53 protein-coding genes (1 of these 53 only partly in view) are annotated in these 56,253 nt (G+C 70.6%); 26 read left to right on the top strand and 27 right to left on the bottom strand.

The window, feature by feature from the left end; all coding sequences use genetic code 11:
* Window positions 1–284: 284 nt before the first annotated feature.
* Both HNR73_RS35010 and HNR73_RS35015 read right to left on the bottom strand, forming a co-directional pair.
* Window positions 285–2,834, bottom strand: coding sequence for a glycoside hydrolase family 9 protein (locus HNR73_RS35010; RefSeq protein WP_184792348.1), 2,550 nt, complete (start codon window positions 2,832–2,834; stop codon window positions 285–287).
* Between the two features lie 80 nt (window positions 2,835–2,914).
* Window positions 2,915–5,857 (bottom strand): glycoside hydrolase family 48 protein, encoded by a 2,943-nt coding sequence (locus HNR73_RS35015; RefSeq protein WP_260337648.1) that lies wholly within the window; start codon window positions 5,855–5,857, stop codon window positions 2,915–2,917.
* A 425-nt stretch (window positions 5,858–6,282) separates the two neighbouring features.
* Between HNR73_RS35015 and HNR73_RS35020 the strand changes: the two genes are divergently transcribed.
* From HNR73_RS35020 to HNR73_RS35035, 4 genes are all read left to right on the top strand, one after another.
* On the top strand, window positions 6,283–7,617 hold the full coding sequence (locus HNR73_RS35020; protein ID WP_184792350.1) for an ABC transporter substrate-binding protein: 1,335 nt from the start codon (window positions 6,283–6,285) through the stop codon (window positions 7,615–7,617).
* Window positions 7,618–7,704: 87 nt separating this feature from the next.
* Window positions 7,705–8,643, top strand: coding sequence for a carbohydrate ABC transporter permease (locus HNR73_RS35025; RefSeq protein ID WP_184792351.1), 939 nt, complete (start codon window positions 7,705–7,707; stop codon window positions 8,641–8,643).
* Window positions 8,644–9,460: 817 nt separating this feature from the next.
* On the top strand, window positions 9,461–10,225 hold the full coding sequence (locus HNR73_RS35030) for a carbohydrate ABC transporter permease (protein WP_239122309.1): 765 nt from the start codon (window positions 9,461–9,463) through the stop codon (window positions 10,223–10,225).
* Window positions 10,222–11,667: a GH1 family beta-glucosidase gene (locus HNR73_RS35035; protein ID WP_184792353.1), complete on the top strand. Its 1,446-nt coding sequence runs from the start codon at window positions 10,222–10,224 to the stop codon at window positions 11,665–11,667. The genes HNR73_RS35030 and HNR73_RS35035 overlap by 4 nt, the downstream gene beginning before the upstream one ends.
* A gap of 191 nt (window positions 11,668–11,858) precedes the next feature.
* On the opposite strand, the gene HNR73_RS35040 is transcribed toward HNR73_RS35035, so the two are convergent.
* A complete protein-coding gene (locus tag HNR73_RS35040) occupies window positions 11,859–12,428 on the bottom strand; it encodes a hypothetical protein (RefSeq protein ID WP_184792354.1) in 570 nt (189 codons plus the stop codon).
* Between the two features lie 215 nt (window positions 12,429–12,643).
* On the opposite strand from HNR73_RS35040, the gene HNR73_RS35045 reads away from it, so the two are divergent.
* Window positions 12,644–13,666 carry a LacI family DNA-binding transcriptional regulator gene (locus HNR73_RS35045; RefSeq protein ID WP_184792355.1) on the top strand — a complete coding sequence of 341 codons (1,023 nt, stop codon included), beginning with the start codon at window positions 12,644–12,646 and terminating at the stop codon, window positions 13,664–13,666.
* Window positions 13,663–14,178 carry a DUF8617 domain-containing protein gene (locus HNR73_RS35050; RefSeq protein ID WP_184792356.1) on the top strand — a complete coding sequence of 172 codons (516 nt, stop codon included), beginning with the start codon at window positions 13,663–13,665 and terminating at the stop codon, window positions 14,176–14,178. Before HNR73_RS35045 ends, HNR73_RS35050 begins: the two co-directional genes overlap by 4 nt.
* A gap of 6 nt (window positions 14,179–14,184) precedes the next feature.
* On the opposite strand, the gene HNR73_RS35055 is transcribed toward HNR73_RS35050, so the two are convergent.
* Complete coding sequence (locus HNR73_RS35055; protein ID WP_184792357.1) at window positions 14,185–15,555, bottom strand: MFS transporter; 1,371 nt, start codon at window positions 15,553–15,555, stop codon at window positions 14,185–14,187.
* An 86-nt stretch (window positions 15,556–15,641) separates the two neighbouring features.
* Here HNR73_RS35055 and HNR73_RS35060 point away from each other — a divergent pair, with 86 nt between their 5' ends.
* Window positions 15,642–16,583 (top strand): RNA polymerase subunit sigma-70, encoded by a 942-nt coding sequence (locus HNR73_RS35060; protein ID WP_184792358.1) that lies wholly within the window; start codon window positions 15,642–15,644, stop codon window positions 16,581–16,583.
* 75 nt (window positions 16,584–16,658) lie between these two features.
* Here the strand turns inward: HNR73_RS35060 and HNR73_RS35065 are convergent, their stop codons facing one another.
* Complete coding sequence (locus tag HNR73_RS35065; RefSeq protein ID WP_184792359.1) at window positions 16,659–17,102, bottom strand: VOC family protein; 444 nt, start codon at window positions 17,100–17,102, stop codon at window positions 16,659–16,661.
* A 118-nt stretch (window positions 17,103–17,220) separates the two neighbouring features.
* On the opposite strand from HNR73_RS35065, the gene HNR73_RS35070 reads away from it, so the two are divergent.
* Window positions 17,221–18,447: a pentapeptide repeat-containing protein gene (locus tag HNR73_RS35070; protein WP_184792360.1), complete on the top strand. Its 1,227-nt coding sequence runs from the start codon at window positions 17,221–17,223 to the stop codon at window positions 18,445–18,447.
* On the opposite strand, the gene HNR73_RS35075 is transcribed toward HNR73_RS35070, so the two are convergent.
* From HNR73_RS35075 to HNR73_RS35095, 5 genes are all read right to left on the bottom strand, one after another.
* Window positions 18,444–20,987 carry a caspase, EACC1-associated type gene (locus HNR73_RS35075; protein WP_184792361.1) on the bottom strand — a complete coding sequence of 848 codons (2,544 nt, stop codon included), beginning with the start codon at window positions 20,985–20,987 and terminating at the stop codon, window positions 18,444–18,446. The two genes, HNR73_RS35070 and HNR73_RS35075, sit on opposite strands and share 4 nt — an antisense overlap.
* Before the next feature lie 5 nt (window positions 20,988–20,992).
* Window positions 20,993–21,367 carry a hypothetical protein gene (locus HNR73_RS35080; protein ID WP_184792362.1) on the bottom strand — a complete coding sequence of 125 codons (375 nt, stop codon included), beginning with the start codon at window positions 21,365–21,367 and terminating at the stop codon, window positions 20,993–20,995.
* A gap of 73 nt (window positions 21,368–21,440) precedes the next feature.
* A complete protein-coding gene (locus tag HNR73_RS35085) occupies window positions 21,441–22,982 on the bottom strand; it encodes a PrsW family intramembrane metalloprotease (RefSeq protein ID WP_184792363.1) in 1,542 nt (513 codons plus the stop codon).
* On the bottom strand, window positions 22,979–23,584 hold the full coding sequence (locus HNR73_RS35090; RefSeq protein WP_184792364.1) for a hypothetical protein: 606 nt from the start codon (window positions 23,582–23,584) through the stop codon (window positions 22,979–22,981). Before HNR73_RS35090 ends, HNR73_RS35085 begins: the two co-directional genes overlap by 4 nt.
* A 219-nt stretch (window positions 23,585–23,803) precedes the next feature.
* Entirely contained in the window at window positions 23,804–24,016 is a 213-nt protein-coding gene (locus HNR73_RS35095; RefSeq protein ID WP_184792365.1) for a BldC family transcriptional regulator, read from the bottom strand.
* A gap of 354 nt (window positions 24,017–24,370) precedes the next feature.
* Here HNR73_RS35095 and HNR73_RS35100 point away from each other — a divergent pair, with 354 nt between their 5' ends.
* The 3 genes from HNR73_RS35100 to HNR73_RS40395 all read left to right on the top strand — a co-directional run bounded on the left by HNR73_RS35100 (window position 24,371) and on the right by HNR73_RS40395 (window position 27,407).
* A complete protein-coding gene (locus tag HNR73_RS35100; protein ID WP_184792366.1) occupies window positions 24,371–25,447 on the top strand; it encodes a Glu/Leu/Phe/Val family dehydrogenase in 1,077 nt (358 codons plus the stop codon).
* Window positions 25,448–26,839: 1,392 nt separating this feature from the next.
* Complete coding sequence (locus HNR73_RS35105) at window positions 26,840–27,127, top strand: hypothetical protein (protein ID WP_184792367.1); 288 nt, start codon at window positions 26,840–26,842, stop codon at window positions 27,125–27,127.
* Between the two features lie 154 nt (window positions 27,128–27,281).
* Window positions 27,282–27,407: a hypothetical protein gene (locus HNR73_RS40395; RefSeq protein ID WP_260337641.1), complete on the top strand. Its 126-nt coding sequence runs from the start codon at window positions 27,282–27,284 to the stop codon at window positions 27,405–27,407.
* A 57-nt stretch (window positions 27,408–27,464) separates the two neighbouring features.
* Here the strand turns inward: HNR73_RS40395 and HNR73_RS35110 are convergent, their stop codons facing one another.
* On the bottom strand, window positions 27,465–27,818 hold the full coding sequence (locus tag HNR73_RS35110; protein WP_184792368.1) for a winged helix-turn-helix transcriptional regulator: 354 nt from the start codon (window positions 27,816–27,818) through the stop codon (window positions 27,465–27,467).
* 316 nt (window positions 27,819–28,134) lie between these two features.
* Here HNR73_RS35110 and HNR73_RS35115 point away from each other — a divergent pair, with 316 nt between their 5' ends.
* Window positions 28,135–28,380 (top strand): DUF3073 domain-containing protein, encoded by a 246-nt coding sequence (locus HNR73_RS35115; protein ID WP_184792369.1) that lies wholly within the window; start codon window positions 28,135–28,137, stop codon window positions 28,378–28,380.
* A gap of 72 nt (window positions 28,381–28,452) precedes the next feature.
* On the opposite strand, the gene HNR73_RS41055 is transcribed toward HNR73_RS35115, so the two are convergent.
* Entirely contained in the window at window positions 28,453–29,430 is a 978-nt protein-coding gene (locus HNR73_RS41055) for a lytic transglycosylase domain-containing protein (RefSeq protein ID WP_184792370.1), read from the bottom strand.
* A gap of 370 nt (window positions 29,431–29,800) precedes the next feature.
* Here HNR73_RS41055 and HNR73_RS35125 point away from each other — a divergent pair, with 370 nt between their 5' ends.
* The gene (locus HNR73_RS35125; protein ID WP_260337642.1) at window positions 29,801–31,561 is read left to right on the top strand and encodes an adenylate/guanylate cyclase domain-containing protein; all 1,761 of its coding nucleotides are present in this window, start codon (window positions 29,801–29,803) and stop codon (window positions 31,559–31,561) included.
* 9 nt (window positions 31,562–31,570) lie between these two features.
* Here the strand turns inward: HNR73_RS35125 and HNR73_RS35130 are convergent, their stop codons facing one another.
* The 4 genes from HNR73_RS35130 to HNR73_RS35145 all read right to left on the bottom strand — a co-directional run bounded on the left by HNR73_RS35130 (window position 31,571) and on the right by HNR73_RS35145 (window position 34,262).
* The gene (locus HNR73_RS35130) at window positions 31,571–31,744 is read right to left on the bottom strand and encodes a hypothetical protein (protein ID WP_184792372.1); all 174 of its coding nucleotides are present in this window, start codon (window positions 31,742–31,744) and stop codon (window positions 31,571–31,573) included.
* A 227-nt stretch (window positions 31,745–31,971) separates the two neighbouring features.
* Complete coding sequence (locus HNR73_RS35135) at window positions 31,972–32,319, bottom strand: nucleotide pyrophosphohydrolase (protein WP_184792373.1); 348 nt, start codon at window positions 32,317–32,319, stop codon at window positions 31,972–31,974.
* Window positions 32,320–32,358: 39 nt separating this feature from the next.
* Window positions 32,359–33,300, bottom strand: coding sequence for a DUF6528 family protein (locus HNR73_RS35140; RefSeq protein WP_184792374.1), 942 nt, complete (start codon window positions 33,298–33,300; stop codon window positions 32,359–32,361).
* Window positions 33,301–33,311: 11 nt separating this feature from the next.
* Complete coding sequence (locus tag HNR73_RS35145) at window positions 33,312–34,262, bottom strand: DUF6528 family protein (protein ID WP_184792375.1); 951 nt, start codon at window positions 34,260–34,262, stop codon at window positions 33,312–33,314.
* A gap of 121 nt (window positions 34,263–34,383) precedes the next feature.
* Between HNR73_RS35145 and HNR73_RS35150 the strand changes: the two genes are divergently transcribed.
* The gene (locus HNR73_RS35150; protein ID WP_184792376.1) at window positions 34,384–36,081 is read left to right on the top strand and encodes a glycoside hydrolase family 10-like protein; all 1,698 of its coding nucleotides are present in this window, start codon (window positions 34,384–34,386) and stop codon (window positions 36,079–36,081) included.
* A gap of 64 nt (window positions 36,082–36,145) precedes the next feature.
* Here HNR73_RS35150 and HNR73_RS35155 read toward each other — a convergent pair whose 3' ends face one another.
* From HNR73_RS35155 to HNR73_RS35165, 3 genes are all read right to left on the bottom strand, one after another.
* A complete protein-coding gene (locus tag HNR73_RS35155) occupies window positions 36,146–36,589 on the bottom strand; it encodes a hypothetical protein (protein WP_184792377.1) in 444 nt (147 codons plus the stop codon).
* Between the two features lie 186 nt (window positions 36,590–36,775).
* The gene (locus tag HNR73_RS35160) at window positions 36,776–36,955 is read right to left on the bottom strand and encodes a hypothetical protein (protein ID WP_184792378.1); all 180 of its coding nucleotides are present in this window, start codon (window positions 36,953–36,955) and stop codon (window positions 36,776–36,778) included.
* A 90-nt stretch (window positions 36,956–37,045) separates the two neighbouring features.
* Window positions 37,046–37,927: an acyltransferase family protein gene (locus HNR73_RS35165; protein WP_184792379.1), complete on the bottom strand. Its 882-nt coding sequence runs from the start codon at window positions 37,925–37,927 to the stop codon at window positions 37,046–37,048.
* A gap of 257 nt (window positions 37,928–38,184) precedes the next feature.
* On the opposite strand from HNR73_RS35165, the gene hemL reads away from it, so the two are divergent.
* The 6 genes from hemL (at window position 38,185) to ccsB (ending at window position 44,267) form a co-directional block, all read left to right on the top strand.
* Window positions 38,185–39,483 (top strand): glutamate-1-semialdehyde 2,1-aminomutase, encoded by a 1,299-nt coding sequence (gene hemL / locus HNR73_RS35170; RefSeq protein WP_184792380.1) that lies wholly within the window; start codon window positions 38,185–38,187, stop codon window positions 39,481–39,483.
* Window positions 39,484–39,515: 32 nt separating this feature from the next.
* Window positions 39,516–40,151: a histidine phosphatase family protein gene (locus HNR73_RS40405; protein ID WP_239122307.1), complete on the top strand. Its 636-nt coding sequence runs from the start codon at window positions 39,516–39,518 to the stop codon at window positions 40,149–40,151.
* Window position 40,152: 1 nt separating this feature from the next.
* Entirely contained in the window at window positions 40,153–40,752 is a 600-nt protein-coding gene (locus HNR73_RS35175) for a TlpA family protein disulfide reductase (protein WP_239122302.1), read from the top strand.
* A 217-nt stretch (window positions 40,753–40,969) separates the two neighbouring features.
* A complete protein-coding gene (locus tag HNR73_RS35180) occupies window positions 40,970–41,671 on the top strand; it encodes a cytochrome c biogenesis CcdA family protein (RefSeq protein ID WP_184792474.1) in 702 nt (233 codons plus the stop codon).
* Window positions 41,668–43,245 carry a cytochrome c biogenesis protein ResB gene (gene resB, locus HNR73_RS35185; RefSeq protein ID WP_184792382.1) on the top strand — a complete coding sequence of 526 codons (1,578 nt, stop codon included), beginning with the start codon at window positions 41,668–41,670 and terminating at the stop codon, window positions 43,243–43,245. The genes HNR73_RS35180 and resB overlap by 4 nt, the downstream gene beginning before the upstream one ends.
* Window positions 43,245–44,267 carry a c-type cytochrome biogenesis protein CcsB gene (gene ccsB, locus HNR73_RS35190; RefSeq protein ID WP_184792383.1) on the top strand — a complete coding sequence of 341 codons (1,023 nt, stop codon included), beginning with the start codon at window positions 43,245–43,247 and terminating at the stop codon, window positions 44,265–44,267. Before resB ends, ccsB begins: the two co-directional genes overlap by 1 nt.
* On the opposite strand, the gene HNR73_RS35195 is transcribed toward ccsB, so the two are convergent.
* Window positions 44,264–44,920: an HAAS signaling domain-containing protein gene (locus tag HNR73_RS35195; RefSeq protein ID WP_184792384.1), complete on the bottom strand. Its 657-nt coding sequence runs from the start codon at window positions 44,918–44,920 to the stop codon at window positions 44,264–44,266. The genes ccsB and HNR73_RS35195 overlap by 4 nt on opposite strands.
* Window positions 44,921–44,930: 10 nt before the next feature.
* The gene (locus tag HNR73_RS35200; protein ID WP_184792385.1) at window positions 44,931–45,257 is read right to left on the bottom strand and encodes a PadR family transcriptional regulator; all 327 of its coding nucleotides are present in this window, start codon (window positions 45,255–45,257) and stop codon (window positions 44,931–44,933) included.
* A 148-nt stretch (window positions 45,258–45,405) separates the two neighbouring features.
* Here HNR73_RS35200 and HNR73_RS35205 point away from each other — a divergent pair, with 148 nt between their 5' ends.
* Window positions 45,406–46,644 (top strand): MFS transporter, encoded by a 1,239-nt coding sequence (locus tag HNR73_RS35205; RefSeq protein ID WP_184792386.1) that lies wholly within the window; start codon window positions 45,406–45,408, stop codon window positions 46,642–46,644.
* Here the strand turns inward: HNR73_RS35205 and HNR73_RS35210 are convergent.
* Both HNR73_RS35210 and HNR73_RS40410 read right to left on the bottom strand, forming a co-directional pair.
* Window positions 46,583–47,446 (bottom strand): CPBP family intramembrane glutamic endopeptidase, encoded by an 864-nt coding sequence (locus HNR73_RS35210; protein ID WP_203686771.1) that lies wholly within the window; start codon window positions 47,444–47,446, stop codon window positions 46,583–46,585. The two genes, HNR73_RS35205 and HNR73_RS35210, sit on opposite strands and share 62 nt — an antisense overlap.
* Window positions 47,447–47,619: 173 nt before the next feature.
* Window positions 47,620–47,754: a hypothetical protein gene (locus HNR73_RS40410; protein WP_260337644.1), complete on the bottom strand. Its 135-nt coding sequence runs from the start codon at window positions 47,752–47,754 to the stop codon at window positions 47,620–47,622.
* Between the two features lie 210 nt (window positions 47,755–47,964).
* Here HNR73_RS40410 and HNR73_RS35215 point away from each other — a divergent pair, with 210 nt between their 5' ends.
* The 4 genes from HNR73_RS35215 to HNR73_RS35230 all read left to right on the top strand — a co-directional run bounded on the left by HNR73_RS35215 (window position 47,965) and on the right by HNR73_RS35230 (window position 52,263).
* Window positions 47,965–49,203, top strand: coding sequence for a sensor histidine kinase (locus tag HNR73_RS35215; protein WP_184792388.1), 1,239 nt, complete (start codon window positions 47,965–47,967; stop codon window positions 49,201–49,203).
* A complete protein-coding gene (locus HNR73_RS35220) occupies window positions 49,200–49,856 on the top strand; it encodes a response regulator (protein WP_184792389.1) in 657 nt (218 codons plus the stop codon). Before HNR73_RS35215 ends, HNR73_RS35220 begins: the two co-directional genes overlap by 4 nt.
* A gap of 110 nt (window positions 49,857–49,966) precedes the next feature.
* Window positions 49,967–51,763 carry an Hsp70 family protein gene (locus HNR73_RS35225; protein ID WP_184792390.1) on the top strand — a complete coding sequence of 599 codons (1,797 nt, stop codon included), beginning with the start codon at window positions 49,967–49,969 and terminating at the stop codon, window positions 51,761–51,763.
* Between the two features lie 95 nt (window positions 51,764–51,858).
* Entirely contained in the window at window positions 51,859–52,263 is a 405-nt protein-coding gene (locus tag HNR73_RS35230) for a hypothetical protein (RefSeq protein ID WP_184792391.1), read from the top strand.
* 103 nt (window positions 52,264–52,366) lie between these two features.
* Here the strand turns inward: HNR73_RS35230 and mqnP are convergent, their stop codons facing one another.
* The 3 genes from mqnP to HNR73_RS35245 all read right to left on the bottom strand — a co-directional run bounded on the left by mqnP (window position 52,367) and on the right by HNR73_RS35245 (window position 55,418).
* A complete protein-coding gene (mqnP, locus tag HNR73_RS35235) occupies window positions 52,367–53,287 on the bottom strand; it encodes a menaquinone biosynthesis prenyltransferase MqnP (protein ID WP_221331291.1) in 921 nt (306 codons plus the stop codon).
* A complete protein-coding gene (locus HNR73_RS35240; protein WP_184792393.1) occupies window positions 53,266–54,723 on the bottom strand; it encodes a menaquinone biosynthesis decarboxylase in 1,458 nt (485 codons plus the stop codon). Before HNR73_RS35240 ends, mqnP begins: the two co-directional genes overlap by 22 nt.
* 89 nt (window positions 54,724–54,812) lie before the next feature.
* Window positions 54,813–55,418 carry a hypothetical protein gene (locus HNR73_RS35245; protein WP_184792394.1) on the bottom strand — a complete coding sequence of 202 codons (606 nt, stop codon included), beginning with the start codon at window positions 55,416–55,418 and terminating at the stop codon, window positions 54,813–54,815.
* Between the two features lie 92 nt (window positions 55,419–55,510).
* On the opposite strand from HNR73_RS35245, the gene HNR73_RS35250 reads away from it, so the two are divergent.
* Window positions 55,511–55,957: a MarR family winged helix-turn-helix transcriptional regulator gene (locus HNR73_RS35250; RefSeq protein WP_184792395.1), complete on the top strand. Its 447-nt coding sequence runs from the start codon at window positions 55,511–55,513 to the stop codon at window positions 55,955–55,957.
* Between the two features lie 52 nt (window positions 55,958–56,009).
* On the opposite strand, the gene HNR73_RS35255 is transcribed toward HNR73_RS35250, so the two are convergent.
* Window positions 56,010–56,253, bottom strand: the final stretch of a protein-coding gene (locus HNR73_RS35255) for an ABC transporter ATP-binding protein (RefSeq protein ID WP_184792396.1). Its footprint extends 842 nt past the window's final position; only the last 244 of its 1,086 coding nucleotides appear in the window; its start codon lies off the right edge, out of view — the gene reads right to left on this strand; its stop codon occupies window positions 56,010–56,012.

Here is a 56,253-nt window from a genome sequence, read left to right on the forward strand (position 1 = left end):
GGGGTCTCGGGGGCGGAGCCCCTGAGTGGGGTCTGGGGCGAAGCCCCAGCAGGGTCCAGGGACGGAGTCCCTGGTGGGGTTCGGGGCGAAGCCCCAGCAGGGTCCAGGGACGGAGTCCCAGCGGGGGTGCGGGGGCGGAGCCCCCGGCCGGGACTAACGCCACACGCAGGGACGTGTCCAGCAAGGAACCTTCCGAACCCCCAGCCCGGCGGGCGCGGCTAGCCCAACATTCGCCGCGCCCGCCGGGCCACCAGTGCGGCGGTGTGTGGCCCGCCGCCCGGTGGTCACGCGACCGTGCACGCCGTCCCGTTGACGGTGAACGTGGTCGGCGGGTTGTTCGTGCCTGTCGCCACGCCGTTGAAGCCGGCGCTGACGTTGCCGCCGGTGGCGACGGCGCGGTTCCAGTCCAGTGCCGTCGCGGTGACGGCCGCGCCGGTCTGGCTCCAGGTGGCGTTCCAGCCGTTGGCGACGGTCTGCCCGTTGGCGTAGGAGTATCCGAGGGTCCAGTTCGTCCAGGCGGGCCCGTTGTTCGTGATCGTCACCGAGCCGGTGAAGCCGCCCGACCACTCGTTGACGACGCGGTACGCCACGGTGCACCCGCCGGTCGGCGTGTCGAGGGTGCGGACGGCGACGGTCGGCGAGGCCGCCGAGGTCTTGCCGGCCGCATCCCTTGCCACCACGTAGAACTGGTAGTTCGTGGCCGGGGTCAGGCCGGTCAGCGTCGCCGACGGCCCGGTGCTCGACGCGACCTTCACCGCCGGTGTCGCCACCCGGTAGACGTCGTACCCGGCGACCCCGACGTCGTCGGTGGACGGCGCCCAGGTCAGCGTCGCCGACGTGCCGGTCACGCTCGACGCCGACGGCGTGCCCGGCACGGTCGGGGGTGAGACGTCCGGCACCGCCGGTCCCGGCTCGACGCCCCAGATCCGCGTGGACCCCGAGTACAGCGGGATCCCCTGCACGGTCACGGGTGTGGTGCCCGGCGTCGTCGCGATCCCCTGGTACGAGGGGTCGTTCCCCGGATCCCAGGTCCCCGTGCTCGCGATCCGGAACTGCACCTCGGCCCGGCTTTGTGACTGCCCGCTCGGTGAGATCAGCTGCCGCGAGCAGTCGATCTCGACGTAGTAGGTCCGGCCGGAGTGCGCGTGCGGTCCGGTCGGCGCCGAACACTGGTTGTAGTTCGCCGAGACCGAGATCTGCGACGCCGTGGTGGAACCGTCGAGGGTGAAGTAGTAGCGGAACCTACCCGCCACCAGCACCCGCGCGGGCCAGGCGGAGCGGTTGACCACGAGGGTCTTGACCTCCGTGAAGGTCGAGCCCGCCGCGTTCACCGAGGCCTGCGTGTAGATCTCGGGCCCGTCAGGTGTCTCGGCGGCGGGGAAGCCCGCCAGGGGTGTTCCGCCGAACTCGTTGTACAGACGCGCGACGGCGCTGGTGAACCCGGCGTTGTAGTCGGTCGCGACCTCGTTCATCACGTAGTTGTCGCGCGAGTCGGTGTACTGGTCGTTGGCCGTCGAGGGCCCGCCGACCAGTGCCCCGTAGAGGATGTGGCGGGTCCCGGCGGGGTCGTTGATGTTGTCGCTCCACGAGCCGTGGGCGGTGCGGTGGTGCGGGTTCTTCGGCGGGTTGGCGCCGTAGCCGATGACGTAGGAGGAGTTCCTCGGGTTGTCGCCGAGGATGTAGTCGATCTGCCGGACCGCGAAGTCGTGATAGCGCGTCCTGCGGGTCGCGTCGCTGGTCCAGTCGGAGTAGACGAGGGCCGCGAAGGACGTGTTGGCCGCGTACCGCAGCGAACCCCACTGGTCCAGAACCGCCTGCCCGCCGGGGGAGTAGGGCACGCGCGAGCCGTTCACGCCGACGGTCCAGTAGTCGAGCCAGCGGTTGCTGTCGTCGACGTAGAGCTGCTTGCCGGTGAGTTTGGCCAGCAGTACGTAGGCGCCGTAGCTCTTGTCGTCCCAGGCGATCGTCCACTTGTAGGAGTGGATCGGCTGCTGTGGCTCGGTGCCCAGCCCGGCGTACTCGGCCTCGGCTTTGGCGAGGTAGCTAGCCTCGCCGGTCGCCCGGTGCAGCCAGATCGCGCCCCACACGAGCTCGTCCTGATAGCCGCTCCACGAGCGGTAGTAGCCGCCGGCGTCGGTGATGCAGTCGGAGTACCTGCCCCGGTAGGTGTCGGCGAAGGTGTAGAGCTGCCGCGCGTGGGTGAGCAATGTGGACGCGTAGGACGGATCGCTCGCCTTGAACACGATCGCGATCGCGGCGAGCGCCGCCGCGGTCTCACCGGCGAGGTCGCTGCCGGGGCAGCTCGCGTCGATCTTGTACGCGGGCCGCGACATCCGCATCGCCTCGGCCGGTCCCCACCAGCCGTGGTCGGCGCCGCCGTTGCCGACCTGTCCATAGAGGACGTTCGGCGAGGGGTGCGCCCGGACGAAGTAGTCGGCGACGAAGCGCAGGTTGTTCCGCAGGTGCGCGGCCTGACCGGCGCCGGTGTAGGCCTGCGGGTACTCCACGGCGCCCCACGCCAGCATCGTCGCCGAGAAGGCCATCGGCAGGCCGAACTTGACGTGGTCCCCGGCGTCGTACCAGCCGCCGGTGAGGTCGAGGCCGACGTCGGAGCCGTCCGACAGGCCCGAGTCACCGCGCCAGCCGACGCGGTTCCACGACGGCAGGTCGCCCGACTGCTGCGCCTCGTAGAAGAACAGTGACTTCTGCAGGACCTCGGCGTAGTTGTGATCACCGGCGGCCCGTGCCGGGGCGGTGCCGGTGGTGACGGACAGGAAGGTCGCCAGGAGCACGGCGGCCAGGAGCGCGGCCGTGCGCCGGATCGCTGTACCCACAGCGGACTCCTCGGGGGAGAGGGCGGGCGCGGCGGCTGGAGAGACGGGCGCCGCCGCGCCCTGGGAGGTGGCGGATCAGGTCAGGAGGAGGGGAACAGGCGCGCGTACTCGGCGAGGGCCACGGCGATGTCCGCCTGTGCCCAGAACCGGTGGTAGGTGAACTCGGGCACCTGGCCGGTGTCGAGGTAGTTCTCGACCTTCGACCACTGTGGATCCTGGTGGTACCAGGAGCGGATCGACTCGAAGGTCGAACCGGGCCCGATCGGGTCGCCGTTGGCCATGGTCCCGCTCCACCCGCTCGGGACGTAGAGTCCCTGCTGGTTCGACGACGACCACACGTCGTCGAAGCGGTTGTAGTCCTTGCGCTGCTCGGGAAGCGCGACGCCCAGCGGGTCGGAGTAGTTGTTCCACATGCCGTCCAGGAGCGCCTTGGCCATGTTCGCCGCCGCGGTGTTGCCCGACTCGGCCGCGTAGAACGACAGGGTCTTGGCGTAGGCCGCGGTGACGCCGACGTCCTGGGTCATCGCCGTGACGTTGACGTGCAGGTTGGCGTTGGTGCCCGGGTTGGCCGCGTTCCACTTGTCCGGGACACCTGTCCAGGTCAATGTGGACGGTACGGCGTAGGTGCCGTCGGCGTTGATGGTCGTCTTCGACATCGCCCACGTGACCCACTTGTCGAGGACCGTCTTGGCCTGCGCCTTGAGGGTCGCGTCCGTTGTGGCGTAGTAGAACTCGGCGACGCGTTCCATCGACCAGGCCTGCATGCCGAACCACTCGCTGCTCGGCGGGTCGTGGTAGACCGGCTGCCAGTCGAAGAACATCCCGTAGAAGGTGTTGGTGCGGACCTCGGCCGGGGGCGTGCCGTAGCGGCCGGCCCAGCTGTTGGTCGCGCCACCGGCGATGGCGCCTTCGGAGGTCTGGAGCCAGCGGTAGAACTCCAGCTGCCGCTTGAGACTGGCGGTCCAGTCGTTGACGGCGTTGGTGCCCGACTTCGGCTTGAGCTCCGGAACCGTCGACAGCGCCATGGCCGCCAGGGGGTTCTGGTACCCGAAGTGGTTGTAGCTCGACCCGATGCGCCAGGCCCAGCTGCCGTTCGTCGCGCCGCCCCACGAGTAGTACCAGGACAGCAGGTAGTGGGACGAGTCGCGGCCGGTGCCGGCCGGGCACGCGGTCGCGCCGACGCAGTCGCCGATCTTCTTGAAGTACTTGTCGAACATGGAGTACCGCAGGTAGTCGCCCATCTTGGCGGCCTTGCCGACGGTGGCGGAGATCGACGACTCCTTGCCCTGCTCCTTGGCCCATTCCAGCGCCCAGTACGCGGCCTGGACGGCACGCGCGTCGGCGTCGGGGGCGTTGGTGTAGCGCCACTGCTTGGCGTAGGTGGCGTCACCGGTGAACAGGTCGAGGAAGCCGTTGGGGCCGCCGTCGGTGAAGGTCTCGCAGGACGGGTGCGGCACGGTCTCCCACACCGACTCCTGCGGCCCGCGCTGGAAGGTGTTGATGTAGGCGGGACTGGTCGTGCCGTCGCCGCAACGCCCGTAGCCGTAACGGTTGTCGACGTCGAGCAGCCAGTGCATGCCGTAGATCTCGGAAGTGCCGTAGGCCGACTTGAGCTCGTTCATGAGCGGGTCGGAGCCGACGGCGACACCGTTGTCGAGCGGTGTCGGGTACTCGCTGGGCTGGTCGAACTCCGGCGCGTAGGTCGCCGGGTCGGCCGGGTTGTAGGTCGCCGCGCCGGGCTGGTCGGCCGCGCCGGGGATGATGTTCTTCTCCATCGAGGCCCAGGCCTCGTTGAAGCGCGTCCAGTCCTGCGTGACGCGGCCGTAGGACGCTTCGAGGAGCAGCCAGTAGCTGAAGGCCTCGGAGGTCGTGACGTGGCCGTAGTCGGGCGCCTCGACGATCAGCGTCTCCACCGAGTGGTACGGGATCGGCGGGCTGTGCGAGCTGAAGTAGCCGTTCGCCGGGTTCTTGATCTTCGCGTAGAGGTCGAGGAAGCGTTGCGCGTACTCGGCCTGGTCGTTGTCGAGTTCGGTCGCCTTGACCGTCGCGGCGGTGTGACCCGTCGCGGTGAAGGCGAAGTCGGCCGTGCCGTTGGTCCGGTCGGCGTCCTCGGCGGCCCGCAGCGTCACCGACTGGTTGGCGCTCCAGTTCGACGGCGTGAAGAGCAGCGAGGTGGGGGTCGCCGACAGGTCGGCGTCGCCCGCCGTGCGCGCGACCGCGACGGTGACGTTGCCCGACGGCTGCGCCGACAGGTGCGCGGCGACGGTCGCGGTGCCGCCTTCGGCCACGTTGGCCGCCGCGGGACTGACCACGATGGACGGTCCGGTGTTCGGGGTGACGGTGATGTCCACAGGGGACGAGGCGCCGGTGTTGCCGGCGTTGTCGGTGGCGCGGGCGACGAGCACGTGCGACCCGACGGGCGCGCCGGACCACGTCGCGGCGTAGGGCGCCGAGGTGTCGGTGCCGATCAGGGTGTTACCCGCGTAGAAGGAGACGCCGGTGACGGTGCCGTCGGCGTCGGCGGCGGTCGCCGCGATCGGGATCGCCTGCCCCGCCGTGAAAGTGGCGGCGTTCGCGGGCGAGGTGATCGCGACGGTGGGCGCGGTGCCGGCGCCGCCGCAGGAGGTCCCGTTGACCGAGAAGGCCGTGGGCTTGGGGTTCGCGGTTCCGAAGGTGCCCTGGAAGCCGATCGTGGCCGAGGCGCCGGTCGCGAGGTTGCGGTTCCAGTCGAGGGCGTCGGCGGTCACGTTCCGGCCGCTCTGCGCCCAGGTCGCGCTCCAGCCGTTGCTCATCCGCTGGGCCGCGTCGGGGAAGGTGTAGGCGAGCCGCCAGCCGTTCCAGGCGTCGCCCTTGTTGGTGATGGTGACCTCGGCGACGAAGCCGCCGGTCCACTGGTTGAGGATCTTGTAGTCGACCGCGCACGCGGGCGCGGCCTGTGCGGGGGCGGCCAGCGTCGTCGTGCCGAGGATGACGGCGACGGCCGCGATGATGTGCGTCCCGCGCCAGTGGCGGAACCGCGCCAGGCGCGCTAATAAACCGCGCCCGGCACGCTTTCGGGTACGTCTCACGGGACTGGGTTCCCTTCGCTCATCGGGGGATAGGCCGGACGGGCGCCCGCGGCGGCCGAAGCCGGTGCCGAGGGCCGACATGGACGCCCGTCCGTGTGGGAGCGCTCCCAGAAGAGTTTCAGATCGGTAACGGGACTGTCAAGGGCACGTGACTGCAAATCTCCGCCAACCGTGCCCCTCCATCAAAAGCACTGGTAACAAAGGGATCTATCACAGAAAGATAACGATCAAGCACTCGGGCTTTTGCGATCGCGTTTCTGCGGTCTACCTTGTTTGGGAGCGCTCCCACAGCACCTGAGATCCACTGACGCGTCCTCGGCCGACCCGCCGACGGCGCTGTTTCCCCTGCCCAGCAACGGATCGACAAAGGACGAAAAGCCATGCAGACCACATTCGGCCGCGGCCGGCGCGCACTGCTCGCCGCGACCCTGGCGGCGGTCGTCGCCGCCGGTGCCGTCGGGTGCTCCAGCGGAGATTCCGACGAGGACGCCGGCGGCGAGGTCACCCTCGTGCTCAACACCTTCGGTGGAGGCACCGCCTTCGCCTACGACGACGTCATTCCCGAGTTCGAGGCCGCCAACCCCGGCATCAAGGTCGACTACCGCATCGTGTCGGAGCGGTTCGACGACCAGTTCCGCCCGCAGCTGCTTCAGTGGCTGGAGGCCGGGAGCGGCGCCGGTGACGTCGTCGGCATCGAGGAACAGGGCATCGGCGAGCTGATGGCCCTCCCCGAGTACTGGACGGACCTGACCCAGTACGGCCTCGACGCCCGCAAGACCGACTTCCCGGAGTGGAAGTGGAATCTCGGCGTCGACGCCGACGGCAAGCTCGCCGCGCTCGGCACCGATGTCGGCGGCATGGCCATGTGCTATCGCAAGGACCTGTTCGAGAAGGCCGGTCTGCCGACCGACCGGGCCGAGGTCAGTGCCCTGTGGCCGACGTGGGAGGACTTCACGAAGGTCGGTGAGGGCTTCAAGGGCAAGGCCGGTGACGCCAAGTTCATCGACAGCCCGAACACCATCTACAACGTCCGGATGATCCAGGAGGCCGGCGCCGCCGACGGGCTGACCTACTTCGACCAGCAGGGCGGCTACATCCTCGACAAGACCCCGGCGGTCAGGACCGCCTTCGACTACGTGATGGAGCTCCAGAGCAAGGGCCTGCTCGCGGGCCTGCGCAACTGGAGCGACGAGTGGAACGCCGGGATGCTCTCCGGTGGGTTCGCGACCATCGGGTGCCCGTCGTGGATGCTCGGCGTGATTCAGGGCAACTCCGGTGAGGAGAACAAGGGGAACTGGGACGTGGCCTCGGTTCCCGGCGGCTCCGGCAACTGGGGCGGTTCGTGGCTCGGTGTCCCGACGCAGAGCGAGCACCCGGAGGAGGCGGCGAAGCTCGTCGAGTTCCTCACCGGCAAGCAGGGTCAGGTGGGCGCCTTCAAGAAGGGCGGCAACTTCCCCAGCTCGGTCTCCGGCGCCACCGACACCGAGGTCAAGGCCGCGGTGAACCCGTACTTCAGCGACGCCCCGACGGGTCAGATCTTCGGTGACTCGGTCGCGTCGTTCAAGCCGGTGTACTTCGGGAAGTACCACTCGGCGGTGCGTGCGGTCGTCGAGGAGGTGATCCTCGGGATCATCGAGGGGACCTACAGCGCCGACGAGGGCTGGGGCGAGTTCGTGAAGCAGGGCAAGCAGGTCGTCGACGAGATGGGCGGCTGACGCAGGCGGCCGCCCGGCCCGCCGTGACTTGACTCCGGCGGGCCGGGCGGTACCAGGTCCGTTCCCCTGCGAAAGGCACGAGTTTCCATGACCACCGCCGCCCCTTCCGTTCCCGCGGTGCCGAAGTCGGCCCGCCGTCGTCTGCTGCGCTTCGAACAGCGCGGCATGCCCTACGCCCTGATCTCGCCGTACTTCCTGCTGTTCGCGGTCTTCGGGTTGTTCCCGCTCGGTTTCACGCTCTGGGTGTCGCTGCATCGCTGGCGTCTGGCCGGGGAGAAGCAGTGGGTCGGGTTCGACAACTACTCGTTCCTGCTCACCAACGAGCGTTTCTGGAACGCGACCGGCAACACGCTCGGCATCTTCGTCATGTCGACGATTCCGCAACTGCTGCTGGCTTTGGCGATCGCGAGCGCGTTGAACAAGCGCATGCGTTTCCGCCTGGCGATCCGGCTGGGCATCCTGCTGCCGATGGTGACGTCGGTCGTCGCGGTCGCGGTGGTCTTCAGTCACCTGTACGGGACCGAGTTCGGCCTGTTCAACTGGGTTCTGGACCTGTTCGGTGTGGACAACGTCAACTGGCGGGCCGACAAGCTGCCGTCGTGGTTCGCGATCTCGTCGATGATCGACTGGCGCTGGACGGGCTATAACGCGATCATCTTCCTTGCGGCGATGCAGACGATTCCGCGTGACCTGTACGAGGCCGCGGCGATCGACGGCGCTTCGCCGCGAAGGCAGTTCTGGCAGATCACGGTGCCGCAGTTGCGTCCGATCATCATCTTCACCGTCTTCGTGTCGACGATGGGCGGCCTCACGCTGTTCGCCGAGCCGACGATGTTCGGTTCGGGTCTGTACGGGGGCGGGACGGCCGGGCAGTTCCAGACGGTGGCGATGTACATCGTGCAGGCGTTCCGGCAGCGCAACAACTATGGGCTCGCGGCGGCCGCGGCGTGGTTGTTGTTCTTGATGATTTTGATCGTGGCGCTCATCAACTACCTGTTCGTCAACCGCATCCGGGGGTCGCGATGAGTGTCGTGACACGGCAGGGGACCGCCGTGCGCGGCCGGGCCGCGACCTGGATCGGTCCGCGGTTGATGGCCGGCGGGAGCCGGTCCCCTTCCCCGGAGGTGACGCTCCGGCGGCCGGCTCCCGGTGGTCTCCCCGCGCGCGACGGCGACGGAGCGGCCGCTGCGCTGCCGCCGCGCGCGGGATCGGCGTCTCGTCTGCCCGGGCCGCCCGGGAGCCCGCAAGCGCAGGCCGCGTCCTCCGCCGACGACGCACGCGGGGAACCCGCCACCGGCGAGGCACCCACGCCGGGGACCCGGCATCGCCGAAGCACCAACCCCGGGACCCGTCCTCAACTGACCACGCACGCGGGGAACCCGCCACCGGCGGCGGGTCGCAGCCCGATCCCCTACCTCTCAGGCGGTTTCGTTCGCGCCGCCAAGACCAGCAGAGCACCGGGGGCGGGCCGCAGCCCGATCCCCTACCTCTCAGGCGGTTTCGTTCGCGCCGCCAAGACCAGCAGAGCACCGGGGGCGGGCCGCAGCCCGATCCCCTACCTCTCAGGCGGTTTCGTTCGCGCCGCCAAGACCAGCAGAGCACCGGCGGCGGGCCGAGCCCGATCCCATACCCCTCAGGCGGTTTCGTTCGCGCCGCCCCAAAAAGTAGAGAGCCCACGATGACCAGCACGACCGTGAGCCGCCCGGCGGGCGGCCCGCCCACGAGTCCCGCGCGGACGCCTTCGGACGCGGAGCGTTTCCGGCGTGGCGGCGCCACCCGTCACCTCTGGAAGGCTTCGGCGCTGACCCGGATCGCGCTGGGTGCGGCGATCATCTTGTCGGCGATGCCGTTGTACTGGATGGTCGTGATCGCGTCGCGGACGGCTTCGGACGCCGTCGCGGTGCCGCCGAAGTTGTTGCCGGGCGGGAATCTCTTCGCGAACTTCGGCCGTGCCTTCGCCGACGAGAACGCCTATTTCCTGCAGGGTCTGACGAACTCCTTCATCATCTCCACGACCGTCACGGTCTCGGTCGTGCTGATCTCGACGATGGCGGGTTTCGCGTTCGCGAAGCTGCGTTTCCGGGGTGCGAAGGTGCTGCTGGTGTCCATCCTCATCACGATGATGGTGCCGTTGCAGCAGATCGGCGTCGTCCCGTTGTACGTGATGATGGTCGAGCTCGACTGGGTGAACACGCTGCAGGCGGTGATCCTTCCGTTCCTGGTCAACGGTTTCGGCATCTTCCTGATGCGGCAGTACACCGAGCAGGCCGTGCCCGACGAGCTGGTGGAGTCGGCGCGCATGGACGGCGCTTCGACGTGGCGCGTCTACTGGAGCATCGTGCTCCCGGCGGTGCGGCCCGGCATGGCGGTGCTGGCGCTGTTGACGTTCATGCAGAACTGGAACGAGTTCCTCTGGCCGCTGATGATCCTGCAACCGGACAACCCGAGCGTGCAGGTCGCGATCCGCGGCCTGACCACGAATTACGGCGAGGACTACTCGATGGTGTTCGCCGGGACTTTGCTGTCCATCGTCCCACTGATCATCATCTTCATAGCGTTCGGCCGACAGATCATCGGCGGACTCATGGAAGGGGCAGTCAAGGCATGAACTCTCACCACCGGCAGGTCTTCCCGGCCGACTTCGTCTGGGGCGCGGCGACGTCCGCGTACCAGATCGAGGGCTCGACCACCGCCGACGGGCGCGGACAGTCCATTTGGGACAGGTTCGCCGCCACGCCGGGGCGGGTCGTGGACGGCACGAACGGCGACGTCGCCACCGACTCCTATCGGCGGATGCCCGAGGACGTCGCGCTGATGCGCGAGCTCGGGTTGACCGCCTACCGTTTCTCGGTGTCGTGGCCGCGGGTGCAGCCCGACGGCGCCGGGAAGTTCAATCAGGCGGGTCTCGACTACTACGGGCGTCTCGTCGACGAGCTGCTCGGGGCCGGTATCGACCCCTGGATAACGTTGTATCACTGGGATCTCCCGCAGGCCCTTGAGGACGACGGAGGCTGGCCGGAGCGGGACACGGCATATCGTTTCGCCGAGTACGCGGCCACCGTCCACGGAGCTCTCGGCGACCGCGTGTCGCGCTGGATCACCGTGAACGAACCCTGGTGCGCGGCCTTCCTCGGCTACGCCTCGGGCGAGCACGCGCCCGGCAGGCGTGATCCGGGCGATTCGATCCGCGCGGCCCACCACCTCATGCTCGGTCACGGGCTGGCGGTGCAGGCCTTGCGGGACAACGGCGGGGACACCAAAATCGCCGTCGGGCTCAACTTCTATCCGGTGCACGCCGTGTCGGAGGATCCGTCCGATGTGGACGCCGCCCGCCGCATCGACGGTCTGCAGAACCGCTTCTTCACCGAGGCGGCGCTGCGCGGGGCCTACCCGGCCGACGTCCTCGACGACCTGTCGGCGGTCGTCGACCTGGGCTTCATCCGCGACGGCGACCTCACCGAGATCCACCAGCCCGTCGACGCGCTCTGCGTCAACTACTACAGCAGCTTCACCGTCACCGGTCGCGGCAACGGCCGGGCCTCGGCGGCGGCGGCGCCGACCGGCGCGGGCTCTCCGTGGCCGGGCAGTGGTCACGTCGCCTTCGAGGTCGGCGGCCTCCCCGTCACCGGCATGGGCTGGGAGATCGACGCCGACGGTTTGCGCACGACCCTGGAGCGGCTCAGCGAGGAATACCCGGGACTCCCGCTGGTCGTTTCCGAGAACGGCGCCGCCTTCGACGACGCCCCCGCCAACGGCGGCGGCAACGGCGTCGAGGTCGCCGACCCCGACCGCCGCGAGTACTTCGAGATCCATCTGCGGGCCTGCGCGGAGGCGATCACGGCGGGGGTGCCGCTCGCCGGGTACTTCGCCTGGTCGCTGATGGACAACTTCGAGTGGGCGTGGGGGTACACCAAGCGTTTCGGGCTCGTGCACGTCGACTTCGAGACGCAGCGGCGGACGGTCAAGGAGAGCGGGCGCTGGTACGCCGACTGGATCCGTGCCGGGATCGGTCGGAAAGCCGACAGCGATTCGAGACTTTCGATAGATTGACCCTTGACCAGCACGTACCTGACTTCGGGGGGAGACGAAGTGAGCGGACGTGTATGGGCAGCCATTTGCGCACTGGCACTGCTGGTGGCGGGGATCTTGACCGTGCTCGCGATGCCGGCTGACGCCGCTGGCCCCATCCCACAGATGAACTGGCTGGACCAACCCTGAGATAGCGCGAAGGAGCCCCGGCGTCAGCCGGGGCTCCTGCTCAGTTCGCGTCTGACGCCGGCCACGTAGAACCCGGCCAGCACGGCGACCACGACGCCCGCCGCCCACGGGAACCACCCGCCGGGCCGCGTCGCACCGGCGGCCGTGGGGGCCGCCCAGCCCTCGGGATCGACGATGATCTCGACGCGATCGCCCGGCCCGTACGGCTCCTCGAACCGGATGGTGTCGCGCACCTCGCGGCCTTCCGCGTCGACGACCCGCACCAGGTACCCGCTCCCCTTGGTGCCCTGGCCGACGTACTCCGTCACCGTCGCCGTCCGCACCTCCCCGCGCAGGTCGAGCAGGTAACCCGACAGCCCGAAGCCGAGCATGATGGCGACGACGACGGTCGCGATCATCGGCGCGACGACGAGCATCGACTCGAACGGCCAGTACAGGAGGTAGACGGCGCCGAGCGGCAGCGCGATTCCGGCGATGATCATCGGGAACTGGAGCCACACACTGGGGATCCACGCAGACATCGACACCGTGGCCAACCCCAGCCCGGCGGCCAGCGCGGCAAGGACCGCCGCGAGGTGGAGGCAGGGCTTCATGTGCGAACGGTAGTGGATGGGCGCTGGTGTCCGGATCGTTCACCACGGAGGGAATCCGCGCCGGTTTTCGCCCCCGGTGTCACCGTCGTGCCCGGCCGTCCCAAGGCTCCGGTTGGCGGACGATCACGATCACGTTTAACGTACTGGCAGTCGCGCCCCGGTGTCCCGGCGGCGGGCACGCGGCACAATGAGAGCCACAGCGCGAGGAGACGCCCATGCTTGACGACAACGGCCACCGGCCCACATTGGACACTGTGGCCGCGCGCGCCGGGGTCGGGCGGGGGACCGTCTCACGGGTCATCAACGGTTCGCCGAAGGTCAGCGAACAGGCGCGCGAGGCCGTCCTCAAGGCGATCCGCGAGCTCGGCTACGTGCCGAACCAGGCGGCGCGCTCGCTGGTCCGGCGGCGCACCGACACCGTCGCGCTGGTCGTCTCCGAGACCGAGGAGCGGCTGTGGGGCGAGCCCTTCTTCGCCTCGATCATCCGCGGGATCAGCAAGGGGCTGGTCGACACCGGCCTTCAGCTGCTGCTGACGCTGTCGCACTCGCGGGCCGAGCACGCGCAGCTGGAGCGGTACCTCGCCGAGCGGCACGTCGACGGGCTGCTGCTGGTGTCCGTGCACGGCGACGACCCTTTCTCGCAGAACATGGAGCAGCTCCAGCTGCCCATCGTCCTGTGCGGTGTCCCGACCGGCGCCCGCCCGCTGTCCTATGTGGACGCCGACAATCGCGGCGGTGCCCGGCAGGCCGTCGAATACCTGGTGGGCAAGGGAAGGCGCAAGATCGCCACCATCGCCGGACCGCAGGACATGCAGGTCGGCGCCGACCGCCTTGCCGGTTACCGGGACAGCCTGCGCGCCGCCGACCTCCCCGACGACCCGAGCCTCATCGTCTACGGGGACTTCAGCGAGGTCAGCGGCATGGCCCGCACCCGCGAACTACTGGAACGCCACCCCGACCTCGACGCGGTCTTCACCGCCTCCGACCCGATGGCCTTCGGCGCCATGCGCGTCCTGCGCGACGCCGGGCTCCGCGTCCCCGAGGACGTGGCCGTCGTCGGCTTCGACGACTCGCCCACCTCGGCGCAGACCGACCCGCCGCTCACCACGGTCCACCAGCCCGTCGAGGCCATGGGCCGCGAGATGGCGCGCCTGCTGGCGGCCCGCATCCGTGGCGAGCAGCCGGATCCACCGGTGACGATCCTGAGCACGAAGCTCGTGGTGCGCGACTCGGCGTGAAGATCCGCTGCGGCTGCGGGGCACTGCTTCCCGACGGCACCGACCGCGTTCCGTACAAGGCGCGCGTACTGCCCGACCAGGACTGGGAGGACGTCGCACACCCTCGCTCGGCCGAGGCCGCCTCGGCGGTGCTTCGCCGCGCGGCGGACGTCTACCAGTGCCAGGACTGCGGGCGGCTGCTGTTCGCCGGAGCCGACGGCCTCGTGCACCGCTTCGCGCCGGAGAAGCCCGACGTGCCGCGCGACCTGCTGCGATCCGTGCACGGCGAGGCCTGGCAGGGATCGCTGCGAGGCTCCTGGCGGTCGGGGAAGGGCGAGCTGTGGTGGGAGGCCGGTGTCGAGCCCGACTCCGGCTGGGAGGACGTCGCCGAGCTCGCCGAGCTGCGCCGCCGCTACCACGAGGTCTTCGCCGAGCGGTTCGGGCGCGGGGTACTGCGCGATGCCTTCCTGCGCGTGGACGGTGTGATCGAACACGAATGGCAGGACGCCGACGGGGACTCGCCGGCGCCCTGATCGCGGTCAGTCGGCCAGCGCCGATGCCGGTTTCCGGGTGGGCGCGGGCCTGCGCGCCGCGGCCAGTCCGGCGCACGCCGCCGCGACGGCGAGGGCCGCGCTGACGGCGAGCGCGGCGGAGAAGCCGTCGGTGAACCCCGCCGGTGAGGTCAGGGATCCGTTCGCGGTGAAGGCCGCGACGAGGGCCGCGACGCCGAAGGCGCCGCCGAGTTGCCGGAGGGTGCTGTAGGCACCGGAGGCCTTGCCCATGTCGGGGGGTCCGACGGAGCCGAGCACCGCGCTCTGTGTCGCCGGGATCGCCGCCGCCACACCGGTTCCGGACAGGATCAGCGGTATGGCCAGGTGCCAGTAGCCGAGGCCGGGCGCGGCGATCGCGGCGATCCACAGCATCGAGGCGCCGTGCAGGAGCATGCCGCCGACGATGAACGGCCGCTCGCCGAAGCGGGGGATGAGCGCGCCGGCGAGTCGCGGTACGAGGATCGTCATGGCGCCCCAGGGGACCAGCTGGAGACCGGCCAGCAGTGGCCGCGAGCCGAGTCCGGACTGGAAGAACTGGGCCATGTAGTAGATCGCGCCCATGGTCGAGGCGCCCAGCAGCGAGATCGCGGCGTTTCCGGCGCTGAAGGGGCGGGATGCGAACAGCCGCAGGGGAAGCATGGGCGCCGCCGAGCGCCGTTCGACGAGCACGAAGGCGACGGCGAGGATCGTGCCGAGGGCCAGGACGGGCGCGTTGAGCGGGGACAGCCCGTAGACGAGCGCGCATGCCGCGCCCGCGCCGAGGACGAGGCCGGGGACGTCGGGTCGTGCCGAGGCCCGTGGCGTCTCGGGGATCCGGCGCAGCGCGAAGAGGAGGACGGCGACGACGGGGACGTTGAGCCAGAACACGAGTTGCCAGGTGCCGGCGTCGACGACCAGGCCGCCGAGCAGCGGACCGGCGGGGACGGACGCGCCGACGACGGCGGTGAAGGCGCCGAGCGCGCGGGCCCTCCGCTCGGGTGGGACGGACGCGCCGAGCAGCGCCATGGCCAGCGGCATGACCGCCGCCGCGCCCGCGCCCTGCACGGCACGCGCGGCGATGAGCGTCGGAAGGTCCTGTGCCAGCGCGCATCCCGCCGACGCGAGGGCGAAGAGACCGAGGCCGATGCCGAAGACGCGACGGCGGCCGAAGCGGTCGCCGAGCGCGGCGGCGGTGAGCATGAGGACGGCGAAGGAGAGCGTGTAGGCGTTGACGGTCCATTCGAGCTGTTCGCCGGAGACGCCGAGGTCGGCGCGGATCGCGGTGAGCGCGGTGGCGACCACCGTCGAGTCGAGCCCGACGAGCAACGCGGCGACGGAGGCGACGCCGAGCACGCGACGGGCGTGGGAATTCTGGGTCATGGAGGGTTGGACACCGGTCGCGCTGGAAAGGGACCGGTCCGTTTCCGGGGCCGGCGGTGTCAGTATCGGTGACGAAGGGAGTCCTCGTGTCCGTCCTGCCCCGTACCGAATCCGCTTTCGCCGAGCTCGTGGAGCCGTTTCGGCGAGAGCTGCATCTGCATTGCTACCGGATCGTCGGGTCCCTCGCCGACGCCGACGATCTGGTGCAGGAGACGTTCCTCGCCGCGTGGCGGGGGTTGGGGGAGTTCGAGGGGAGGTCTTCGGTGCGGACGTGGCTGTATCGGATCGCGACGAACAGGTGCCTGAACGCGCTGCGCGCGGTGTCGCGCAGGCCGGAGCAGGCCCCGAAGCTGCTGGAGCCGACGCGAATGGGGGAGCCGGTGTGGTTGCAGCCCTATCCCGACGCGATGCTGGATCCGGTGACGGGGCCCGAGGCCAGGTACGAGGAGCGCGAGTCGATCGGGCTGGCGTTCACCGTACTGCTGCAGCTGCTCCCGGCGCGGCAACGAGCCGCGGTCGTGCTGGTCGACGTGCTGGGCTTCCGCCTCGCCGAGGCCGCCGAGATGCTCGACTCGACGGCGGTGGCGGTGAAGGGCATGCTGGCCCGCGCGAGGTCCACATTGGACGCGCAACGGGACGTCCCGCCGCAGGCGGGCGGTGCCCGGGAACGTGAGGTCGCGGGCCTGTTCGCCGCCGCCCTCGCCGAGGGTGACACCGACGCGATCGTTTCGCTGCTCACCGACGACGCCTGGCTGACGATGCCGCCGCTGCCGCACGAGTACTACGGCCCGGTCGCCATCGGGGAGTTCCTCCGGGACCGTGCGCTGGCGCGGGGTGTGGCGCTGCGGCCGGTGCCGACGCGCGCGAACGGCCAGCCGGCATTCGGTTGCTACCTGCCGACGACGGACGGGATCGCGCGGCCCGCGGGGATCATGGTGCTGACGGTCGTGGAGGCGGGCGTCGCGGCGATCACGTGGTTCCACGACACGTCGGTGTTCCCTTACTTCGGGCTGCCGCGGTGGGTGTGAGGGGTGGGCGTGGGCGAGCCTCGCCGACGCCGGGAACCTGGCACCGGCGGCGGGCCGAGCCCGATCCCCTGCCCCTCAGGCGGTTTCGTTCGCGCCGCTCGAACCGGCAGAGCCACCCAAACCGGCAGGACCCCCGAATCCCCCCAAACAGAACTCGTTCCCTTCCGGGTCCGCGAGCGTCGTGTGCCCGTCGTACACGGCGAGGATCGTCGCGCCCAGGCCGGTGAGGCGTTCGCGTTCGGCTTCGATGTCGTCGGCGCCAAGGTCGAGGTGGACGCGGTTCTTCACGGTCCGGTGTTCGGGGACGAGTTGGAAGAACATCCGGGGGCGGCCGCCGCCGACGGGTTCGACGAGGACGGTGGGGTCGTCTTCGGTGTCGAGGATTCCCTTGGCGCGGAGGCGTTCGCGTTCGGCTTCGTCGTAGGGGGCGACACGGTATCCGTCGAGGGCCTCGGCCCAGAATCTGGCGAGCGAGGCGGGGTGCGCGCAGTCGAAGATGACATCCTGGATCCAAGCCATCGGCCCATTCTCCGCTGTGGAGGGGCTTGTTGTCACCGCGTTTCGTGTCTGGAGCCGCCGTGTCGCCGACGTTCCAACTCCCCGCCGCCCCGATCCGGCGCTGACCGTGGCCAGTCGCGTGGCCACCGGCATCGTCTGGGCGGCCGAGACCGGCAAGTGGCTCGATCTGCGCGCCGACGGCGAGCCGGACGATCCGGCCCGCCAGGCCGCGTGGAGCGACGACCGTGAGATCACCGGCGACGAACTCGCCGAGGTCCTGTCCGTCCTCCAGGACCGTTCGGTCGTCGTGCAGGTCATGGGCGCGCGCGTCACGGGTCCCGTCGACTTGAGCCACCGCGAGTTCCGTGGCGCCCTGTGGTTCGACCGTTGCGCTTTCACCGGCCCGGTCGACTTCACCGAGTCGGCCCTGTCCTCCTTGAGTGTGAGCCGCTGCCACTTCGCCGCCGGGCTGGGCGCCTCCCACATGACCGTCACCCACTCGGTTCTCGCCCGCCGGACCGTCGTCAACGGCTCCTTTCGCCTGCGCGGCAGCAGAATCGGCGGTGAACTGAGCCTTCGCGGGGCCCGACTGTCCTATCCGGACGGCTGGGCGCTCTACGCCGAGTCCTGCGAGGTCGCCTCCTCGGCCTGGCTCTGCGACGGACTCGTCGTCGACGGTGACGTCTCCCTTCGCACGGCACGGATCGGTGGCCGCTTCGGGCTCGACGCCGAGATCAGCGGGATCGTTGACGCGCAGGACCTGACCGTCCGCGTCCTCGACGACGATCCCGACGCCTGGCCGGCCGGTTCGGCGCTGACCGGGATGTCCTACGAGCGCATCGGGCAGCGCGGCGACGCCCGCACGCGCCTGTCGTGGCTGGCCAGGATCGTCACGTCCTACGAGCCGCAGCCCTACCGCGCCCTCGCCCACGCCTACGAGGCCTCCGGCCACGACACCGCCGCCCGCCGCGTCCTCATCGCCAAGCAGCGCGTCCGCCGCGCCTCCCGGCGCAACCGCGTGCACAACCTGGTCAGCCGCCCGTGGAGCGCGATACTGCGCACGACGATCGGCTACGGCTTCGCGCCCTGGCGCGCGATCCCCTGGGTGGCGGGCATTCTCGCCGCGGCCTGGCTGATCTTCGCGACGGCCCCGGCGAGCGCCTTCACGACGAGCCAGCCGACGGGTGAACCGTTCCGGCCGTTCCTGCACGCCGTCGAGGCGTTGATCCCGCTGGTGAAGGTCGGCGGCACGGAGTGGATCGCGCACGGCGGCTACGTCTGGTGGCACACCGGGTTCTCGGCGCTGGGCTGGTTCTTCGCGACGGTGGTCGCGGCGGGGCTGGCGGGGGTGTTCAAGCGGGACTAGTCGTCGGTCCGCGTCGTCGGCTTGTGCGACGGCATGCGCCGGACGTACCCGGGCCATCCCGCCGACGCGACGAGGCCGGTGGCGTGCTCGATCACCTTCCGGTCGATCACCGTGCTCACATTCGCGCCACCGGCTGGATCCCGCACGTGGAAGTGCAGGAGGTGGTTCGGGTCGATGTCGGCGGTGATCTCCAGCTCCCCCTCCGCCGCCGCGCCGACGGCGAGTTCCAGCACCGCGAGCGGCGTGTTCCGGGCGGGGTCGGCGGACTCGCCCTCGACGAAGCAGAGGGCGACCACACCGCCGTCGCCGTCGGCCCGCAGAAAGCTCTCCGACCGCTTGGTCGGGATGCTGGTGTGCCGTTCGATGAGCTGGGCGGTCGTCCCGTCGCCCGTCCACACGCCGACCGACGCCGACGTCGCGTCGAGCAGCAGCGTGTCCTTCACCGTTCCGGCCAGGACTCCGGCCTGAAGCGCGGCACCGGCGACGATTCCCTCGGGGATGACACCCCGGTAGACGTGCTTGCCGCCGGTGGCCTCGCCGACCATCGTGGCGATCGCCGGCATCCTCGTCGCGCCTCCGGTGAGGATGACCTGGTCCAGTTCCGCCAGCGCGATTCCGCTGTCGGCCAGCGCGCGTTTCACCACCGCGGAGCAGCGCGCCAGCAGGTCCCCGGTGGCGGCCTCGAACTCCGCGCGCGTGACCGTCTCGTCCAGGTGGATCGGTCCGCCCGGCGCGGAGGCGAGATAGGGCAACCGGACCCGCGCGGTGCGCGCCGACGACAGCTCGATCTTGGCGGCCTCGGCGGCCTCGCGCAGACGCCGTGCGGCGGCGGTGTCGTGTCCGATGTCGAACCCGTGCCGTGCCTTGACGCGCTCGGTGAGGAGCCCGGCGAGACGGCGGTCCCAGTCATCGCCGCCGAGCAGGTTGTCACCGGCCGTCGAACGGACCATGACGACACCGTCGGAGAGCTCGACGACGGAGACGTCCAGGGTTCCGCCACCCAGATCGAACACCAGGGCCTCGTGGTCGCGGAGAACACGGGTCCCGACCACCATCGCCGCCGCCGTCGGTTCGCTCACCGTGCGCATCACGTTGAGACCCACGGCGCGGGCGGCCTCGACCAGCCCGGCGCGCTGCGCCCGTCCGAACACGGCGGGGACGGTGAGGGCGGCGTCGTCGATCGGCATGCCGAGATGGGCCTCGGCGTCCGCCTTGAGCTTGGCGAGGATCAGCCCGGCGACCTGCTCGGCAGACAGGCGCACGCCCCCGCGGGCGATGCTCCAGTTCGTGCCGAGCTTCAGCTTCACCGACCGCGCCGTGTGCTCCGGATTGATCGCGGCCTGCTTTCGCGCCGCCTCCCCGACGAGCAGGCTCCCGTCCGCCGCGATCGCCACGACACTCGGTGTCGTCAAAGAGCCCTCGGCGCTCGGGATGACCCGCACGTCATCGCCGTGATGAACGGCGATCGCGGAATTCGTGGTCCCGAAGTCGATGCCGACGATGACCCGTCGATCGCCCGACCCGGGCGACCGCTTCGGGCGCGTGCGCTCCCCGCCCGGAATGTCGCCGAGGCCCCTCCCGTGCCACAGGTCCCGCGCTCGCCGCGCGACCTCCGGGTCGCCGTCGCGTACGAGTCCGAGGAGCGCCCGGTGGGCGGTCTCGCGGGTCGGTTCCCGGACGCTGCCGAGCAGCCGTTCCACCAGGTGCAGGGCCCCGATCCGTTTCCACGCCTGTGGATCGGCGACGCCTGAGCGCATCTCGCCGAGCATGTCGGCGTCGGGGTTGCGGGGGCTGCGGGCCAGGTGGAGTACGCCCTGGGTGTTGTCGACGCTCAGGGTCGGCGTCTGTCCGGCGACGCGCCGCCGGACGCGTTCGTGGACGTAGTCGTAGAGGTCGCCGACCGACACGTATCCGTCGCCGTCGATGTCGGCCGAACCGTCCCGGAGTCCGTCGACGATCGCCGAGGTGAACACCGACGGCTGTGTGCCGGGCCTGCTCGACCGGACGTTCGCGCCGCTCTCGTGCGCGTACTGGAGCGACGTCGAGGCGGTGATGACCGCGCGTCCCTTGCCGCCCAGGGGTTCGGCGACGTCGACGCGTGGCACCGCCTCGGACCGGCGCAGTGTTCCCAGCGGGAAGGCTCCGCTGTAGCAGCAGTCCAGGGTGAGCACGATCCGGCGGGAACGGCAGTGCGTGATCCAGTCGCTGATCGTCTCGGCGGCGATCGCGGTGGCCGTCGGCAGGTCGCGTTCGGTGTCCTTCATGACGAAGAAGAGCCGGTTGCGCAGGTCCTTCCAGCCGTGCAGGGAGAGGTGCAGCAGCAGCAGGTCGTCGCGATCGGCCCGGCTGAAGAACGTCTCCAGCGCCCGCATCGCCTCGCGCTGACCGACGTCGACGAGTGAGGTGACCTCGAAGCCGCCGATCGCGGGATCCCCGAGGACACCGGCCAGCCCGGCCGCGTCGGCGCGGGCACCGGGCAGCGGGGCGAAGTTCTCGTCGTCGTAGACGCTGTTGGCGATGACGAGCGCGCGCTTGGCCACCGGGTTCAGCCTTCGTGCCGTCGCAGGAAGTCGTCGAGGACGCGCTGCTGCACGGCCCTTGAGGCGTTGCCGAGTTCCAGCTCGTCCTCGCCGATCTTGACCCGGATCGTGCCCGATCCCCGGCGCCCCAGCCAATCCCGCACGAGTCCGAGGAGGACGGGCAGCGTCGCGCCGGCCCCTCCGAGGCCGATCAGAAGGGCGCCGAGTTCGACGCCGGTTCCCGCGCGGGTCCCTTCCGGAGGCGGGGGTCCCGGGACGCGTTCGATGTGGCCGACATCGCCTTCGCCGAGCGCGGCGATGAGGAGCTGCAGCTGTTCCTCCAGGTACTCCGGATCGGCGCCGGCGTCGTCGAGAACGAGCGTCACCGCGGTCGGTTCCATCGCCTCCCCTTTCCCCAGATCCGCATGGAGAACGGTAACGCGGGCACGCTGTTCGGTGCCTGCCCGAAAGGGACTAACCGGCCCCCAGCTGGATGAGGAGGAACGCGATGCCCCAGCCGACCGTGGTCAGCGTCCCCAAGGCCATGGCCGCGATCGCCATCCCGTTGCTGGGCAGGTTTCCACGCGTCGCCAGCAGCGCCGTGACGATCGCGAAGACGCCGACACCGGGGACGAGCACGCCCAGCGCGGCCAGTCCCAGGGCATAGGGCGTCATCGGCGAGCGCTTCTGCGAGTTGGCGTAGGCGACCGGGTGACCGAGGTGCGTCAGTCGCGCGCGGACCAGCAGGATGTCGACCACGCAGGCGCGGACGGCGTTGCGGTGCAACAGATCCCGGCGCTCGACGTGGTCGACGGCCGAGGGCCGCACGAGCTTCTTGAGCCGTTTGCGCTCCTCGGCGAGCCACTGGCGGGTCGGGGGTTCGCGCAAGGTGGACTGCACCCAGCCCGCGGCCTCCGGGTAGCGCGACGACAGCACGGCGAGTCGCGTCTGGAGGTGCTGCAGACGGCGGACCGCCCGCGCCGCCTGGGCGCCCCGGCGTCCTTTCGGGGCCTGCGCCAGTCGCCGCGCTGATTCGCGCTCGCGGTAGGACAGCAGCGCCGTCAGCTCCTCGGGGTAGACCAGGGGCGTGTCCTTGTACTGCATCAGCTGCTCGCCGTAGAAGCTCGCCTCGGTGCGGTAGGCGCGCGAGAACAGGTACCAGACCAGCAGGAACACCGGCAGGCCCTTGATGAACAGGGCCGCGACGATCCCGATGCCGCCGAAGCCGAAGCCGTCGCGCAGCAGCGGCGAGTTCCACAGCGCGTGCGCCAGGATGGCGACGCCGATCGCGCCCGCCGCGACGCCGATCCGCCGGGCCGCCGGCTTGTTCCGGTTCACGGTGGCGTAGGCGATTCCGCCGCCGGCGAGGGCGGTGAACACGGTATGGCTCCACAGTCCACTGAGGAATCCGCGCACCACGAAGGTGGACACGACCGGTCCGACCTCGTCGCCGCCACGGTCCCAGGCGGTCGCGGTCACCGCGTAGCCGAAGTCCTCCATCACCTGGAATCCGAGGCCGACGAAGGCGCCGTAGACGAATCCGTCCACAGTGGAGTTGACCTGCTCGCGCGCGATGAGCACGACCAGGACGATGCCCAGTGCCTTGAGGATCTCCTCGACGACGGGCGGCCCGATCGCCGCGCTCCACTCCCCGGCGAAGGCCGGTGAGACGAGCTTGGCGAGCATGCCGTGCGTGGCCCTTCCGCCGTAGACGGCCCCCATGTAGGCGACCACGCCGCCCCACGCGAAGGCCATCGCGACGAGCGCGGGCGGCTCGCGTTCCAGGTAGTCCAGGCGCCGCAGGACGATGACGAAGGGGACGGTGAACAGCGCGAAGCCGATCGCGGCCACCGTCGAGGCCAGCGGGTAGGCGGCGAAGCAGTTCTTCACGGCCGTGCCGAGGATCCACAGCGCGGGCACGGCGAGGACGGCGAAGACCCACAGGGCGGGGTTGCGGGGGTCGAACCACTGGCCGGAGCCGGGCGGGGTCGGGCGGACGTAGGGGTCTGCGGTCATGGGCCGCTCCCGTCGAAGCGCATGGTCGCCAGCGCGTCTTCGAGCCGGTCATAGGTGATCTCGTCGAGTCCGCGCCGGGTGGAGCTGGACACGATGACGTGGACGCCTATTCCATTGTGGACGAATACGATGAAGTAGCCCTCGGTGCTCGGTGAACGGAATACGTGCCGTAGTCCCACGACTCCGCCGTTCGTGGTGAAGGAGGTCTCCTCGCCGGGGAGCTGAATACCGGGCTGCGCCTTGAGTTCGCGTTCGATCGCCTCGGCCAGTACGAGATCGGTCTGCTCGTAGGGGCGGGCCGTCGCGGTCACCTCGGCGCCGTTGACGCTCAGCTCGGTCTCGCCGCCGGCCAGCTGGTCGCGGCCCACGTCCTGCGTGGCGCCCTCGGGGGCGACGAAGGACACGCCGTGCCCGAGATCGATGCGCGCGCCGCCGCGGTCGACGATGCCGGGAATCATCGTGTTGATGAGCGGCAGCCCGACGACGATGACCAAAACCGCGCCGAGAACCGCCATGGAACCGAGGAATCGGCCGCCGAATGAGTCGGTGAACAAGGGCCGGGAGTCGTCGCCTGGACCGTTTCGGCCGGAGCCGTCGCTCATGTCGCACCCCTCCCCGTCGGTGGCCGTCCGCCGTTGTGCTCAAGCCCCATTGTGTCGTCTTGAGTGACGGACAGGGTGACCGCGTACAACGACAGCGGCCCACCCCTGGAAAAGGGTGGGCCGCTGTCGTGAGGGGATCGAGCTTCGATTGAGGGGATGGAAAAGCTCAGGGTGTTACAGGTCTTGCGCTTCGCCGCGCCGGTCTAAGTCGGCGAGCGATTAGTCGATCGATTCCCGCTGCGAGGGAATCTGGCCCTGCAGCAGCGCGCGAACCTCCGACTCGCGGTAACGCCGGTGTCCGCCGAGCGTGCGGATCGCGCTGAGCTTGCCCGCCTTGGCCCACCGGGTGACCGTCTTCGGGTCGACACGGAACATGGTGGCCACTTCGGCCGGCGTCAGCAGCGGCTCGGGCTCGTGAGTACGAGATGCCATTGTGTTACTCCTCCACAGGTCTGTCATCACACACAGTCGCCGCACTCGGCTGACCGGCGCAGGTCCATCGTCCGGCCTGTCCCCGATGTCCGACATGGGCCGAACGGCCGAAACTGGATGGCCCGTGGGGTTGAAGAAACTTGGGAAATATCCGGACCGCTGCCTTAACCGCCCGAATATAACGGTTTGATATCACTCAGGAAGATGCCCACCATCCGGTCTACCAGGCATCCCACCCCGCTCGGAGGAAGGTACAGGGTTAGCCTTTGCGGTGTCGGCTGCACCCCTTGTCGACCACCACGCGGGGCGGCCCCACGAAGACCGCCCGCAAGAGATCCTTCTATGGGAGAAGTAATGGGCGTATTCACGGCGCCGGAGAACCTCAGCGGCCACGAACAGGTGGTCTTCTGCCAGGACAAGTCCTCCGGGCTGCGCGCGATCATCGCCGTCTACTCGACGGCACTGGGACCGGCTCTCGGCGGGACCCGTTTCTACCCGTACGCCAGTGAGGAAGAGGCGCTGCACGACGTCCTCGACCTCTCGAAGGGCATGGCCTACAAGAACGCCGTGGCCGGGCTCGACCTCGGCGGCGGCAAGGCCGTCATCTGGGGTGACCCGGTCGCCGACAAGAGCGAGGAACTGCTGCGCGCCTACGGGCGTTTCGTGGAGTCCCTCGGCGGCCGCTACTACACCGCCTGCGACGTCGGCACCTATGTCGAGGACATGGACGTCATCTCCAAGGAGACGCGTTACGTCACCGGCCGCAGCGAGGACCACGGCGGCGCCGGGGACTCCTCGGTGCTCACCGCGTACGGCGTGTTCCAGGGCATGCGCGCCGCCGCCGACCACAAGTGGGGCACCCCCACGCTGGCCGGGCGGACCGTCGGCGTCGCCGGGATCGGCAAGGTCGGCAAGCACCTGATCACCCACCTCATCGACGACGGCGCGAAGGTCGTCGCCACCGACGTGTCCGAGCGCGCGCACGACTGGCTGAAGACGACACACCCGAACGTCGACTTCGTGGACACCACCGAGGCCCTGATCGGCTCGGACATCGACGTCTACGCGCCCTGCGCGCTGGGCGGCGCCCTCAACGACGACTCGGTGCCCGTGCTGCGCGCCTCGATCGTGTGCGGGGCGGCGAACAACCAGCTCGCCCACCCCGGCGTCGAGAAGGACCTCGCCTCGCGCGGGATCCTGTACGCGCCGGACTACGTGGTCAACGCCGGCGGCGTGATCCAGGTCGCCGACGAGATCGAGGGCTTCAACTTCAACCGCGCCCAGCGCCGCGCGTCGAAGATCTTCGACGTGACCGGCGAGATCCTGCGCCTCGCCGACCGCGAGGGCGTGCCGCCGGCGGTCGCCGCCGACAGGCTCGCCGAACGCCGGATGGCGAACGTCGGACGGCTGCGGACGATCCACCTGCCGTAGGCGGGTGGGATAGGCGGGTCGTGTCCCCGGGGCTGTGGCTCCGGGGATGTTTTTGTGGGGGAGGGGTTGGGGGGTGGGGGTCGGTTCGTGGCGCGTGGTTCGTGGGGGGGCTCGCGTGGGGGCTGCTGCCGTGGGCGCCGCGCGCTCGTGCCTCCGCGCCTACCCCGGCCTCTGGTACCCGCGCGCCTCCGGGCTGCTGTGCTCCCGCGCTCGCACGTTCGCGGCCCGGCGCCTCCGCGCCGTCGTTCCCGTGCACCTCCGCGCCCGCGTGCTCTCGCCTCCCGACATCTCCGCGCGCCTGCACCTCCGCGTTCTCGCGCCGCCGCACTCGCGTGCCGCGGTGCCCTCGCGCGCCGGCACTTCCGTGCTTCCGCGACCCCCGTCTGCGCCACCTCCGTGCCTCCGCGCACCTGTGCTCCCGTGCCTCCGTCCCCTGTGCCTCCGGGCTCCCGCACCTCCTCGCCTCCGAGTCTTCGCGCCCCCGAGCCCTCGCTCCCGTGCTTCCGTGCCTCCGTCCCCTGCGCCTCCGCGCTCCCGCACCTCCCCGCCTCCGAGTCCTCGCGCCCTCGCACCCCCGAGCTCTTGCCCCCCCGAGCCCTCGCACCCGCCCTCCCGCACCCGTGCCTCCGCCGTGCCTCCGTGCCCCGTGCTCCCGCACTCCCGCGCCCCGCACTCCCGCGCCTCCGCGCTTCCTTGCCCCCGAGTTTTCGCGCTCTCACACCCCCGACGCCCCCGAGCCCACACGCTCCCGCGCTCCCGCGCCCTCCGCGTTGCGGCACCTCCGCGCACCCGTGCTCCCGTGCTCCCGTGCCTCCGAGTCCTCGCGCCCTCGCGCTTCCGTGTCCCCGTGCCTCCGTGCTCTCGCGCCCCGCACTCGCGCGCTTTCACGCCCCCGCGCCGCGCACCTCGGTGCTTCCACGCTCCCGCGCCCCGGTGCCTCTGCGCCCTCGTGCCCCGCATCCCCGCAGGCGAGGGTGCCCTTGAGGTGCGCGTGGCGGGGCGCGGGTTCGGTTTCGCAGGGGGCGGCGCGGTTCTCACGGGCGGTTCGCGCGGGCCGTGCGGCGATCACGGCCGGCGGCACCAAGCCCGTGGCCACGACTGCGGGCCGGTCTGCGGCCGGACTCGTCTTGACCGCGCGCTCGGGTTCTGCCGTTCCGATCACCCGCATGGGTCAGGCGTGCGGGCGAAAGTGTCATACCTCGCGCATATCGTTGTTTTAGGGGCCCCTTTGGGGCGCGCGATGGCGTGCGCCGTTCGTGCGGGCCTCACCCCCGGCGTGTCCTCGGCCGCGCGAGTCGCTCAGCCACTCAGTCGGTTGGCCGCTCAGCGGCTCAGTGCCTCAGTCACCCGATCCTGGCGGCGAGAGCGCTCGTCGCGTTACCCGGAACCTCGATGTCCCGCCGCGCCCGTCGCGATGCCGAGCAGCCCGTCCGTGAGCGCACCGGCCGCACGTTCCCCCTCCTCGACGCCCGGGGCGCCACCGCTCGCATCCACACCGACATCGCCCGGCACCTCACCGGCGAGCTCGCCGTCGACGGGTGGTCGGCGCGTCCATCACCGTCGCCTACGAGCATGAGCGCGGCCTGCGCGCGCTGGGCCGGTCACGTGACGGCCTCCCCACCGCCGGGGTGCGCCGGACGGTCGGCGTGGCCGTCGGGGACCTCTTCGCCGCCGGGGTGAGCCGGACGGTCGGCGTGGCCGTCGGGGACCTCTTCGCCGACGAGCCGAGGAGCCGACGAGCCGACCAGCCGCCGACGCTGCCCGTGCCCGTCACCCCCACGCGACGGCGCCGAAGGTCTTCCGCGTCGACTGGGCCGACGGGACGCGTGTCGCGGTGTCCTCCACGCCGAAGGGCGCGGCGAAGTCCCACGTCGCGGTCCGGCGCGAGAAGCTTCCCGCCGGGGCCAAGGCGCTCTGGGCGTCGCGCCTCGGCGCGCTCAAGGCCCTGCTGGAGTCCTGACCCGCCGGAGCACCCGTCGCGGCGGGCGGGCCGCCTCTGTGGACGGGAACCCCTCGCTCACGCCGCCGGTTCCCCACCCCAGCGCCGCTCCGAGATCCCCGACATGTTCTCCTCGCCCCACTCACCGAGCGGGAGCAGCGCGGTGTTCAGGGTGCGCCCGAGGTCCGTCATCGAGTACTCCACCCGCGGCGGCACCTCGTGGAAGACCTCGCGGTGCACGAGCCCGTCGGCCTCCATCTCCCGCAGTTGCTGCACGAGCACCTTCTCGCTGATGCCCGGAACCCGCCTGCGCAGCTCGGCGAAGCGCGCGGTGCCGTGATGCAGCTCCCAGAGGATCAGCGCCTTCCACTTGCCGCCGATGACGTCCACGGCGGCGTCGAGACCGCAGGAGTATTCGCGCTTGACCTTCACGTGGGGCCTCACTTACCTGTCGGGGGGTACCGTCGGGCAAGGATGGTACCTCCGAGGCTCCATCCCCCGTTCGTGGCTCGTATCGAGTCGGGTCAAAGAGTGGTGCTTACCGCACCGACTCGCCGGTAAGCAGCCGAACACTGCCCCGGATGCGGAACTATGCGGTATTTTGTCGCGTTTTTCCGCCGCTTTCTTGGGGTGGGTCGAGGTGCCAAGTTGAGCCAAGGCGCTGTACCGTAGGGGCCACGACAGAAGATGACGTTCTCCGGGGTCGCCGCTGCGGCAACCCCGTGACTGTGTGCGAGGGGGTCGAGCCATGGGGCGCGGCCGAGCTAAGGCCAAGCAAACTAAGGTGGCCAGGCGGCTGAAGTACCACTCGCCGAACACCGATCTTTCTGCGCTCCAGCGTGAGCTCGGGAACGATGACGGTGCGGCGGACGACGAGTTCGAGGAGACGGATGATGAATTCGTCGACGCGTACGACGACGTAGGCCAGGGCCAGGACCAGAACCCCGACGACCGCGAGCCGCGCGAGGAAGACTGGCTCCCGCGCAAGCGCTGACGTCGTAAGTCAACGGCAGAGTCAACGGCGGCCGAGTACCGGGTGCCCCTCCATGGGAGGGGCCTCGCGCACTCAGGCCGCCGACTTCCTGCCGTATTCATCCGCCTCTCGATACACGTTGAGCACGTACGTGTTGAGGTGGTTGTACGAGAACACCGCGTCGTACCACCCCTGTGCCGTCGACAGGTCCCTGTTGTCGTGGCACAGGTACTTCGCCGCGGCCAGCGCGACATCGTCGATGTCGTTCGGGTTGGCGTCGCCGTCACCGTCGGCGTCGGTCGCCCAGCTCTTCCACGTCGTCGGGATGAACTGCATCGGCCCGACGGCGCGGTCCCACGTGGTGTCGCCGTCCCAGACGCCGTCGTCGGTGTCCTTGATCGCCTTGTTCCCGGCCGTGCCGTCCAGCGCCGGCCCGCGGATCGCCTTGAGCGGGCGGCCGTTGGCGTCGAGGCTGGTGTTGCTCGTCGTGCCGTGGTTGGTCTCGATGCGGCCGATGCCGGCCAGCGTCGTCCACGACAGGCGGCACGCGGGCTGCGCCGTCGCCAGCCGCAGCTCGGCGAAACCGTAGGCCTGGATCGCGCGGGCCGAGATCCCCACCTTCGGCGCCATCTTCGCCGCCCAGCCCGACAGGGTGCTCGACGGCACCGTCGTGGAGTTGCCCGGCGGAGGCGTCAGCGCGCCGTTCGTCGGCGTCGGCTGCGGCACGTTCGGCGCGCCCGGGATCGCCTCGGCGCCCGGTGGCAGCGCGATCGGCGCGTCGGCGATGGGCGCACTGCTCTCGCCCGCGCCGACCGGCCGCGCACTGCCGCTGCGCGGAACCACGTAGGTCGCCAGCAGACCGAGAGCGCCCAGCAGAACCACGGTGACCGCGACCTGCACGCCGAAGCGTGAACCCGGCCGCCGCATGTACTCCGCGGTCGCCTTGCCGGCCGTCCGGCTCGCCGCCGCCGTCGAGCGCGCCGCCTTGGGCGCACCCGTCCGGGTCGACCGCCACGCGCCGCGCAGTCCTTGAGAAACGTTTCGAGAGAGGTTCGTGAGCTTGCCCGCCACGCCGGAAGTATGGCTGATGGCGGCGAGCGAGCGCCAGTGCGCATCGGCACCTTCTGTCCCCATCACTGCCCAAAACCACAGAAAATACCGACACAGTTGTCATCAGGTCGCAACCGGAAGGGCGGTCCCGTCGTTTCGCAGGTTATGTGCACGAGCCCGGCCGGGCGGCGGCCGTGGGGAGTGCCGGTGGGACCGACTGTCGTGGTCATCGGGGGGCGCGGTGGATGAGTGGAGCGGGTTCGAGACGATGCCGACGGTCGGGGGCGGTACCTCGGCGTCACCGTGCCGGGCCGGACCGTCCAGCGGGGACGGTCGGGCCAGGTGCGCAGAGCCGGTGCGCGAAGGCATGCGTAATGTTCGGGCACCGGACATGGCGCCAGGGTCGGAGGAGTCCACTGTGGAGACACAGTTGCCGAGCGGAACAGTGACGTTTCTGTTCACCGATATCGAAGGTTCAACTCGGATGGCTCACTCACTGGGGGCCGAATATCGCACGGTGTTGCACGACCACAGACGGCTGCTGAGAGGCGTCCTCGGACGCAGTACCGGCGCCGAGCTCCTCACCGAGGGCGACAGTTTCTTCGTCGCCTTCGCCGACGCGGCCACCGCGATCACCGCGGCGATCGACACCCTCCGCGCGCTCGCCGCGCACACCTGGCCCTACCGCAAGGGCTGGACCGAACCGTGCATGCCGCGGCTGCGGATCGGAATCCACACCGGCCCGGCCGTGCCGAAGGGCGGTGAGTACGCCACCCACGTCGTGCACAGAGCGGCCCGCGTGCGCGACGCCGCACACGGCGGGCAGGTCCTGTGCTCGCAGGCGACGCTCGACGCGGCGAAACGCCGGTTGCCGCCCGACATCAAGGCCGTCGACCTCGGGCTGCACCGCCTGCGCGGTTTCGACGACCCCGAGCGGCTGATGCAGCTCGTCGTGCCCGACCTGGAGTCGGAGTTCCCGCCGCCGCGCACCGAGGACGCGCGCGCCCACAACCTGCCCTCCTTCGCCGACTTCGTGGGCCGCGAGACCGAGATCCACCGGCTGCGCAGGCTCGTCGACGGGCACCGCCTCGTCTCGGCGACCGGGCCGAGCGGCGTCGGGAAGACCCGCGTGGCCGTCGAGATGGCACTGCGCGCCGCGAGGTCATACTCCGACGGCGTCTGGTACGCCGACCTGCCCGCGGGCGGCGACGCCGACGCGACGGCCGGGCTCGCCCTCGCACGGGCGGTCGGGGTGCGGCCCGACCCGTTCCGGCCCGCGGCCGAGACCGTCCTCGACTGGCTGCGGCACCGCAAATGCCTGCTGATCCTCGACAGCGCGCAGGCGAGGCACGCCGACTTCGTCCGGCGGGTGCTCGCCGAATGCTGGCAGGCGCGGATCCTGCTGGTATCGCGGGCGCCGCTGGGGCTGTCGGGCGAGGTGATCTGGGCCGTGCCCGCCATGGGCGACGGGGAGGCCGTGCGCCTGCTGGAGCTGCGGGCGGCCGCCGCGCGGGGCGGGGACGTCGTCGACGGCTGCGCCGCCGTCGCCAAGCGCCTGGGGGGCATACCGCTGGCGCTGGAGCTGGCGGCCGCGCGGATGCGGGTGGTGTCGCCGCAGGATCTCGCCAAGCGCCTGGACAGTGACCTGCTCGGGGTCCTCGACGGGCCCGGCCGCGTGTGGAGCGCCGCGCTGGACGCCTCCTACGAGGCGCTGCCCACCGGGGCCGTCGACCTGCTGCACGCCTTCGCCGAGGAACCCGACCCCGTCGACGTCGACGCCGTCGAAGGGCGCCTGCTGGGCGACGTCGGCACCGCCGCCGCGCTCGACGCCCTCGCCGCGCTGGTCGACGCGTCCCTGGTGGACGTGCGGTATACGGGGACGACCGCGCTGTACCGCCTGTCCGCGCCCGTCCGCGCCTACGCGGCGTCGCGGGCGCCGTCGTCCTCGGCGTCGTCGGACCCCGCCTGTCGCCCCGACCCGGACCCGCCCGCCGACCACGTCGCCCCGCACGACTTCGGGCCCCTGCCGGGCGGCGTCGTGCCGGGAGCGCTGCCGGGGTCGCTGTTCGCGGTCAGCGGTTTACTCCCGGCCGCGACGGACGACCGGCGCTGGCCGGGGGATGCGGTGAGGGTGGGGAAATTACTGTGGTGAGAGGGGGCTTCACGCGACGCCCGCTTCCACCAGGAAGCGGCTGGGCGTATCGGCCCAGGACACGTGCAGGCGCTCCCGTGCCCTCGTGCACGCCACGAACAGCAGGCACCGTTCCGTCATGAGGTCCGTCTCATGCTGGAGCCGGTCGACCTCGGCGTCGGTGATCGCCTTCGGGAACGGCATGGAGGCCGCGTTGACGCCGTGGTCTTGCGCATCTTCGTGCTTCGCCCAGCCCGAACTCGCGTGACCTGGCGCTCGCGGAGAGTGGACGGCATTCGCTTTCGCGAAGCCGGGGGGAGGGTCATGGGAGATCCGAGCGCGGCTCTCAAGGCGATTCACAAGACGGGGGCCGTCCATTTGGCGACCGCCGCGGCTGGCTTCGGTGGCGCGTCGCCACCGCCGAAGGAGATCTACGCCTGAACCGGCACCACCGACGCCTCCTCCCCGGGCCCGGGCACCGGAAACCTCCCCGCGTTCCGCGCCATCTTCGCGCGCGTCGCCGTCTCCAGGTCCACGCCCAGGACGTCGGCGAGGCGTGTCAGGTACATGAGCACGTCGGCCATCTCCGCCCCGACGGCGTCGCGTTGGGCGTCGGTCAGCGACTCGCACTCCTCCGGGGTGAGCCACTGCAACTCCGCGACCAGTTCGCCGACCTCACCGGCGAGGGCCATGGCCAGGTTCTTCGGCCGGTGGAACTTCTCCCAGCCGCGTTCGGCGGCGAAGGCGCGGAGGTCGGCGGTCAGGGCATCCAGAGACATCCCCGGATGATAGGCGCGCCGACCTCGCACGCCGTCGCGCTACTCGAACGCCGTCGTGTAGATCCTGGCCTTGTAGAACTCGGCCCCTGTCCTGGTGCGGTCGGCGCCGACGGAGAACCGCACGGTCGGGCTGCCCCAGGTGCGTGAGCCGGTGCCGTCGGCGCGGACGGAGACGTCTTCACCCGAGGAGTGGCGGGACCACGCCTTGAGCGAGCCCTCCGTCGACACGGTGGTCTTGGTCAGCGTCGCCGTGTCGACGCGGTAGGCGCCATAGGTGTCGGTGACGAACAGGTGCCCCGGCGAGCTGTAGTCGGGCTGGAGGTCGTGGCCCAGCCCGGACAGCGCGACCGACTTCCCCGCCGACACCAACCGCGTGTTCCGGTACGTCCCCGTCACGTTGTACGCCCGCAGCACCTTGTCGCCCACGGCCCACAGGTGGCCCAGCGACGGGTCCCACAGCACCCCGTGCGCGCCCTTGAACGCGATCGTCTGCACCCTGGCCAGGGTGCTCGGGTTGCTGATCGCCGTCGGCCCGTAGACGCACAGGTAGCCGCCGGCGAGCAGCCCGTCCGACGACGACGCCGTCACGATCGCGCCGATGTCGGGGATGCGTTCGACCGCGTGCGGGTTTCCGCCGGGCGAACCGGTCCACAGCAGGTCGTTGAGTTCCTGGTGCTGCTCGGTGGTCTTGTCGACGATGCCGACGTTGCCCCCCGACGCGGCGACCAGCGCCACCTCGCCGAAGGACGCGGTGTTGCGGAAGCGCACGTCGGACAGGTTGTACCAACCCCCGGCGCCGGGGGTCCAGCTCCACTGCACGTTCGCGTCGCTGAACGCGACGTCCTTGTCCCACATCAGGACCTTGTTGGACACCTGCTCGGTGGCCGCGATCGACCAGGTCGCGGCTTTCGCCGGCGAACCCAGGAGTAACGACGCGGGTGCGGCTAAGGCCGCGCCCGCCAGAAGCGTGCGACGTTTCATTCGGGAAACCCTTACTGGTAGTGGGTCGTGTAGATCCGTGCCTTGTAGAACTCGGCGCCCTCGCGCGTCTGCCACGGCGAACGCGAGAAACGCACGGTCGGGCTGCCCCAGGTCTTCTCGCCGACGAGGTCGGCGCGCACCGAGACGTCCTCTCCGCAGCGGTGACGGGAGTAGGCCTTCACGGAGTCCTCGACGGAGACGGTCGCCGCCGTCAGCGTCGCCTTGTCGATGTGGTGGACGCCGTAGGTGTCGGTGACGAAGAGTTTCCCGCGGTCGGTGTAGTCGGGCTGCAGGTCGTGCCCGAGCCCGGCGAGGGGCACCGCGCGGCCGGTGTCGACCAGGCGCACGTCCCGGCGCTCGCCGGTGACCTCGTAGGCGCGCACGACCTTGTCGCCGATCGCCCAGAGCACGTCGCCCTCCGGGTCCCACAGGACACCGTGCGCGCCCTTGAAGGGGATGACCTGGACCTGTTCGAGGGTCTCGATCTTCCGCGGGTGCGAGGGCGCGTACACGCACAGGTAGCCGCCGGCGACCTGCCCGTTCGAGGAGCTCGCGGTGACCACGGCGCCGACGGGGTGCACGTACTCGGCGGCGTGCGGGTTCCCGCCGGGCGCGGCCGACCAGAGCAGGTCGTCGAGGCCCTGCTCGCGCACACCGTGCTTCTTCTCGACGACACCGACGTCGCCGCCCGACGCCGCCGCGAGGGCGACCTCGCCGATGCGCGGGATGCGGCGGAAGCGCGCGTCGGACAGGTTGAACCAGCCGCCGACGCCCGGCGACCAGGACCACTCCAGGTTCTCGTCGGTGAACGGGGTGTCCTTGTTCCACATCATCAGGCGGTTGAGGATCTGCTCGGTGCCGACCACCGAGAACGTGGCCGCGGCCTGCGCGGGGGCCGATCCGAGGAGCGCGGCAGCGGGGACGCCGAGGGCGGCGGCGGACAGGAGAGTACGTCGCTTCACGGGGGAACCTTCGTCTACAAGGGGCAAGGTGATCTCAGTATGCCGAAGAAAAGCTCGAATCCTTGACCGCGAGGTGAAGGTTTTCTACCCTGCGGGTAGCCGACGAAAGGACTACCACCCCATGCCCACCGAAGACGCCGCCTCCGGCACCGCGCGCCGCACCCTTTTCCGCACCGGAGCGGGCGTCGGCATCGCCGCCCTGGGCGCCACGACGCTCGTCGCCGGCGCCACCGCCGCGCACGCCGAGGAGGCCGGGGAGGCCGCCGCGGCGGCCGCCGCCCCGAACCCCGCGTTCCCCAAGCACGAGCTGCGCGCCTCCTGGATCGCCAGCACCGTCAACATCGACTGGCCCAGCCGCCCCGGTCTGGACGTCGCCACCCAGAAGGCCGAGCTGATCCGCTGGCTCGACGAGGCCGTCGCGTACGGCTTCAACGCCGTCATGTTCCAGATCCGCCCGACCGCCGACGCGTTCTGGCCCTCGCCCCACGAGCCCTGGTCGCGCTGGCTGACCGGCGCGCAGGGCACCGACCCGGGCTACGACCCGCTCGCCTACGCCGTCGACGAGGCGCACAAACGCGGCCTGGAGATCCACGGCTGGTTCAACCCGTTCCGCATCTCCATGAAGGCCGTCAGCGGCGACGTGGGCACCGACCCGTCGAAGCTCGTCGACGGTCACCCCGCCAAGGACAACCCCGACTGGGTCGTCGCCTACCCCGCCGACGCCACCGGGCAGCTCTACTTCAACCCGGGCGTGCCCGAGGCGCGTCAGCACAACGTCGACGCGATCTGCCACGCCGCGGAGAACTACGACCTCGACGGCGTCCACTTCGACGACTACTTCTACCCCTACCCCGTCGGGACGCAGCAGTTCAACGACGACGCCACCTTCGCCGAGTACGGCGGCGACTTCACCGACAAGAAGGCGTGGCGCCGCCACAACGTCGACCTGTTCGTCAAGGCGATCTCCGACCGTCTCCGCGAGAACAAGCCGAACGTGAAGTTCGGCATCAGCCCCTTCGGCGTGTGGCGCAACAAGGCCGACGACCCGGTCCTCGGGTCCGACACCGCCGCCGGTGCGCCGACCTACGACGCCCTGTCCGCCGACACCCGCAAGTGGGTCAAGGAGGAGTGGATCGACTACATCGTTCCGCAGGTCTACTGGGCCGACTCCCTGGCCGTCGCCAGCTACGGCAAGATCGTGCGCTGGTGGGACGAGGTGTGCCGCGGCACGAACGTCCAGCTGTTCATCGGCGAGGCGACCTACAAGGTCAACGCCTCCACCCAGTCGCCCGAGTGGAACAACGACGCGCACGAACTCGACCGGCACGTGGTCATGGGCCGCGAGCTGGCCGACGTCGACGGCAACATCTACTTCTCCGCGAAGTCGGTGCGCGCCAACGAGCTCAACGCCATGGGCATCATCCGGGACACGCACTACCAGCGTCCCGCGCTGATTCCGCCCTCCGACGGCCGGTTGCGCCGTCCCGGTACCCCCCGCATCAGTGACTCGCGCTGGCGTGAGGGGAAGCTGGAGCTGCGCTTCGGCTGCGGTGACGAGCACGGCGGCCACGGTGGCCACGGCGGCGGGCACGGACGCCGTGAGGCGAGCTGGTTCGCGGTGTGGCGCTTCGACGGGCACCGCCGCCACGTCGAGGCCGGTGACATCGCCGACGCGACCGCGCTCGTCGGGCGCGTGCACGCCGACGCGGGCAAGTTCGTCGACGCCACCGCCGTCAAGGGCAAGAAGTACACCTACGTGGTGACCGCCTACAACGGCGTGTGGACCGAGAGCAAGATCAGCAAGGCGCGCAAGGTCTAGTCTCAATCCGGCGGTGCCGCCCCCGGTCTGGGCACGGAACGGGGGTGGCACCGCTTCTCGGTGTCTAGGTCCAGCTGACGCCGTCGGCGGGGACGGCGCTGATCTCGCCGCTGCCGTCGGTGCCGGCCGAACCCCAGTGGGTGTTGTCGGACCCGGCGGTGCCCCAGGGGTCGCCGTTGTTGCGCTCGCCGTCGGCGCCGATGCCGAACAGCGCGGTGTTGCGGAATCCGGCGGCGTTCGACCGGCCCTCGGCGCCCTGGGACGCGTCCCAGCGATCGGAGTCGCCGCCCTCGCCGTCGCGTGCCGACTTCGCCGGCCAGACGAAGTCGGTCCAGCTCACGCCGTCCCGGTGTTCGACGATGCCGCCGTTGGAGTCCCACGGGTCGCCGTGGTCGACGGCCGCCCGGGCCCCGGCCCGGCCCGGTGTCGTGAACGCGATGACCGCGATGGCGGCCAGCGCGGCGAAGATCATGCCCGCCAGCAGGCGGATTCGTGCGGTGTCGCTCATGGGTTTCCTTCCCCGTGTGGTGGGAAGGGTGCGCACCCTCGTGGACTCAGGGTACGAAAATCGGCGGCGGCCGTGGGGGCACGCGGTGGCGAGGGTGCGCCGCGCGGGATCCGGCCGCCGGTGGGAGAACTCGCCGGAGAGGCGGCGGCGCCGTCCCCGCCCGGGCACGGCGCCGCCGCTTCACCGCTAGGCCCCGTCGGCGTTGTCGGCGGGCGTGGAGTCCGCCTTGCCGGTGTCGTCGACACCGCTGTCGTGGTAACCGTCGGCGGGTGCGGCGTCGTCTTCGGCGCCGCTGTCGTGGTAGCCCTCGTCGACGCCGCTGTCGTGGTAACCGTCGGCGGGCGTGGAGCCGGTCTTGTCGCTCATCGTCGTGGTTTCCTTCCCCGTGTGGTGTGGGAAGGGCGCGCACCCCTTGGATCCAGCGTACGAAGTCCGGCGCTCACGCCGGGCGATCACTCAGGCGCCTCTCAGCATCAGCCGCCGTCCCGGCCGCTCCACCCACTCGTGCAGCGCCCACGACAGCGCCAGGGAGATCCCACCCGCCAGGACCGTCAGTCCCAGCGCGGGAAACACCCCCGGCTGCGGATGTCGCGCCCACACGTACTCGCCGGTGCGGATCACCAGGATGTGCACCATGTAGAACGCGCAGGACAGCTCGCCGAGCCGCACCATCAGCGGGTGCCGCACGAGCGAGGGTCTCCCGTCCAGGCCGGACACCGCGCCGGCCACGATGAGCAGTCCGAAGCCGACGACCGTGCAGGCCGCGTAGCGGAAGGGCCCGGGCGAGAACACCGCCGCGGTCGCGTAGCCCATGGCGGTCACCGCCAGGGCGATCGGGTAGCCGACGCCGCGCCATGCCCCGAGCCGCACGAGCCTGGCCAGGGCGACGCCGAGGGCGAACTCGGCGAGCCGCACCGGCGGGAAGAAGTAGACGACGCGCGGTTCCAGGAACAGCGGCGCGAGCAGCACGATCGCCGTCGACGCGGCCGCGACCGCCCACAGCCACCGCGCTCGCAGCCTGCGGGTCAGCCGGAACAGCAGCGGGAAGGCCAGGTAGAAGAAGGCCTCGCAGGCCAGTGACCAGCTCACGGGGTTGAGCGACTGGTCGTATTCGGCGACGGGCACCCAGCTGTGCACGAGCAGGCAGTTCGCGGTGGCCGCCTCGACGGTCGGGATCAGTCCGGGGATGAGCTGGAGGGCCAGCAGGAGCGCGGCGGCCACGGTGACGACGTGTACGGGGTAGACGCGGGCGAGCCGGCGTCGCCAGAAGCGGACGGGGTCGTCGCCGTCACGCGCGGACCAGGCGAGGACGAAGCCGGACAGGATGAAGAAGGACACTTCCCGGTAGGGGGATTGCACAGCCCCCGCACAGCCAGCGCACCTGCTGCCCCGCTCCGTCGCCGTCGAAGTACCGCACAACGTGGACGTGCAGCCCGAAGACGAGGAGTGCGGCGAACCAGCGCATGCCGGTTAGTGAGGGAAGGTGCTCATTACGGCTTTTGAGCATCGGGGGAGGGTAGCCGACGAAAATGTGAAGGCGGTTACAGTCCGCCCCTCTCAGCTTTTATCCCCGGGACGGCTGCGACAATCCGCCAGTGGCCGACATCCAGAGCACCGAAAAGTCGCGAGAACTCTTCGACCGCGCCGCACGGGTCGTGCCCGGTGGCGTGAACTCCCCGGTCCGGGCGTTCCGCTCGGTCGGCGGCGATCCCCGCTTCATGGTCAGCGGTGAAGGCTGCCGCATGACCGACGCCGACGGCAACACCTACGTCGACCTGGTGTCCTCCTGGGGCCCGCTCATCCTCGGCCACGCGCATCCGCACGTCATCGACGCCGTGACCGCCGCCGCCGTGAAGGGCACGTCCTTCGGGACGCCGACGCCCGGCGAGGTCGACCTCGCCGAGGAGCTCGTCGCGCGCACGGGCGTCGAGCGCGTCCGCATGGTCAACTCCGGCACCGAGGCGACGATGACCGCGCTGCGCCTGGCGCGCGCCGCCACCGGCCGCACCAAGATCATCAAGTTCGCCGGCTGCTACCACGGCCACGTCGACCCGCTCCTGGCCGCGGCCGGGTCGGGCGTGGCGACCCTCGCGCTGCCCGACTCGCCGGGCGTCGTCGGCACCGACGAGACGATCGTCGCGCCCTACAACGACATCGACTCCGTGGCCAAGATCTTCGCCGAGCACGACGGTCAGATCGCCTGTGTCATCACCGAGGCCGCGGCCGGGAACATGGGCGTCGTCGCCCCCCGTGACGGGTTCAACCGCAAGCTCGCCGAGCTGTGCCGCGCCAACGGCGCCCTGCTCATCCTCGACGAGGTCATGACCGGCTTCCGGGTGAGCAAGAACGGCTGGGCCGGGTTCTCCGGCGACACCGCCGACCTGTTCACCTACGGCAAGGTCATGGGCGGCGGCCTGCCCGCCGCGGCCTTCGGCGGCCGCGCCGAACTGATGGACATGCTCGCGCCCTCCGGCCCGGTCTATCAGGCGGGCACCCTGTCGGGAAACCCCCTGGCCTGCGCCGCCGGTCTCGCGACCCTCCAGCTCTGCGACGACGACCTCTACGCCAAGCTCGACGCCGTCTCCCAGACCCTGGGTGAGGCCGCCGTCGCCGCCCTCACCGAGGCCGGTGTCCCGCACCGCCTGTCGCGGGCCGGGAACATGTTCAGCGTGTTCTTCACCGCAGACGACGTCTCCGACTTCGCCGGTGCCCAGGCCCAGAACGTCGCCGCCTACCGCGCCTTCTTCCACGAAATGCTGGCAAAGGGGGTCTATCTGCCCCCGAGCGCCTACGAGGCCTGGTTCGTCTCCGGCGCCCTCGACGACGAGGCCGTCGCACAGATCGCCGACGCTCTCCCGTACGCCGCGCGTGCTGCGGCTAAGGTCGCACCGTGAGCACAGCTCAACCCAAAAGCGACGACCGGACCGTGGTGCACGTGCTGCGCCACGGCGAGGTGCACAACCCGGCGCGCATCCTCTACGGGCGCATCCCCGGCTACAAGCTGTCGACCCTCGGCGAGCAGATGGCCGAGGTCGCCGCGCGATCCCTGGAAGGACGCGACGTGACCTACGTCGTCGCGTCCCCACTGGAGCGTGCGCAGCAGACCGCGGAGCCCTTCGGGAAACTCTTCGCCACGCAGGTCGCCGTCGACGAGGACCTCATCGAGTCGGAGAACTTCTTCGAGGGCAAGGTCGTCTCGGTCGGCGACGGCGCCCTGCGCAGCCCGCGCAACTGGTGGCGCCTGCGCGACCCGTTCACGCCCTCGTGGGGCGAGCCGTACCGGATGATCGCCAAGCGCATGTTCACCGCGCTGCACGCCGCGCGCGTCAAGGCGCAGGGCCATGAGGCGGTGTGCGTCTCGCACCAGCTGCCGATCTGGACGCTGCGCCGTTACGCCGAGGGCAAGCGCCTGTGGCATGACCCGCGCCGCCGCCAGTGCGCCCTGGCCAGCCTCACGTCCTTCCACTTCGAGGGCTCGAAGCTGGTCGGGATCGGCTACGACGAACCGGCCGCCGCGCTCGTCGCGCAGTCGGCGACCGCCGCCCAGGCCAAGGGCGCCTGACGTGCGACTGAAATCCCTCGGCCTCGCGCTGTCCGCGTTGTTCCTGCTGTCCGCCTGCGGTTCGGGCGGCGACGCCGCCACCAACCAGCAGCGCTTCGTCAGCCAGGACGGGCAGACGACCCTCTACGACGACCCCGCCGACCGCCCCAAGGCCCCGGCGCTGTCCGGTGAGGACCTGGCCGGCAACGCCCTGGACATCGCCGCCGCCTACCCCGGCAAGGTCATCGTCGTGAACTTCTGGGCCTCCTGGTGCCCGCCGTGCCGCGCCGAAGGCCCCGAACTGGTCGCCGTCGCCGAGGCCACCGCCGACCTCGACGTGCAGTTCGTCGGCATCGACATCCGCGACGAGCGCAGCAAGGCCGAGGCCTTCGAGCAGGGCCTGGGCGTGCCGTACCCGAGCTTCTTCGACCCGTCGGGCCGCCTGGCGATGCAGTTCGCCGACGTTCCACCGACGACCATCCCCGCCACCATCGTCATCGACCGCGAAGGCCGCATCGCCGCCGTCTTCCGCAAGGCGCTGCTCGCCTCCGGCCTCCAGCCGACCGTCGAGCAGATCGCACTGGAGGCGGGGCCGCGCCCGATCCCCTCGGGTTCCGGGTGAATATGTTCGCCGCGACCATCGAACAGAGCGGACGTCCGCGCGAAGCCCGCACCCTCGACGTCCGCGAGCTGACCGTGCGCACGTGGACCTGAAAGTCGATCACCCCCACCATGGTTCTACGATGTGTCGAACTTGTCCCACTAGCCTCGCGCGCTGAGAGGAGGCCCCGGTGAACGGATTCTCCGAGATCGCCACCGGCGGCCCGCTGCTCATCGCCATGGCGGTGGCGGCGCTCGCCGGGCTGGTCAGCTTCGCCTCCCCGTGCATCCTCCCGCTGGTGCCCGGTTACCTCTCCTACGTGACGGGCCTTGCCGGGTCGGACCTCGACTCCGGGAAGCGTCGCGGCCGGATCATCGCCGGGTGCGCGCTGTTCATCGCGGGCTTCACCGTCATCTTCGTGCTGCTGAGCTTCGCCTTCGCCGCGATCGGGCAGACGCTGCTGCTCAACCAGGAGACGGTCGAGCGCTGGGTCGGGGTGGCGATCATCGCCCTCGGCGTGGTGTTCCTCGGCGTCATCCCCGGCACGCGCGGGATGTGGCGTACCAACCGCAAGCTCCCCGACGCCGGGCTGATCGGCGCGCCCGTCCTCGGCGCGGTCTTCGCGCTGTCGTGGACGCCGTGCCTGTCGCCGACGCTCGGCGCCGTGCTGGGCATGTCGGCGATCTCCGGCCAGTCGGGCCGCGGGGTGGTCCTCGCCGTCGCCTACTGCCTCGGGCTCGGGCTGCCGTTCCTGGTCTTCGGCCTCGGGTTCCGCAAGTTCCTCGGGGTCTTCTCCTTCATCCGCCGCCACAGCCGCTGGGTCACCGCCGTCGGCGGGGTCCTGCTGATCCTGGTCGGCCTCGCGCTGGTCACCGGCGTGTGGATGGACTTCAACAACTGGCTGCGGGCCGAGGTCGGGCCGGTCGAGGTGGGCATATGAGCGTCGACGTGCAGGAGCGCCCGGGCGCGGCCTCGCCGAAGCGGAAGCGTCCGGTGTGGAAGCGGCCGCTCGCCGTCGCCCGCAAGTGGTGGGGCCAGCTGACCAGTATGCGCACGGCGCTGATCCTGCTGTTCGCGCTCGCCGTCGGCGCGATCCCGGGCTCGATCCTGCCGCAGCGCACGGTCAACGTCGAGAACGTCAACAAGTACTTCGCGGAGAACCCGGGCCTGGCGAAGTTCCTCGACCACCTGTGGATGTTCGACGTCTACGCCGCACCCTGGTTCGCCGCCGTCTACGGGCTGCTGTTCATCTCCCTCATCGGCTGCCTCGTCCCGCGCCTGCGCGAGCACTTCGACGCCCTCCGGCGCCGTCCGCCCGACGCGCCCGCGCGGCTCGACCTCATGCCCGAGAACGCCTCGTGGGCCGATGACGCCGCCGAGGGCGCCGATGTGGTCGACCGCCTGCGGACCCTGCTGCGTTCGCGCCGGTACCGCACGGTCGTCCGCGAGCACGCCGACGGCACGGTCACCTTGAGCGCGGAGAAGGGCTACCTGCGCGAGACCGGCAACCTGGTCTTCCACTTCGCGCTCGTCGGGCTGCTGATCGGGGTCGCCTTCGGCGCCCTGTTCGGCTGGCACGGCAACCGGGTCCTCGGCGAGGGCCCCGACAACGCCTTCTGCAACAACCTCCAGCAGTACGACGACTACGGTCTCGGCCCGAACGTCAGCCCGGCCGAGCTGCCGAAGTTCTGCATCGAGCTCGCGTCCTTCAAGGCCGACTACCTCGACAACGGCCAGCCGATCCAGTACTCCGCCGAGCTCCTCTACGGCGAGGGCGGCGGCATGCCGGACGAGACGTTCCACCTTGAGGTCAACGAACCCCTGCGGCTCGACGGGAACAACGTCTATCTCCTCGGCCACGGGTACGTCCCGATCATCGAGTTCACCGACCAGTACGGCAACGTGCAGACCTCGAACACGCCCTTCCTGGCGATGAACCCGTCGATGCTCAGCGAGGGCGTGGCGATCTTCCCCGACGCCAACATCACCCCCGACGGTGTGCGGGACAAGACGAAGCAGGTCGCCTTCGAGGGCATGTTCATGCCGACGGCGCCCGAGGAACCCCCGTACACCAGCTCCCTGTTCCCCGAACCGAACAACCCCGCCGTCATGCTCTTCCCCTACGTCGGCGACACCGGCCTCGACCGGGGCAAGCCCGGGTCGGTCTACGCGCTCGACCGGCAGCAGGTCGCCTCCGGCGCGCTGCAGGCCGAGGGCGAGGGTTTCCTGCTGAGGATGGGCGAGTCGAAGGCCGTCGCGGGCGGGACCGTCACCTTCAAGGAGCTCCAGCAGTACGCCGTGCTCCAGACCCGCTCCGACCCCGGTGAGGGGATCGTCCTGTGGTCGTCGGTGGCGCTGCTCGCCGGACTGCTGCCGTCCCTGCTGGTCAAGCGCCGCCGGGTGTGGTTCCGCGTCAAGGGGAACGACGTCACCGCGGGCGGCCTGCCCCGTACCGAGAACCAGACTTTCGCCGCGGAGTTCGGCGAACTCGTCGCCAAGGCCAAGGAGTCTTAATGCCCGACGTGGATGCGACACTCGCCAACACCGCCGACAAGCTATTCGTCGCCACGATCGTGTTCTACGCCGTGGCGATGCTCGGATACGCCCTGGAGTACGCCTTCGGGCGCAAGGCCGCCGCCGTCGCCGGGGCCCGGTCGAAGGTCCTCGCCGGAGCCGGCGGACCCGACCACGCCGAAACGTCCGATGTGGACGACGGCGAGGACGGGCACGTCGACGAACGCGCCGAACGCCTCGGCATCACCATGAACCAGGCCAACCGCGCCGGCGTGGTCGCCCTGTGGCTCACCTGGATCGGCGCCGCGCTGCACCTGAGCTGCCTGGTCCTGCGTGCGTGGTCGGTCGGGCGCGTGCCGTGGGGCAACATGTACGAGTTCATCATCGCCGTCTGCCTCGTCGGTGTCGGCACCTGGCTCGTCGTCGTCGCGACCGGTCTGGCCGCCCGCCGTCTCGGGCTGTTCACGACGCTCGTCGCGATCCTCCTGCTCGGCACCGCCACCCGCCTCTACACCGAGGCCGCGCCGCTGGTGCCCGCGCTGAACTCCTACTGGATCGCCATCCACGTCACCGCCGCAGTGCTGGCCAGCGGGATCTTCATGGTCGGCTTCGTGCCGGCCGCGCTCCAGATCATCCGCCGCCGTTACGACCAGGTCGAGGGCAGTGGCAGGAAACCGCGCTTCCCGATCACCCTCGGCGAGCGGCTCCCGGCGGTGGAGAACCTGGAGCGGCTGGTCTTCAAGCTGCACGTCTTCGCGTTCCCGCTGTGGACCTTCGGGGTCATCGCGGGCGCGGTGTGGGCCGAGCGCGCCTGGGGCCGCTACTGGGGCTGGGACCCCAAGGAGATCTGGTCCTTCATCGCGTGGGTCGTCTACGCCGCCTACCTGCACGCCCGCGCGACCGGCCCGGGCGGGCGCAAGCTCGCGCCGTGGATCGTCGTGCTCGGCTGGGTCACGATGATCATCAACCTGTTCGGGGTGAACCTCGTGGTGAGCGGGCTGCACTCCTACGCGGGGGTCTAGAAAGCCCAGAGCGGGTTCAGCTCGTGCAGTACGGCGATCACGAGCACCGGCACGGTGAACAGGTTGACCGCCGTACCGGTGAAGCGGGCCGCCGGGGACGTCTTCCGCCCGAGCCGGATGGAGAGGACCACGGCGGCGAAGGTGAACGCGGCGGCCACGAACATGACCGGCGAGTCTTGCACGTAGAAGTAGAAGTCCCCCATGAGGAACAGCGCGAGCCCGACGCTCAAGATGAGCGCGCGCGCCACCCACCAGCCGGGCCGTAGCGCGTAGAGCATGTCCGTGGCCCGGCGGTAGGCGAAGAGCTCGCCGAGGAAGCCGTCGGCGCGGTCGGCGACGGCGTGCCAGTCCACTGTCGACGGTGGTGCGGCGGCGACCATGGCGGTTCCGGCGAAGGCGGGTTGCGGCATCCGCGCTCCCGTGTCGGCCGTCGTCGGCAGGGTCGAGCGGAGTTCCGACGCGTAGGCCTCCGGGGGGCCCAGGCGGGTCGCGAGCGGGACGGCCGTGGTGATCTCGCCGGCGACCTCGGTGAGGTGGTCGATGAGGTCGCCGATCAGTTCGCCGCGGACGTGCGGCGGCAGGTCGGACAGCGCGTCCTCGACGGCGGCTATGTAGTGGGCGATCTCGTCGTCGCGGGTGCCGGTGACGTTCACTCGGATTCTCCTAGCGGGCTCGGTTGCCGAGGAGGTCGCCCATCGTGTCGGCGAACTCGGTCCAGGTCTTGGCGGCCAGGTCGAGCTGGACCCGGCCGGAGTAGTTGAGCGAGTAGTACTTGCGGTGCGGTCCGGAGTCGCTGGGCACGACGTAGGTCACGAGGTGGCCGGCCTGGAAGAGCCGCCGCAGGGTGCCGTAGACGGAGGCGTCGCCGACGTCGGTGAAACCGGCCTGCCGCAGGCGCCGCAGGATGTCGTAGCCGTAGCCGTCCTGGTCTTTGAGCACGGCGAGCACGGCGATGTCGAGCACTCCTTTGAGCAGCTGCGTTCTGTCCACAGGGGACAGGCTACTTCGCAATGCGGAATAGTGTCAATGGCGCACTAGTGATCGACGGGACCGGCGAGCCGCCGTTTTCTCGCTTGCCCCGGTCGCCGAGCGGGGGACATGATCACCTGGTCCACTCCTCTGCGAACCGGAGTCAGCCGTGCTCCCCCTCCTGCGCGACCGTCGCTTCCAGGCCTTCTGGCTCGGCCAGGCCACCAGCGTCGTCGGCGTCGGCGTCACCGTCGTGGCGCTGCCCGGTCTGCTGCTGACGCACCGCAGCGGCACCGACTTCGCCTACGTCCTGGCCGCCCAGGCCGGTACGGGCGCCTTCTGCACGATCTTCGGCGGGGTCTTCGCCGACCGGTACTCCCGCAGCATGCTCATGGCCGTGTCCGACGTGCTCTGCATCCTCGGGGTGGGCGCCTATCTCGCGCTCGGCGCGAACGGTCCACTATGGGCACTGCTGCTGTCGGCGGGCGTGATCGGCGTCGGGACCGGCCTCTACCAGCCCGCGCACCGGGCCGCGATGCCGCAGATCGTGCCCGGGGAACTCCTGGAACGCGCCAACGCGCTCGACTCGGCCACGAAACGGATCGGGATGGCCGCCGGTTCGGCACTCGGCGGACTGCTGATCGCGACGGTGAACCCCGAGGTCGCGCTCGTCGTGAACCTCGGCACCTACGCCGTCAGCCTCGCGACCCTGCTCTTCCTGCGGCTCCCGGCGGTCACCGGCGGCGGCTCGGGCGGCGGGATCGCCGCGGTGTTCCGGGAAGCGGGCGAAGGCGTGCGGATCGTGCTGCGCAACCGCTGGGCCACCGCGATCATGGTGCAGGGCACCATCCAGGTCTTCTTCCTCTTCGCGCCCAACTACATCCTCACCGCCATCGTCGCCGCCGAGCGTTACCCGAAAGGCGCCTACGGCTGGATCATGACCGCTGGTTTCGTCGGCGCGCTCGCCGGTTCGCTGATCTCCGGGCGGATCAAGGCGAAGCGGCCGGGTCTGCTCGCGATGAACGCGCTGGTGCCGTGCGCGGCCTTGCCCGTCTGCCTGGTCTGGAACGTGCCGCTGTGGGCCTTCTGCGCGATCGCGTTCCTCGCCTGGGCCGGGATCTCCACCTTCTTCGTCTTCTGGCTGTCGGCGCTGTCGCGGGCCTTCCCGCCGGAGGTGCACGGCCGCGTGTTCGGCATCGAGCACCTCCTGACGTTCTGCCTGGACCCGGTCGCCAAGGCGGTGATCCCGGCCGTCGCGCTGGCGGTCGGCATGGGAGTGTTCGGGATCGTCGCGGCGGTCGTGCTGCTGGTGAGCACCTACGCCGTACTGCTGGTGCCGGGCGCGATCAGACTCTCGACTCCGTCAGACGCGCCGAAGCCTCCTTCCGTGCCGACAGCTGCCCACTGAGCACGATCCACAGGCACAGCGCGCCCATCGGGACGAGCATCAGCAGGGTCACGACGATCGCGTCGAGCTCGCCGCCCTCGCCGGCGGTGAGCAGGGTCGCGGTGAGCAGCGACAGGACCATGTTGTTCCCGGCGTGGGCGAGACTGGCCGTCCAGATCGTGCCGCTGCGGATCCGCAGCCAGCTCAGCATGATCTCCTGGAGCAGGAACGAGGCCGTCCACACGAGCAGGCCCAGGGCGACGTTGGAGTACTCGGCGTAGCCAAGGAAGGCCAGCGGATAGTGCCAGACGGCCCAGATCAGGCCCGTGGCGACGGTCGCGGCGACGGGCCGGCCGCGGTAGATCCGCAGCCGCAGGTAGCTCGTCCAGCCGAACTCCTCGCCCCAGTAGATCGGGATGAGGACGATGACGAGGGCCTGGAGGCCCAGGATCACCGCCCACCAGGGGATCCCGAACCCGTCGAGCGCCGACAGGTCGGGCGTCCACAGCCCGGTGGCCGCGGCGACGACGCAGGTCGCGACGGCGATCGCGAGCGGCGCCAGCCACGCGACCAGGTAGTGCCACCAGGCCTTCCGCAGGCGCGGTTTGAGGCCGGCGTCGGCGAAGCCCTCGCGCGTCACCCACCTGCGGACGACGAAGGCCGCGATCGCCGGCAGGAACGCCATCGGCAGCTGTGCGAGGGGATTGACCAGGGACCAGTCGAGGACCAGCCGTGCGAAGAACTGGTAGCCCCAGGTGGCCCCGAAGGAGATGAGCAGGAACACCGCCAGGCCCTTGTGCCTGGCGAGAAGTGAAGCGGACACGTGCGTCCTTCCGGTCGACGGCAACCGGGACAGCGTCGCCGCCGAAGGGGGTCGCGCGCATCGCGCGTGAGAGGGGGATCGGGCCTCCCGCGAAAGGGCCGGGAACCGCTCGCTCGGAAGAGGGAGACGCGCCGACGGTCGCGGCATCATCGTGACCGTCGGCGCGGGTCGATCTACTCGTCCGCGTCCGGGGCGGGCTTCTCGGGCTCGCCGGTCGGACCGGTGTAGTCATCCTCGGCGGGGTCGCCCGTGGGACCGGTGTAGTCGTCGCCCACCGGAGCCGTTCCCGTGCCGTCGTGGTCCCCCATGATCCTTCTCCTCTTCCGTGTGGCGCGCGCATCCCCGCGGGCGCCGTACCTCCACCATCGCACCGATCCGCGCGTCGTGAACCGGCAGAAAGGCTCGCCGCTACCGCCGGTGGGCCCCACGGTGACCTCGGTCATTGGTATGACCTGGGCGAGCGGTTTTCCCTCCTTGGAGGGAGGTGCGCGCCTGACGTCTCACGCACACTTCTTGTCATGCGGAAACTCCTCGGTGCCCTGGTCGGCGTGCGCGCCTTCAACGGCTGGATCCACGGTCTGGCCGGTTTTGTCCTCGGCATGCTCCCGTTGCCCGTCGCCCTCGTGTTCGCGCTCGCGGTGCGCTCACCTAAACCCCTGGGGGTCTTCGCCTTCGCGGTCGTGTGGACCGTGCTGATCGCCGCGCTGGGCCTCCCGGACCCGATCCGCTCCTTCCACGTCCGCCTCGGCAACCGCCTGCTCGGGACGTCCCTGCCCCGCCCGGCGGGCGGCGGCTGGCCGAACCGTTTCCGCACTTCGGCCTGGACGGTCCTGCACGCCCTCGGCGGCGGGCTGCTGGCGTCGGCGGCCTTCATCCTCGTGCTGGCCGCGTTCACACCCATGTTCGTGTGGGCGAGCGGTGGCGGGAAGCTCGCCTACTTCGACATGGAGATCACCGTCGGCGGTGGCGTCGAGGGGGTGTGGACCTTGCCGGTCGCCGCCTTCTACCTGGTCCTGCTCGCCGCGGCGGGCACCCTGGTGACCTTCGCCCAGCGCCGTCTCGCGCCGGTCCTGCTCGGCCCGCGCAACGCCGAGAAGGTCGCCGTCCTCGAAGAGCGCACGGCCGTGCTGACCCAGCGCAACCGGCTCGCGCAGGAGCTGCACGACTCGATCGGCCACACCCTGACGACCTCGACCATCCAGGCCGCCGTCGCCGGGCGCCTCATGGAGCAGGACCCCGAGACCGCCCGTCGCGCGCTCAACAGCATCGAGGAGTCCTCGCGCACCGCGCTCGAAGACCTCGACCACGTCCTCGGCATCCTCCGCGACGGCCGCACCGCCACCAAGGCCCCGGAGCGGACCCTCGTCGACCTGCCCGCGCTCTTCGAGCACGTCCGGCAGACCGGCACCGCCGTCGACGCCGTCGTCAGCCGCAGGCTCGACAAGGTCCCCTCGACCGTCTCGCGCGAGGCCTACCGGATCGTTCAGGAAGGGCTGACCAACGCCGTCCGGCACGCCGGGCCGGTCCCGGTGAGCGTCCGCGTCGAGGATTCGGGTCCCTGGCTGCACGTCGAGCTGAGCAACCCCATCGAGCAGCGCGCCCTCCGTCCCGAGCGGGACGGCGGCGGTCACGGCCTGGTCGGCATCGTCGACCGCGTCCGCCTCCTGCGCGGCGAGGTCACCTTCAGCCCCGTCGAGGCCGAGGACGGACCGCACTGGCGCCTTGCGGCCCGCCTTCCCCTGAGAGCCGGCGCATGAGCCCGGTCTCGGTGCTCGTCGTCGACGACGACGAACTCACCCGCACCGGCCTGCGTGCCCTGCTGTCCACGGAGGACGACCTCACCGTCGTCGGTGAGGCCGCCGACGGTTCCCAGGTCCTGCCCATGGTCGTGGAACTGCGCCCCGACATCGTCCTGATGGACGTGCGCATGCCCGGCATGGACGGCATCACCGCCACCCGCCTGCTGCGCCGGGAACTGCCCGAGCCGCCCAAGGTCGTCGTCATCACCACCTTCGAGAACGACGAGTACGTCTACGACGCACTGCACGCCGGGGCCAGCGGTTTCCTCCTCAAACGAGCCCGCTCCGCCCAGATCGCCCACGCCCTGCGCCTCATCGCCACCGGCGAGTCCGTCCTCTTCCCCGATACCATCCGCCGCCTGGCCGCCGCCCGTCCCGGCCGCCCGCCGAACGGCTCGCCCGGCTCGGCCCCGCTCACCGGCCGCGAACTGGACGTACTGCGGCTCATGGCATCCGGTCTGTCCAATCTCGACATCGCCGGGCGCCTCTACGTGAGCCTGGAGACGGTGAAGACCCACGTCGGCAACATCCTCGCCAAACTCGGCGCGGACAACCGGACGCAGGCCGTCGTCATGGCCTACGAGTCGGGCTTCGTCACACCCGGGGGCTGAACGCTCCAGGATCGGCCGCACCGCGCGGATCCCGGGGTAGCACGCGCGTGCGCGCGGACCGTCCCGTATGGACGTTCCGCTCGTCCGCGCCTCCCCCTAGGCTGTCCGGCATGCCCTCCACGCACCTCGGCATCGACTTCGGCACCTCGCACACCGTCGCCGCCCTCACCCGGCCCGACGGTTCCGTCGAACCCCTCCTCTTCGACGGCTCGCCGCTGCTCCCGTCGGCCGTCCTTGCCGAGGAGGACGGGCGCCTCATCGTCGGCTCCGACGCGCTCCAGGCCGCCCGCATGCGACCGGACCGCTGCGAACCGCACCCCAAACGCCGTGTCGACGACGGGACCGTCCTGCTCGGCGAGCGCGAGTACCCGGTCGGCGACCTGTTCGCGGCCGTGCTCGGCCTGGTACGGCGGCGCTGTGTCGAGGTCGCGGGCGCGGTCCCGCCGTCGGTGGGGCTGACGCACCCGGCGTCGTGGGGGCCGACGCGCAGGCGGGTCCTGACGCAGGCGGCGTCGGCGGCGGGGTTCCCGACGGTGCGGCTCATGCCCGAGCCGGTCGCCGCGGCCAGGTATTACACGAACGCGCTGCACCTCGACGTGCCGGTCGGCGCGGCCGTCGCGGTCCACGACTTCGGTGGCGGCACCTTCGACGCGAGCGTCGTCCGCCGCACCACGGACGGTTTCGAGGTCCTGTCCGTCGACGGTCTCGACAATCTCGGTGGCGTCGACATCGACCACGCCCTCATCGACCACGTCAAACCGGGGGAGACGGCCGGAGCGATCAGCGCCCGCGAGGAGTGGCTGTTCCGCGAAGACGCGCGGCGGGTCAAGGAGAGCCTGTCGCGCAGGGCGTCGGCGGAGCTGTACGTCCCCGGCGGCGCCGACGTGCACGTCACGCGCGAGGAGCTCGACGCCCTCGCCGCGCCCATGCTGGCGCGCGCGGTCACGGTGACGCAGGCCGTGGTCGCCGACTCCGGCGTCGCGCCCGGTGAACTCGCCGGGGTCTTCCTCGTCGGCGGGGCGAGCCGGATGCCGCTCGTCGCGACGCTCCTGCACCGGGCCCTCGGCGTCGCACCCGTCGCCGCCGACGACCTGGAGCAGGTCGTCGTGCGTGGTTCGATGCCCGACGGCCGCGCGCCGGCGCCGGTGCCCGTGCCGCCGATGGTTCCCGCGCAGGCCACGCCGGTCTCGGCGCCTCCCGTCGCGCAGGCCGTGCCGGTGTACCCGCCGCCCACCGGACCGCCGGTGGCCGCGCCCGTGTACCCGCCGTCGGTCTACCCGGCGCCGGCCCCGCAGCCGGTCTATCCGCCGCCCGCGGGTCCGCCGGACCCTGCCGCGTACCCGCCGCCCGTCCAGGCCGCCCACCCGGCGCCCGGGCGGCCCTCGCTCACCGGCCAGAGCATCAGCGACCGCTTCGGCCCGATCGCGCTGTGGATCCTGGCCGCCTGCCTGCTCGGTGTCGTCGCCATCGGCCCGTTCCTCGGCGGGGACCTTGAGTCCGACTACGGCTGGCGTGAAGAGGGCGGCTTCGACCACGACATGGTGGACTTCGTCGAGGTCTCGCGGATCATCACCATGATCATCGCGGGGGGACTCCTGCTGCTCCACCGCATCCGGGTCCCCGGGATGCGGTGGGTCCTCACCGGTGTCTTCGCCGTCGGTGCCGCCGCACTCAGCGTCGCCACCCTCGGCATGGCCGCCCTCGGAGACGACGACGTCGCCACCGCGCACTATTTCTGCACCCTCCTCGCCGTGGCGGCACTCGAACTGCTCTTCACCGACGCCGTCGCCGACTGGTACCGCGCCGGACCCCGCGTCGGCGTCGCACCCGTCACCCGCTGGTTCCTCGGAGGCGCGTTCGCCGCCGTCCTCGGCGGCTTCGCCCTGGGTCTCGACGCCATGGGCTGATTTGCCGCGAGCGCACCGAAAACACGCGACCTCGCCCCACGACAACGAGATCTTCGCCCCTACCCGCCCTGGCCGCGACCGGCTACCGTGTGCACATGACCGACGCCGAGCCCGTTCTCCAGCCGTCCGGTGGCGCCCGTCCGCCCGACAACGCCCCTGGCGACCTCGCGTTCACCACGGTGAAGTACATGGTCGCCAACGGCCCCACCGCGGTCGTCGCGGGCAGCGAAGCCGAAGGCAAACTCCTCGCCGTGCACGCCGTCCGCGCCCGCTGCGACGACCTCGGATGGGTCCCGCCCACGGTCGCCGATCTGGAGATCGAAGGCAGCTCCCCCGACGGCGAAGGCGGCCGCACCTTCCGCGTCGCCAGCCTCGACAGGGCCCTCACCGCGACCGTCCACGTACCGGCGGAGACGCCGGGAGCGTCGATCGCCGTGACGCTGTCGAAGATCGACGAGCAGGACGCCTGGAACGACGACGGGTTCGCCTGGGACAGCTGAGGGGCTGTGCTCGTTCGGGTCGCTGCGCTCGCGATGCGGCCGGCGCCGCCTTACGCTGCCCACACCACGGTTCCCGTGGTCGTGGTCTTCGTGGTGGGTCTTCCTACCGCGTCACCAGATCCGCCAGCGCGAACACGAACAGCGCGATCCCCACGAACCCGTTCGACGTGAAGAACGCCCGGTTCACCTTCGACAGGTCTCCCGGGCGCACGATCACGTGCTGGTAGACGAACGCCGCCGCCGCCAGGGCCAGGCCGACCCACCACAGCGGGCCGTACCCGGTGAGCGCGCCGAACCACACGAACAACCCGAACGTCACCACATGCACGACGCTCGACGTGTGCAGCGAGGCGGCGATGCCCCACTTCGCGGGGAACGACTTCACGCCGTTCGTGCGGTCGGCCGCCACGTCCTGGCAGGCGTAGATCAGGTCGAAGCCGCCGATCCAGAGTCCGACGCCGATGCCCAGAACCCACGCCGGTCCCGAGCCCTCGAAGGTGCCCGTCACGGCGAGCCAGGCGCCGACGGGGGCGACGGCCTGGGCGAGTCCCAGGATCGCGTGCGGGTAGTACGTGAACCGCTTCCCGTACGGGTAGACGATCATCGGCACCACGGCCAGCGGCGACAGCACCAGGCACAGCGGGTTCAGCAGCGCGGCGGCGGCGAAGAACACCACCAGCGACACCGCGCTGCCGACGTACGCCGTCCGCATGCTGACCGCGCCCGTCACCAGTTCGCGCTGGGCGGTGCGGGGGTTGCGGGCGTCGATCTGCCGGTCGATGATCCGGTTGGCCGCCATCGCGAAAGTCCGGCCCGACACCATCGCCACCGTCACCAGCAGCAGATCCCACCAGCGGACCCACCCGCCGGAGTCGGGGCGCTCGACGTACATCGCCGTCAGCGTCGCCAGGTAGGCGAACGGCAGCGCGAAGACCGAGTGCTCGATCACCACGAGCTTCGTGAACGCCCGCACCGGGTTCGTGCGGGCCACGGCCGCGGCGCTCACAGCCCGAACTCCGACCAGCGCTTGTCGACCTTGGCCACGATGTCCGGCGACATCACCGTCATCTCCGGCCAGCCGCGCGTGTAGCCCTCCGTCACCAGCTTCGCCGTCGCGTCGATCCCCGCCTTGCCGCCCCAGAACTGCTGGTACGACGCGTGGTCCAGGTGATCGACCGGCCCCTCGGTGAGCAGCAGGTCGTGCTTGTAGTCGACGTTCCCGAAGGCCCGGAACGCGACCTCGCGCAGGTCCTGCACGTCGCAGTCCTCGTCGACGACCACGATCAGCTTCGTCAGCGACAGCAGGTGCAGCCCCCAGATCGCGTTCATCACCTTCTGCGCGTGCTTCGGGTAGCGCTTGCGGATCGACACGACCAGCGCGTTGTGGAACACCCCCGGCTCGGGCATGTTCATGTCGACGATGTCGGGGATCATCAGCTTGATCAGCGGCTTGAAGATCCGCTCGGTCGCCTTGCCCAGGCCCAGGTCCTCCTGCGGCGGGCGCGAGGTGATGATCGAGTGGTAGATCGGGTTCCTCTGCGTCGTCATCGTCTCGACGTGCAGCACCGGGAACGGCTCGACCGGCGTGTAGAAGCCCGTGTGGTCCCCGAAGGGCCCCTCCGGCAGGCGCTCGCCCGGCTCGACGTAGCCCTCCAGCACGACCTGCGCGTTGGCCGGCACCTGGAGCGGGACGGTCAGGCAGTCGACCATCTCGACGCGCTGCCCGCGCAGGAAACCCGCGAACAGGTACTCGTCGATGTCGCCCGGCAGCGGGGCCGAGGCCGCGTAGGACACGACCGGGTCGCAGCCGAAGGCGATCGCGACGGGCAGCCGCTCCCCGCGCCGCTCGGCGACGGCGTGGTGGGCGGTGGAGTCCTTGTGGATCTGCCAGTGCATGCCCAGGGTGCGGTGGTCGTGCTGCTGAAGGCGGTACAGCCCGAGGTTGCGTTTGCCCGTCTCCGGGTGGCGCGTGTGGGTCAGCCCGTAGTTGTGGAAGATCCCGCCGTCGCCGGGCCAGGTCACCAGGCCGGGGAGGCGGTTGAGGTCGACCTTGTCGCCCTTGTAGACGACCTCCTGGCAGGGCGCGCTCCTGGTCTTCTTCGGCGGCAGCGACTTGAGCTGCATGAGCTTGCCGAGCCCGTCGCGGATCCCCGACCAGCCGATCGGCAGGTCGGGCTTGATCAGGTCGCCGATGCGGGCGCCGATCTCGTCGAGGTGACCGACGCCGAGGGCCTTGGCCATGCGGTCGACGTTGCCGAAGAGGTTCATCGCGACGGGCATGTCGCCGCGCGTGGGGTTCTCGAAGAGCAGGGCCGGGCCGCCCGCGCGCACGACCCGCTGGGTGATCTCGCTGATCTCAAGAGCCGGGTCGACGGGGGCGGTGATGCGGCGCAGGTCCCCGTCGCGCTCCAGGGCGGTCAGGAACTCGGGGAGGTCTGCGTACGGGAAGCCTTTGGCCATGGCGCTATTGAACCCGATCCCCGGAGCGGATGATCGGGCGCGCCGGGCGGGGGTGAGCCGGGAGACGCCGGAGCGCCGCCCGGCGCCGCTCACCCGCGCCGCCTGAAGCCGATCTTGAGCACGTTCTCGATGTAGTACTCCAGGAACGGCGGCAGGTACGGCCCCATGATCTGGTCGAACACCTTCGACAGCTCACCGCCGTCGGGCGCGTCGGTCAGCGACACCAGCCTCCACGTGTTCAGCGGCCGCTCCTCGGTCCCGGCGGCGCCGTGCTCGACGTGGAACAGCGGCTGGGCGGTCGTCGCGGTGACGGTCTCGCCGCGGTCGTCGACCGCCTCGGCCGCGCCCAGGAAGGTCACCGTCCGCGTCTCGTGGTTCAGGTGCGTCTTCTCGATGATCAGGCCGGAGGACGACATGTCCTTCCACAGCCACTGCTCCGACACCCGCGTGTAGGTCGGATCATCGCCCCATGAGCGGACCGAGGCCTTGTCGGCGACGGGGATGTACAGGTCGGGCCGGCGTGCCTTGCGGACCTCCATGTCCCACAGCATCGTGCGGGTGAAGGTCAAGGGCTCGGCGACCTCATAGCGTTCGGCGAGGACGGCGTTGACGTCGAGGTCGGGGAGGTGGATCAGGGTGTGGCGGGGGTCGGCCCAGGCCTCGGCGAAGCTTTTCTCGTACTCGTGAGCGGTCACGGTGATCTCCGGTCTAGAATTGGTTATCCGCATAATGGTTACTCGGCTAAAGGTTATGCGACTAACTATCCTTGCGCAAGAGGGGACATTCCATGGACTTCGCCCGCGCCGACGCGCTCAACACCGCGATCCGCACGATCGCCATCCGGCACCGGGCCCTCGCCGCCTCGATGCTCGCCGAACTCGGCCTGCACCCCGGCCACGAGGCCGTCCTGCTCGCGCTGGCCACCCACGGCCCGCAGACCCAGAAGGAACTCGCCGTCGAGGCCAACTGCGAGCCCCCGAGCATCACGGTCATGGTCCGCAAGCTGGAGACCGCCGGGCTCGTCGAGCGCGCCTCCGACGCCGGCGACGCCCGCGCCCGCGTCGTCAGCCTCACCCAGCGGGGCAGCGAGCTCATCGGCCCACTCAAACGCGTCTGGACCAGGCTGGCCGAGGAGACCGTCGTGGGCATCGACGAGGAGGCCGTCGCCGAACTCCTCGGCGCCCTGGAACTCCTCGCGGGAAACCTCCGCGCACGCGGGAAACTCCGCCTGTGACGGCGAAGGGCCGCACCCCTGGCGGGATGCGGCCCTCGTAGAGCTGTGAGACCTAGATGCGGTCGCCGGTCTCGGCGTGGAAGACGTGCTCCTTGCCGACCTCGGGCTGCACGAACACCGTCTCGCCGAGCTGCGGCAGCAGGCCGCTGCCGGCGCGGACGACGAAGCGCTCGGCGCCGTTCTCGTTGCCCAGCTGCGCGTGGCCGTAGACGAAGGCGTCGGAGCCCAGCTCCTCGACCAGCTCGACCTCGATCGGGATGCCGTGCTCACCGAGCTTGCAGTGCTCGGGGCGGATG

It is taken from the genome of Phytomonospora endophytica (assembly GCF_014202425.1).
GTDB classification, from domain to species: domain Bacteria; phylum Actinomycetota; class Actinomycetes; order Mycobacteriales; family Micromonosporaceae; genus Phytomonospora; species Phytomonospora endophytica.

Bases quoted from the DNA above. Each gene is read 5' to 3' on its own strand.
- HNR73_RS35020 (WP_184792350.1), top strand. From the start codon at position 6,283: ATGCAGACCACATTCGGCCGCGGCCGGCGCGCACTGCTCGCCGCGACC.
- HNR73_RS35025 (WP_184792351.1), top strand. From the start codon at position 7,705: ATGACCACCGCCGCCCCTTCCGTTCCCGCGGTGCCGAAGTCGGCCCGC.
- HNR73_RS35030 (WP_239122309.1), top strand. From the start codon at position 9,461: ATGCCGTTGTACTGGATGGTCGTGATCGCGTCGCGGACGGCTTCGGAC.
- HNR73_RS35035 (WP_184792353.1), top strand. From the start codon at position 10,222: ATGAACTCTCACCACCGGCAGGTCTTCCCGGCCGACTTCGTCTGGGGC.
- HNR73_RS35040 (WP_184792354.1), bottom strand. From the start codon at position 12,428: ATGAAGCCCTGCCTCCACCTCGCGGCGGTCCTTGCCGCGCTGGCCGCC.
- HNR73_RS35045 (WP_184792355.1), top strand. From the start codon at position 12,644: ATGCTTGACGACAACGGCCACCGGCCCACATTGGACACTGTGGCCGCG.
- HNR73_RS35055 (WP_184792357.1), bottom strand. From the start codon at position 15,555: ATGACCCAGAATTCCCACGCCCGTCGCGTGCTCGGCGTCGCCTCCGTC.
- HNR73_RS35065 (WP_184792359.1), bottom strand. From the start codon at position 17,102: ATGGCTTGGATCCAGGATGTCATCTTCGACTGCGCGCACCCCGCCTCG.
- HNR73_RS35080 (WP_184792362.1), bottom strand. From the start codon at position 21,367: ATGGAACCGACCGCGGTGACGCTCGTTCTCGACGACGCCGGCGCCGAT.
- HNR73_RS35085 (WP_184792363.1), bottom strand. From the start codon at position 22,982: ATGACCGCAGACCCCTACGTCCGCCCGACCCCGCCCGGCTCCGGCCAG.
- HNR73_RS35090 (WP_184792364.1), bottom strand. From the start codon at position 23,584: ATGAGCGACGGCTCCGGCCGAAACGGTCCAGGCGACGACTCCCGGCCC.
- HNR73_RS35095 (WP_184792365.1), bottom strand. From the start codon at position 24,016: ATGGCATCTCGTACTCACGAGCCCGAGCCGCTGCTGACGCCGGCCGAA.
- HNR73_RS35100 (WP_184792366.1), top strand. From the start codon at position 24,371: ATGGGCGTATTCACGGCGCCGGAGAACCTCAGCGGCCACGAACAGGTG.
- HNR73_RS35105 (WP_184792367.1), top strand. From the start codon at position 26,840: ATGTCCCGCCGCGCCCGTCGCGATGCCGAGCAGCCCGTCCGTGAGCGC.
- HNR73_RS35115 (WP_184792369.1), top strand. From the start codon at position 28,135: ATGGGGCGCGGCCGAGCTAAGGCCAAGCAAACTAAGGTGGCCAGGCGG.
- HNR73_RS35125 (WP_260337642.1), top strand. From the start codon at position 29,801: ATGGCGCCAGGGTCGGAGGAGTCCACTGTGGAGACACAGTTGCCGAGC.
- HNR73_RS35130 (WP_184792372.1), bottom strand. From the start codon at position 31,744: ATGCCGTTCCCGAAGGCGATCACCGACGCCGAGGTCGACCGGCTCCAG.
- HNR73_RS35135 (WP_184792373.1), bottom strand. From the start codon at position 32,319: ATGTCTCTGGATGCCCTGACCGCCGACCTCCGCGCCTTCGCCGCCGAA.
- HNR73_RS35140 (WP_184792374.1), bottom strand. From the start codon at position 33,300: ATGAAACGTCGCACGCTTCTGGCGGGCGCGGCCTTAGCCGCACCCGCG.
- HNR73_RS35150 (WP_184792376.1), top strand. From the start codon at position 34,384: ATGCCCACCGAAGACGCCGCCTCCGGCACCGCGCGCCGCACCCTTTTC.
- HNR73_RS35155 (WP_184792377.1), bottom strand. From the start codon at position 36,589: ATGAGCGACACCGCACGAATCCGCCTGCTGGCGGGCATGATCTTCGCC.
- HNR73_RS35160 (WP_184792378.1), bottom strand. From the start codon at position 36,955: ATGAGCGACAAGACCGGCTCCACGCCCGCCGACGGTTACCACGACAGC.
- HNR73_RS35180 (WP_184792474.1), top strand. From the start codon at position 40,970: ATGGCGGTGGCGGCGCTCGCCGGGCTGGTCAGCTTCGCCTCCCCGTGC.
- resB (WP_184792382.1), top strand. From the start codon at position 41,668: ATGAGCGTCGACGTGCAGGAGCGCCCGGGCGCGGCCTCGCCGAAGCGG.
- ccsB (WP_184792383.1), top strand. From the start codon at position 43,245: ATGCCCGACGTGGATGCGACACTCGCCAACACCGCCGACAAGCTATTC.
- HNR73_RS40410 (WP_260337644.1), bottom strand. From the start codon at position 47,754: ATGGGGGACCACGACGGCACGGGAACGGCTCCGGTGGGCGACGACTAC.
- HNR73_RS35215 (WP_184792388.1), top strand. From the start codon at position 47,965: ATGCGGAAACTCCTCGGTGCCCTGGTCGGCGTGCGCGCCTTCAACGGC.
- HNR73_RS35220 (WP_184792389.1), top strand. From the start codon at position 49,200: ATGAGCCCGGTCTCGGTGCTCGTCGTCGACGACGACGAACTCACCCGC.
- HNR73_RS35225 (WP_184792390.1), top strand. From the start codon at position 49,967: ATGCCCTCCACGCACCTCGGCATCGACTTCGGCACCTCGCACACCGTC.
- HNR73_RS35230 (WP_184792391.1), top strand. From the start codon at position 51,859: ATGACCGACGCCGAGCCCGTTCTCCAGCCGTCCGGTGGCGCCCGTCCG.
- HNR73_RS35240 (WP_184792393.1), bottom strand. From the start codon at position 54,723: ATGGCCAAAGGCTTCCCGTACGCAGACCTCCCCGAGTTCCTGACCGCC.
- HNR73_RS35250 (WP_184792395.1), top strand. From the start codon at position 55,511: ATGGACTTCGCCCGCGCCGACGCGCTCAACACCGCGATCCGCACGATC.